The sequence below is a fragment of the Streptomyces sp. NPDC012474 genome, assembly GCF_042955185.1.
Lineage (GTDB): Bacteria > Actinomycetota > Actinomycetes > Streptomycetales > Streptomycetaceae > Streptomyces > Streptomyces cahuitamycinicus.
This window is the reverse complement of the sequence record NZ_JBIBEP010000019.1, coordinates 126,241-183,911: the sequence shown is the minus strand read 5'-3', so window position 1 is coordinate 183,911 and position 57,671 is coordinate 126,241. Positions and strand designations below refer to the sequence as shown.

Here is a 57,671-nt window from a genome sequence, read left to right as displayed (position 1 = left end):
CTGCCACCACCTCACCGCCGGTCAGCTCGGCATACTGGACTGCCCACCGCAGCGCGGCATGCGACGAAGGCGAGCCGTCGACACCCACCACGACGTTCAAGGCCAAGTCCCGTCCACCCATGAAATTCGTCCCTTCTACTCCCATATACATCCACACTGTGCGGAATATGGCCAATACGCCATACGACCACAGCCGACCGGGACACCCCACCGATCCGGCGAGTGGGTGGGTGTCGGTGCCGGTCGGTGCGTCCAGCCATGTGGGACTGTTCGAACGGCGCACCAGCGGATGGATGCCGCCGCACATACCTGGAGGCCGCACACATGCAGAAGATCTCCCTGGACGCGCAGGCTCGCGAGCAACTGGAACGGGCCGCCTCCACCTCCAGCGGGCGCAGCGCCACCACCGTCTACGGCGGCCATGAGCACACGCTGCGCCAGACCGTCCTCGCCCTGACCGCCGGAACGTCGCTGGCCGAGCACGAGAACCCCGGAGAGGCAACCCTGCTCGTGCTGCGCGGACGCGTGCGGCTCACCAGTGGCGAGACCACCTGGGAGGGGCGCAGCGGCGACCTGATCGTCATCCCCCCAGCCCGCCACGCCCTCCAGGCGATCGACGACGCAGCGGTGCTCCTCACCGTCGCCAAACCCGGCTGACGTGTGAACCCCACAGGCCAGAGCCGCGGACAGCTCCGATGATCACGTCCGTGCCAGCCCTTGGCCAATGGTTGAGCGGTTCATAGGAACCGAGCTCACAGTGTTCTGTCGGTCTGCCGCATGGTCCGTGCGCGCGTGCGGCGGCGGGTACGAGGCCGCCTCACCGTCTGGATTCCTGCACTTCCAGCGAGCTCGACGAAAACAGCCGGCCGTCCGCAGGCGCCCGCACCGACGCAGTCCGGACAGCGTTCGGGACCGCACTCCTCAATGCGAGTCGGCGCCGGAGGAGCCCGGCGACACGATCCGCCCCGTCCGCGATCGCACCCCGCCATCCGAACTGTTAAACGGTCTCGCGCTGAACCGCTACTGCCAGGTGATTCCTAAGCAGCCAGCCGCCTCCCCGCCAGGGTGCCGACGTGCCCATGCGATGGCCACTTGATCCGTTGGCACCGGAAAGTCGTCGGAGTGACCCTGGAAGGCAGGAGCGCGGGAGGTGTGATGAGCGGTCTGGTTGTGGTGGGCGTGGACGGTTCGGCCTCGAGTTTGGCCGCGGTAGAGGCGGCGGCACGGGAGGCACGGTGGCACGGCGCGGATGTGCGGGTGGTGCATGCGTTCATCTGGCCCGCCATGCACGTACCGCTGGGCCGGTCTTTCATGGGCCCGCCTGAGAGCGGCTTGCGCAGCATGGTGGAACGCCTGCTGGCCGAGGCTGAGGAGCGCGCCAGGACGGTGGCACCAGACGTCGAGGTCTCCCGCGCGGTGGTGACAGGTGAACCGCTGACGGTCCTGGAAGCGCAGTCGCGTGCTGCGGAACTCGTGGTTGTCGGCTCGCGCGGCTTGGGGAGCTTCGTCGGGCTGATGGTGGGGTCGACGGCAGTGCATCTGGCAGCGCATGGCCAATGCCCGGTCCTCGTCGTCCGCGAGGAAGGCCAGGGCACAGGGCCGATCGTGGTGGGTGTCGACGGCTCCTCGGCCGGTGCTGGAGCGGTTGATTTCGCTTTCGCCGAGGCGGCGCTACGCGGGGTCGGCATCGTCGCTTTGCACGCCTGGACCCCATGGAACGCGCCGATGCCACCGCCGCAGGACGAGGCAATGCCGTACGCGAACGAGCCGGGAGCGCTGGCCGCGCAGGAGGAACGTCTACTGCACGAGGCTCTTGCCGGCCGCCAGGAGGCGTATCCGGGTGTGAGCGTGAAACACGAGGTTGTCCACGGCGGGACGCGGGAGGCGCTGATCGAGGCGAGCCGCACGGCCCAACTGCTGGTAGTGGGTGCACGCGGACGCGGCGGTTTCGCCGGACTCCTGCTCGGATCCGTGAGCCAGGCCATGCTGCATCATGCCCACTGTCCAGTGGCGGTGGTTCGCAACCCAGACACAAGCCGCTGAACTGGCATGGCGAACGCCAGGACAGCCACACTATGGAATCGCCAACCGCACCGGCCTGAGCCAGCCAGCCGTTTGGGCGCCTTCCGGCAAGCAGGTGGACGACAGCGAGAACGGCCCGACCGTCCTCCGGCCTGCGGCCACCCATCTGACGCGTTCCCGCAGGTCAGCGCACCCTCCCCCGCGGTTTCAACGGCACCGGCGGCAGTTCCGGTGCGGGCAGTGGAGCACCGTCGTACCCTTTCACTTCCCCGAACCGCGACCCATCCATCCAGTCCCGCCGCGCCTGCTCGATCTCCTCCTGCGACCGTCCGATCCAGTTCCAGAACATAGCGGATCCTGCGTGCATTAGTGCAGGTCAGCGGCGTTCCGGACCGCCGACGGTTAGCGAACTGTCAGCATCGGTCCCGGAGGAGTAGGCAACCGTGAGTGCCACTGGTCTGGTTCGTGGGATGGGTTCGTTTTTTAAGGAGTGTGAGCATCCGCGGTCGCGGTGGTCGAGGTGTCCTCACCCGTACAAGGTCCGCTACCGGTCTGCGGCCGGTAGGCAGGTGAAGGAGTCCGGGTTCGCGACGCAGGACAAGGCGATCGCGCGTTTGACGGAGGTCTACAACGCGAAGAAGGCGGCGCCGCGGGGTCAGGTGAGGGCGGAACGGATCGCCCGGTACGGGGCGATGCGGTTCGAGGATTACGCCGTCGAGTGGAAGGCGGGGCAGCGGGACCTGGGGCCGGCCTCGGTGGTGCATCTGGAGTCGCTGCTGAACATTCACCTGCTGCCGCTGCTGGGTAGCCGGCGGATGAACACCTTCGACCACAAGGTCGTTGAAGCTTTTCTCCTGGGCATGGAACGTGGCGGCATCGGTCTGGCCGCGCAGGCGAACGCGTTCGACAAGCTGAAGGCGATCCTGCTGGATGCGAACCGGCTGGGGCTGTTCGACGACAACCCGGTGGCCGGGATCAAGCCGCCGCAGTACGACCCCAAGCGGGTGGTGATCCCCTCGCCCGAGCAGCTGAGGCAGATACGTACCGCCGGCGACGACAGTTTCCTGCTGGTCTCCGATCTGATGAGTGGCTGCGGCATGCGCAACGGTGAGGCGTTCGCTGTGAACCTCAACAACATCGTCGCCGATGACGTCTACCGCCTCACCGAGCAGGTCAACCGGACGACTTGCCGGTACGAGCGGCTCAAGCACCGCAAGGTGGGTGAGTACCGGGACGTGCCTCTGCCCGCGCGGGTGCGCCAGACGATCGAGTGGTACGCCGACAAATACGGCACTGTCGACGGCTATCTGCTACGCCACCCCGGCGACCCGACACGCACCTTCCCGCACTACCACATCGCCAACCAATGGCAGCGGATCAAGAAGGCCGGCCAGATCGACATCCCCGACGGGATGGTCGTCTACGGCATGCGCCACTTCTTCGCCTCTAACTGCCTGACCCACGGCATCCCCATCACCGACGTCGCCGAGTGGATGGGCCACAAGACCATCGAGATCACCTTCAAGATCTACCGCCACCTCATGCCCGGCTCCATCAGCAAAGCCGCCAAAACCCTCAACCACGCCCTCGCCGCGTAGGAACCCATCGGGTATTCAGCGCTCGTCTTCGATTACAACGGGGTCTGCGCCCGTGGTGAGTTGTGACCCTCCGTCGCCCTGGAGGGCGACCGCCAGTGCCGGGGCATCAGGCGAAATACATGGAGACGCCGATGTTGCGATCCTCAGTTGCCTTGAAGCGCAACTGCCAGCGCTCGTCGAGGTCGCCGAGCGCACCCCACTTGGAGTTGCGATCCTCGGTCGCCTCGAAGGGCGACCGCCAGCTCGCCTTTATGAGGTTAGCCGCGCCATTGGCGGTGCTGCGATCCTCGACCGTCCTAGATGAGGACGGCCTGGCCTCGCCCAGCACCTCCGCCTATAGCTCCGGGGCGCTGCGATCCTTGGTCGCCCCGGAAGGCGACCGCCAAGCCGAACGCGTGCGCGAGGAGCAGCGTCTCGCCGACGAGTTGCGATCCTCGGTCGCCCCAGAGGGCAACCGCCAGCGCCGAGGCCGGTCTCTCCGCGGTCCAGCCACACGTTACGAGCCTCGGCTTCCCCGGAGGGTGACCGCCAGCGGCATGTACGGGGTGCGCTGATCGTAGCGCCGCATGTTGCGATTCTCGGTCGCCCCGAAGGGCGACCGCCAGCTCGACACCCCCGAGCGAGGCGAGACCGACCGCCAGTTGTGAACCTCGGTCGCTCTGGAAGGCGACCGCCAGGACGAGGTTCCGCTGAGCGTGATCCTTGTGCTGGTTGTTGCGATTCTCGGTTGCCTTGAAGGGCGACCGCCAGCCTCGGCGGCGGCCTGGGTGGTGGTGGCCGCGGTCGAGGCGTTGCGATTCTCGGCCGCCCCGGAGGGCGACCGCCAGGACGATGCTGCGGCATCGCTCCGTACGCTGGGCACGAGGTTGCGATTCTCGGTAGCATCGTTGGGCGACCGCCAGCAGTGTTGGCGTGGCAGTGCAGGCTCGACGCGATCGCGTTGCGGTCCCCGGTCGCCCCGGAGGGCGGCCGCCAGCCGACATCCCGGTCGTCCAGACGCCCGGCATGTACGCGTTGCGATCCTCGATCGCCCCGAAGGGCGACCGCCAGGGCGTCGGGCGGGTGTGCGCCCGGATCCGCGCGTCGTTGCGATCCTCGGCCACCCGCATTAGCAACCGCCAGAGCATCACCCGCTCCCGGCCCCAGTCGTCCGTTTTAGCTGCGATTCTCGGTGGCCCTGAAGGGCGACCACTAGGTGGAAACCATTGCGTCAAAACCCACCCATTTCAGTTGCGATCCTCGGTCGCCCAAGAGGGCGACCGCCAGCGCGAACAGCGCATCTCCCAGTTCCTCAGCTTGAGTGCCGTTGTGATCCTCGGCCGCCCCGAAGGGCGCCCGCCAGCTCGCTTGTGTCGACCAGCCAGTCACGGTGCCAGCGGTTGCGATCCCTGCGATTTTCGGTAATCCCTAAGGACGACCGCCATTCTTGTCGCCGAGCTCGTCGAGTTTCTCGGCAGTGGTGTTGCGATCCTCGGTCGTCCGGAGAGTGACCGCCAGAGGTCGCCATGGGTGCCCGGCGCCGTCGGGTCGACGTAGTTGCGATCCTCGGCCGCCCCGGAGGGCGACCGCCAGTCGAGAATGTTGCCGCGCCCCTTTCAGACGTCATCCCAGTTGCGATGCTCGGCCGCTCCGAGGGGCGGCAGCCACAAAACCTCGGATTCTAGGGTCCGAGTGCCGGTGACGTTGCGATTCTCGGGCGCCCTGGAGGGTGACCGCCAGTTCGGTCTCGATGTCGTCGGCCGTGGAGTCCTCGTAGTTGCGATCCTCAGCCGCCTCGGAGAGCGACTGCCAGTCGGAGCGTTCGGTGGTCTCCCCCTCAGGCACGTAGTTGCGATCCTCAGTTGCCTCGGAAGGCAACCGTCAGCCTTGGCATTCTTCACCGGCGTGGAGTCCATGCCGAAGCTGCGATCCTCGCCCCCCGGCTCTGCCGGTGGGTGCCGTCACCGGCTCTATTCAGTTGCGATTCTCGGTCGCCCCGGAGGGCGACCGCCAACCGGTCGGGATCGGTCCAGGTGTCGTTTCCGTGCCCGCGGTTGTGATCCTCGGTCACGCCTGAGGGACCGACAAATCCATCCCTCCTCAGGGACGACCAGGTGAGGGCTGTTGCGATCCTCGGCCACCCCGAAGGGCGGCCGCCACTCGCGGGCCACGCGCACTCCGTCGCCAATCACAATGCGTCGCGATCCTCGGCCGCCCCCGGAGGGCGGCCGCCACCACCTACCCCTACGTTGAGATCCACGGGCCGTGCAAGTTGCGATCCTCGGCCGCCCCAGAGAGCGGCCGTTCCAGGCCGAAGTAGCCCAGCTTGTACGTGTTGTAGATGTTGCGATCCTCGGTCGTCCCGGAGGGCGACCGCCAGTGGTCAGGAAAGCTTCGTTCTGAATCCGGCCTTGGTAGTTGCGACCCTCGGCCGCCCCGGAGGGCGACCGCCACCCGGCTCTGCCGGTGGGTGCCGTACCGGCTCTATTCAGTTGCGATCCTCGGCCGCTCCGAAGAACGAGCGTCAGACCCGATTTCCGGTCCAGCTCACCACGCTGGCGCAGTTGCGATCCTCGGTCGGCCTGAGGGCGACCGCCAGGCTGGTTCACGCACGGCGTGCCGTCGGCGGTGCGTTCGTTGTGATCCTCGGCCACCCTAGAGGGCGACCGCCAGACGCCGGCTCCCGATACGCTGTCTCCGCCACCACCATGTTGCGATCCCCGGTCGCCCCGGAGGGCGACCGACAGGTCTGAAGAGCTTGGTATCAGCACGCCGACCGCGCAGTTGCGATCTTCAGCCACCCTGGAGCGTCACTGCCAGTTGGAAGGGGGTGGCACCCCGACCGATACCACTCAGTTGCGAGTCTCGGTCGCCCTGGAGGGTGCCCGCCAGCGGGCTCGTGGACGCGATGGATGCGATCAGCCGTCTGTTGCGAACCTCGGTCGCCCCGGAGGGCGACCGCCAATGATGATGACGTTCTTGCCCTTGGTGTCCCGGATCGGTCACCCCGGAGGGCGACCGCCAGTTGTGCGGGGAGTGCACACAGCCCCGGGGTAGCCAGTTGTGATCCTCGGTGGCCCCCTAAGGGCGGCCGCCAGTCTTGTGGGAGCCTGAGTACCAAATTTCAACACCGTAGTTGCGATCCTCGGCCGCTCCGGAGGGCGACCGCCAACCTCCGTCGCCGTCACCGCAACGTTCCCCTCTTCGCCGTTACGATCCTCGGCCGTCCCGGAGGGCGACCGCCGGGGGTGAGGACCCCGCCGCGGCTGAACGTCTTCTCGATGTTGTGATCCTCAGCCGCCCCGGGGAGCGACCGCCGTATGGAAACCATTTCATCAAAAACCCAGCCATTTCAGTTGCGATCCTCGGTCATCGTGGAGGATGACCGCCAGTGTCGATGTACGACTCCTACAGGGTGACGTCCGCGAAGTTGCGATCCTCGGTCGCCCCGGAGGGCGATCAGCAGCCTGGTACCCGGAGTACGTGATCCCCACTGATCCGTTGCGATCCCCGGTCGCCCCAGGAGGGCGACCGTCAGGAACCGTGGTTTCCGCCGGTTCCCTGCATCACCATGTTGCGATCCTCGGTCGTCTCGGAGGGCGACTGCTATGAGGCGGTGCGTAGCCCTGCGCCGGGTTCGTGTCCTTGGGTCGGCTCAGTCGATGAGGCGGGTGAGGGTGACTCCGTCGGGGATGTGGTCTTCGTCGATGTTGATGCGGTCGGTGTAGTCGTCCCAGGAGCGTGCTTCGCTGTGGCCTAGTGGTTTGATGCGGATGAGGTCGAAGAGTTTGTGGGCGGGGGCTCGTCCGTAGGCGTCGTCGTGGGTGAAGACGTACAGGCCGCGGATGGCCATTTCGCCACGGGAGGCGGCGCGGTCGTGGTCGAACATCATGGTCATGGCGTGCCAGTAGGCGGCCAGGTCGTCCGGGGTGACGCCGACTTTTGAGCCGAGGGCTCCGGAGTAGAAGCCGTGGCCGCGGTAGAGCCCGTAGGGCACGTAGTGTTTGTTGCCCATCTCGGTGACCTTGCCGTTGGCGAGGTCTTCGGGCTTGTTCGGGGCGACGCGGGTGATGCCGGCCTCGAGCGGGGTGACGGGGTCGATGGAGCGGGAGAAGGTGAGCTGCATGGGTCCGCGGGCCTTGCCAGCGTGCTTCTTCTGGTCGCCGACGGACATGACGGCGCCGAACATGCGTACGTCGTAGAAGTTGCGGATCATCCACTGCTGGGCGGTGGCGGTGTCGCCTTCTGTGGTCCCGCCTTCCTGGTAGGCGCGCTGGATCTGCGGGTTGAGGGCGACGCCTTCCTCAACGTACATCTCGAAGCCTGGCTGCCCCTGGTGGGTGAGGGTGATGGTGTTGCGGATCTTTCGCTTGAGGGCTACGTCGGTGATGATGCCCTGGCTGGTGATGGGGTCGATGCGGGGCATGCCGCCGGCGTCGGGGTCGCCGTTGGGGTTGCCGTCCTTGACGTCGATGAGGAAGACGTAGTCGTGCTTGCGGGTGGGGTCCAGGTGCGCGGCGCTCATGGCTGTGTTTCGGTGTCCTTTCCGGGTTGACAAGGGTGCGGGCTGTCGGGCGCTTACCAGAGGGTTTCGTCGGTTGTGTCCGTGTCTTCGGCCGCTTCGGGAAGGGCGTCCGCGGTCTGGTCGGCGGCGAGTTCCTTGCCGGCTTCGCGGGCTTTGATGGCTTCGGCTGCGGCCCGGGCGGAGTGAGCCCGCTGGTGTTCGTAGCCGAGGATGAACAGGCCCTGCTGCTCGGCGTTGAGGTGGGCGGGGAGGGTGTCGAGCAGGTCGAAGGCGTCCCGCAGCCGGTTTTCCATGGCCTTGGCCGCGGGTTCGCTTTTGCGAGCGATGGTGCGCAGGTGGGGGCGTGCGCCGATGCGGAGCCGGGTGAGGACAGCTCGGGGTGAGACGACGGCGGTGGTCAGGTACTTGTCGGTGATGGTGGTGTTGACCTTGGGCATGGCCTTGCGCTGAATCGCTTCGAGCATGGCCATGATCCGCCCGCACACGTATCCGGGTTCGGTTGAGGTGGTGTTCAGCTGGGGCACGCACAGCTCCTTGTGGCGGGTGGTCGTACGGGTCAGGGCGAGGCGCAGCAGCGCGATGCGGGGCCGGTCGATGTGGTGGTCGGCGCGGATGCGCTGCATGAGGACCGGCAGGACGTGGGCGGGCGGCGGTGTGCCGTGGAGTGCGGCCTTGGCGAGGTCGGCCTGCAGGTGCTTGGGGATGGTGGTGTCGACGTACTTGTTTTTGCGCTTGTCCCAGCGGGCGGCGGCCAGGGCCAGGCGCCAGATGGGCCAGTAGAGAGAGGCGTTGTTCCAGCCGTCCCAGGTCTGCTGGTCGGTGAACCAGGTCCCGAGCCGCTGCTTGAGCTCAGGGACGGGGATGGTGATCCAGTCGGCGACAATGACCCTGTTGGTGTTCACCCGCAAGGTGACGGCGTAGAAGGCGTCACCGTCGAGGGCGGCCAGCGCGTCGTGTCCCTTGTAGGGGTGGTGGAGGCCGTCGATGAGTTGGGCAACCTCGGTGGGTTCGGGGTTGTCCAGGGTCCACATGCCGGTTTCGGTGGTGGGGTTGTGGGTCCACCACACGATGGCGGAGTCGCCGGCGCGGATGTGGTGCTCGGGATCGGCCAGCAGCGTGTTCAGGGCGGTGGTCGCCTTGGTTCCGCAGTCGACGCAGACAGGGGTGGCACCCAGCTGCTTGATGCCGGCCCGGTAGTGGGCGGGCTGGTTGAGGCAGATCAGCTGAGTGTTCATCCCGGAGTTGGGAAGACCTTTGACGGGAACCGGGAGAGTGGACAACAGCGCTCCCGTCTGCCCGCAGACAAGGCACAAGCCTTCCTGACTCTGGCCTGGCTTGCCGCTCTTCGCGCTCTTGACCTTCTCTGCCCACCAGCGCTGGGCCTGGGGGAGGTCGTGGATCCACTCGCCGTCCGCACTGATGGCCACGAGGTGCCCTTGATCCATCTCCTTGGGCCAGTCGTCCGGCGCGGAGTGGCTGTCCAGCCACTGGGCCAGGGTGCGAGCCTGGGGAAGACCGGGGTGCTCGTTGCACCAGGAGGTCACCATGGCGCGGTAGGCGGTGTGACGCTCCTCGGCCTTGGTGATGTCCTTCGGGTCGGTCGACGGAACCTTCTTATCCTCCGGCCCTTTCACCAGGCCGGGGTGGCCGAGAACGTACAGCGCGCTGTCGGCGAGCAGGAACGGCGGAGGGTTCTTCCCGGAGCGGCCGGTGTAGGGGGCGGTGACCTTCCGTGGTTCTTCCCCCTTGCCGGGGCGCAGGTCGATGATCAGCGGCTCGGCATCGCCGGTGCTGGAAAGGTCGATCTGCCACATGATCGGACGCCGCTGGTAGTAGTCGGGGACGGCATCCTCGCGGCTGTCGGCGTGCTGGACGAGGCTGTGTAGGAGCACCTCAAACCGTCCCTTCGGCAGATACGCGGCCCTCTGCCCCCGGCATCCCGCTGAGTTGCGTGGGGTCGAGCGGGCGGTCCGGCACGTGGAGAACACCGCGCTCGAGGCGGGCGCGGAACCAGTGGTAGCGCTCCTTGCCCTTCGGCAGGTACTCGATGTGGTGGAGCATCAGTCCGATCTCGTCGATCGGTGGGATGCCTGCCTGGTCGGCGGCGGCGACGACGCCGGCTTCTTGCGCTGATCCGCGGGGGCCGAAGAAGGCTGCGAACTCGCGGCAGCCGAAGTGGGGCTGTTCGAAGCACGCACCGCGCTTGAGGCGGCGGTCGAACTGGTCGCGGTACTTCGGCAGCGGTTCGGTGCAGCGGTCGGTGGCGTTGATGGTGGCGTGGATGCGGTAGGCGACGTCGCGCAGTGCGACGGTGACGCGCTGCCCGCGGTCCTCGGCGACGTCATAGCGGTAGCCGTTGTTGGCGCGCAGGTCCTCGAAGGTCTTCTTGGTGATGATCGAGTTGTTGACTTCGTTGCGCCGGAAGCTGGTCCACTGCACCGGCTTGAGCAGTTCGATCTGCTTGATCCGGTAGGTCATCTCGGGCTTCCACAGGATCGCCTCCAGCAGCCCTCTTGCTGCCGAGGGGGTCATGACCGGGTAGGAGACCCGTTCGACTTTGAGTTCCGGGCGGGTGAAGCAGGCCAGCGGCCCCCACGCCTCCACCTGCACGTGAAGCGGCCGGTCGGCCCTCTCCCCACGTTGCCGCCCTTGTTCGGAAATCATGCATCCTCCCCCTTCATGCCCTGGCTGGCTCGGCCCGTTGTCAGTGCCGGCGGCTAGCGTCGTCGCACTGCCCCGATCCACGACCGGCGGTACGCGGGCCAGTAGTGAACTGCAGCGATCTAGCCGGATCTCAATACATAAGTGATGGTAAGTCAAGTATGGTTGCAAAAAAGGCAGTTGGTGCGATATTGAGATGGATGCCCGTTCCGGAAGGTAGGCTCGTAGCACACTCACCGGGTCCTCGGGGCATCTGGCACTGGTACGAAGATCACGCCCGAGGCACCGGCGAGCTGGCCCGGCGTTTCGCCGACCCGTGGGGAGGCGGAGAACTCGCCTACCGGCTGGGACGCGACCACGACACCGGCAAGGGCGCATGCGCCTGGCAGGCCGGCCTGATCGAAGAAGCCACAACTGGCCGGAAGGTCCGCCGCCCCGCACACCATGCCGCCGGGGCGTTTCTGTTCGCTCAAGTGGCCCGGCAGCATCCGGTGCTGACACCGTTCGCCGGCGTCATCGAGGGACACCACACCGGCCTGTCCGCCTGGTCGGAACTCAGCGTCCGGCTCAAGAGCCTGATGCGGGACCCCAAAGAGGTGGACGAGGCGATCAGCCGGGTCGCCGAAATCATGCCGGAGATCCTGGACAGAACCTGCCCGACGGTCCCGGGCTGGCTCGACCCGCGCAACAAAACCAGCGTGGAGATGCTGGTCCGCATGACTTACTCGGCCGTGGTCGACGCTGACCGGCTCGACACCGCCGCGCACTTCCGGCCCGGCCCGCTTTCTCGGCCGGACGTGAGCATGCCCGAATTGTGGGAGCGGTATGAGACCCGTCGCCAGGAGGCCCTTGCCGAGCGCCGGCGCCGGAAAGAGCCCTCGTGGCTGGACGGGCTCCGCGGGGACGTCTACCAAGAGGCGCTGGAAGCCGCAGCCGGTGAGCCGGGGGTGTACCGGCTGCACCTGCCGACTGGCGCGGGAAAGACGTTCACTGGCGGAGGCTTCGCACTCCGACACGCCGCGCTGCACGGGCTGCGGCGCGTCATCGTGGCAGTCCCGTTCATCTCGATCACAGAGCAGAATGCGGCTGTCTACCGGAGCCTGCTGGATCCAGAACACGGGCCGCAGGCGGTGCTGGAACACCACTCCGCCGCAAACTTCGAGGCCTGCGACCGGCGAGCAGCGCGGTCCTCAAGCGCTTCAGGTGATACCCGCCGAGATCAAAAGCGTGCCCGTCCTAACCGGTGGGCGAAGCTGGCCGCGGAGAACTGGGACGCCCCGTTCATCGTCACCACCACGGTCCGCCTGATCGAGAGCCTGTTCGGCAACAGCCCATCGGCCACCCGCCGACTACACCGGCTCGCCAACTCCGTCATCGTCCTGGACGAGGTCCAAGCCCTCCCCGACGCCCTGCTGACACCGATCCTGTCAGGGCTGCGGGAACTCGTTGAGCACTACGGCGTCACCCTGGTCCTGTCCTCGGCCACACAACCGGAACTCGCCGCGCTGAACCCCTGGCAGACCGGCCTGCCCCAGCGCGACATCGTCACCGACCCCGCACCACTTTTCCAGCGGCTCCGCCGAGTCCGGTACGACTGGCGCACCGGCTCAGAGGTGACCCTCAGAAGCATTGCCGCAGAGGCCGCAACGCACGGCCAGGCTCTGATGGTGGTCAACGGAACGAAAGACGCCAGCCACGTACACAAGGTCTGGCTCGGCGACCGCGATGAGAACCCCGGCACTCTGCACCTGTCGACCCGCATGACCGGCGGCCACCGCAGAGAGACCATTCAAGCGACAAAACAGCGCCTTGACGCCGGCCTGGACACGCTGCTGGTGTCGACATCGCTCATCGAGGCCGGTGTCGATCTCGACTTCCCGCGCGGATACCGCGCCCGATCGCTGCCAGAGTCCGAACAGCAGGCCGCCGGGCGCATCAACCGCGAAGGGCACCGCCCGACCGAGGACAGCATCATGACCGTCTTCGAACCGACGGACGGTCTCCAGCCGCAAGTGATCTACAACCGGTGCGGCATCGCCGCAGCATCCCGCCGCTTCGGCAAGGGCCTCGCAGACCCAGACGACCTGGACACACTGCGCTCCTACTACCAGCACCGCTACCGGCTCCAAGCCGGACGCTCCTCCACGGACCCCAACGGAGCCACCGGAGAAGCCATCGAAGCGCTGCGAGAAAAACTCGACTACCCGGAAACCGCCCGCAAAATGCGCATGATCGACAACGAGCACTCCGTGGCCGTCGTTGTCATCCGCCCCCAGCTCAACCAGAACGACCGACAGGCCGCCCAAAACGCCATCGAACAACTCCGTAGCGGCGTACCGACCCCCGAGACCTACCGCAAACTCCAAGACCACATGGCATCCATCCCGCAACCAGAACTAGAGACAGCGATCAACGCTGGACACGCCGTCGAAATCGCCGGTGACCTATGCGAGTGGACAGGCCCTTACCACCCCCAACGAGGAATCGAACCCGCCGTGTAGTGATATGGGAATCGGTTGAAAGTCCCACCGATCGATACGTTGTTCCGGAACAGTGGCGTCGTAGCGGTCACCCTGCGTGGCGACCGAGGATCGCAACACCGAGAGGAGTGATCACAATGTGCGGCTGTAACAAGCTGGCGGTCGCCCTCCGGGACGACCGAGGATCGCAACTCGAACACCAGGTCCCGGTAGGCCTGCTGGGCCTGGTCTGGCGGTCGCCCCCCGGGGTGATTGAGGATCGCAACGTCTACTTCGCGGACGCCGGGACTGCCGGTGAGGACCTGGCGGTCGCCCTCCGGGGCGACCCCGAGGTTCGCAACGTCGTGCAGGCGTCGGGCGTGCCGGAGTTGCTGCCCTGGCGGTCGTCCTCGGGGGTGACCGAGGATCGCAACATGGTGAGCAGGGCGCCGCGACGGCGCAGCTGCCTCCTGGCGGTCGCCCTCCGGGGCGACCGAGGATCGCAACACCGCGATCATGGCCGCCAACCACAACGAGTACAAACTGGCGGTCGCCCTCCGGGACGACCGAGGATCGCAACCTCGTCGGCTGGACCGGCTGGGACAGCACCCCAGTCTGGCGGTCGCCCTCCGGGGTGACCGAGGATTGCAACGGCTACTACGACCGCGCTCAAGCCTGGCGGTATTTGCGGTCGTCCTCCGGGGCGAACGAGGATCGCAACTTCTTCAGGTCGTCCAGCGCCAGCGCCCCACCACCGACCTGGCGGTCGCCCTCTGGGGCGACCGAGGATCGCAACCTCAACGGCCGCACCACGGCGCTGGAAACAGAGTGGCCTGGCGGTCGCTCTCCGGGGTGACCGAGGATCGCAACCAACAGCCGCCGGTATGCTGGAAGAAGCTCGCTGACTGGCGGTCGTCCTCCGGGGCCACTGAGGATCGCAACCAACAGCCGCCGACATGTACCTGAACCGGCGGGGAGCTGGCGGTCGCTCTCCGGGTGACCGAGGATCGCAACGTCCTCGCGTTCACCGCTGCCTACAGCGGGGTGGCTCTGGCGGTCGCCCCTCGAAGGTGATCGAGGATCGCAACCCGCCGATCGCGCCGGTACCGACCGGGGACAGCCATCTAGCGGTTGCCCTTCGGGGCGTCTGAGGATCGCAACATGGTGAGCTCGACGAGCTTGTCGAGGAGACCACATAGGACGGCACGTCGCCCGGCTGGCGCGCCGACGCGAGATCTGGAGCGGCAACACCACGACCGGTCCGGCAAGGACGCCGCCTCGGCCGTCGAGATCACCGGCCTGGGCGACATCTCGACCAGCGGCGAGGTTGAGGCCGTTGATCCGCCTGTGCTCGCCGATGGGTTCCTACGCGGCGAGGGCGTGGTTGAGGGTTTTGGCGGCTTTGCTGATGGAGCCGGGCATGAGGTGGCGGTAGATCTTGAAGGTGATCTCGATGGTCTTGTGGCCCATCCACTCGGCGACGTCGGTGATGGGGATGCCGTGGGTCAGGCAGTTGGAGGCGAAGAAGTGCCGCATGCCGTAGACAACCATCCCTTCAGGGATGTCGACCTGGCCGGCCTTCTTGATCCGCTGCCACTGATTGGCGATGTGGTAGTGCGGGAACGTGCGGGTCGGGTCGCTGGGGTGGCGCAGCAGGTAGCCCTCGACGGTGCCGTGCTTGGAGGCGTACCACTCGATGGTCTGCCGTACCCGGGCGGGTAGGGGCACGTCCCGGTACTCGCCCGCCTTGCGGTGCTTGAGCCGCTCGTACTGGCAGGTGGTCCGGTTGACCTGCTCAGTGATGCGGTAGACGTCGTCGGCGACGATGTTGTTGAGGTTGACCGCAAACGCCTCACCGTTACGCATCCCGCACCCGCTCATCAGATCGGCTACCAGCAGGAAGCTGTCGTCGCCGGCGGTGCGTATCTGCCGCAACTGCTCCGGTGAGGGGATCACCACCCGCTTGGGGTCGTACTGCGGCGGCTTGATCCCGGCCACCGGATTGTCGTCGAACAGCCCCAGCCGGTTCGCATCCAGCAGGATCGCCTTCAGCTTGTCAAAGGCGTTCGCCTGGGCGGCCAAGCCGATGCCGTTGCGCTCCAGGGTCTGAAGGAAACCCTCCACGACCTTGTGGTCGAAGGTGTTCATCCGCCGGCTGCCCAGCAGCGGCAGCAGATGGATATTCAGCAGCGACTCCAGGTGCACCACCGAGGCCGGCCCCAGATCCCGCTGGCCAGCCTTCCACCCGGTGGCGTACTCCTCGAACCGCATCGCGCCGTACCGGGCGATCCGCTCCGCCTTCGCCCGGCCCCGCGGCGCCGCCTTCTTCGCGTTGTAGATTTCCGTCAAACGCTCGAGGGCCGCATCCTGGGTCGCGAACCCGGACTCCTTCACCTGCCGCCCGGCCGCCGACCGATACCGGATCTTGTACGGGTGAGGGCACTTCGACCTCCGCGACCGCGGATGCTCACACTCCTTGAAAAACGACCCCATCCCACGAATCAATGAACGGCTTTGCAAGGTCGCCACCAACACCATCTACATCCGCTACTGCAGGGTTTCTAGAATTAGCCAACCAGAACGAGTTTTAGCAGCCCATCTCTCGCTGCTGCTTCACCCAGGCTTCAACCTCTGACACTTTGAATCGAATTTTGGCATTCGGACCCGTTCCGAATCTGTAGAATGCCAGTCCTGAACGGGTCGAATTCTTATAGAGCCAAGAGATGGACACGTTCAAAAACTCAGCCGTTTCCCTGATATCCATGAAGCGCACCGTCAGCTCCTGAGTTGTTACACATGACTATTCAGCGCACCCGGAGGACTCCTACTAACACGCGTTAAGGGCTGGCCTCCGGCGCCCACATCGATAGTCCGCAGGATCGCCGGTTTGGCTAACCGGCGATCGTCGGCTATGTTGCGCCCCGGCGTTCCGTCCTTGGCGCTGGGGCGATCGGCCCATGTCCAACCCTCGGCCGCAGCGTTCGTCGCCCTTCGCTGTGACCAGTGACCTGTGACCAGCTTGGTGCGGGAGCGAGCGGGCGTAATCGTCGCTGTGTCCGGCGACCTCCGCTGTGAACCCATCCAAGGGCACGGCCCGGGTCCTGGTGGGCGTGAATGGCCAGGTCGCCGTGGTGCTATGCCACGTCGTAGTACGCCACTCATAACTCGTCCTCAGCCGGGTGCGAGTGGGCGAACGCGTCATCTGCCGCATCGAAAGCGGCCAACCTACCCTGTACGTCGTACTGTGCAGCATGGCCTGAATGGTTAACGTCCTCTGGTCGGAGCGCAGCAGGCCCATTCCGCGTATGTCACGCCCTCATCCGGATCGCCGAGCCAGATCGCCTGACAGGACAGGAATGAGTACCTCTTGGCTCGCAGCCACAACCTCCCGGCCACCTCCGGACATTCGGACGCGATCTTGGAAGCAACCCGGGTCTGATCGTGAGTGCCGACTCGTTACCAACTGCGTCGGCAAGTTGGAGTCGCTTCCAGCGAGACCGGATGCAGTGCCGAACCTCGACGGCGATCCGGCCGTTAGCGGTTCGCCCTTGCCTGCAAAGCAGGGATGGCGGCGATCTTGGAGGCGTCGAGATGGTCCCAGAAGATCCCCTTCGGTCGACGCGGCGAAGTGCACTCGATCATTGCTTCGGGCGTAATAACCAGGTCGACGTTCACGTCGTGGTCGGTGACCGGGATCGGAGAGTCGATCACTTGGAGTGAATGGACCGTAGTGACGACAAGCGTGCTCGGACCCACGAGTCCAGCCTCCGTCAGAAGCGCAAACTCGAGATCTGAATAACCAGCCCCCTTACCAATTCGAGCGCCATCGCGGTTGACCGCCACACTCCCCAGGACCACGACATCCACCGGCCTCAAGGCATCGACTTCGACGGTGGGAGCAACCGTTGCCGCGACGCGGCTCGCCGCAGCTTCAAGTGGCGGGACGTCCAGCGCAGCAGGATCAAGCAGATAGAACGGCTTGAGCGTGGCCAGCTTCGGCACCGCCATGTACACGAGCTTGCCCTCCTCAAGAGCGCGTGCCCGCACAGGAAGCTGTGCCTTGTCCGGCACGGCCTTGATGACCCTGGACTTCTTCCACGCGTCCAGTTCCGCCAGACGAGCCGCGGCCAGATCCGAGCCCTTGAAGTTAGGGATGCGGCCGTGCGCGGTGTCGTCGTAGACCGCACCGGCAGCGTCGAGAGCATCCCAGACCTGGGTTCGTACAAGCTGCTTGGCGGCGTCGTGCTTCGTCGGCACCCAGGTTCTCCTCACACTTACGTCGTTGCCATGAGGGCGAAGAGCCGATCATGGACGTCGGCGACGATCTGTTCCTGACGCCAGGATCTCAACTCACGCGCCGCGCGGAAAACCAAGTTCAGCCCTCCCCCTCCTCGCGTGTCCTCCAGTTCCGTGATGGCCTCGGTCAGCGTAGCCACGGCGGCGTCGATCTCTCTCTGGCGGACGTAGGCGAGAGTAAGGTTTCCCAGCACGATCGCGCGTGACTTTCGTCGATCTTGCAGTTCGGCGGCCGTCGTCTCCAGGACCTCTTGCGCGCGTCGGTGCTGCCCAAGGGACAGATAGCACGATCCTGCCAGGCGACCGAACTGAGTTGAGGACACGAGGTCGGCGGCGGCGTCCATCCCATCTGTGCTGTCCAACTGCCCCTGCGCTTCGGCGAGGGTCCTCTCGCAGTCATTGGCCTCACCGAGCATGGCGTGCGCTTCGCCGGCGTGCAGCAGTGCGAGGCCCGTCACGGCTGGGCTGGTGGATCGCGCAGTCTCCGCGGCTTGGAGGGCTAGGGCCAGACCGCTCCGGGGGTCCTGAGCTCCGTAGAGCGCCACATAGCACGTTCTCAGGAGGGCTCGTCCTTCGAGCGTGTGATCGCGTAGTCGCCGGGCGACTTGGACGCTCTCGTCGTAGTAGCCACGCGCCGTCGCGTGGTCCCGTCGCTGTGAGGCATCCCAAACGAGTTGGCCCATGAGCGTGAGGGCGTCAGCCTGGAGCCCCAGGAGCTCTCGCTCCGCTCGCCCCTGCGGGGCTCTTCGCGCCATGTAGGTGATCAGGCTGAGTTGCTCTCCGCCCTTCGCCAGCAGGCTCGCCGAGGGTGCCTGATCATATCGGGCCGCAAGCTCGTCGAAAGCATGCCGCAGGTCGGCTGCCGTCGTGAGGTCCACCCTGGCGGTGTCGGAAAGCACGGCGTTTCGGACCGTCTGAACGCCACTGGATCCATGGTTCTCATCAGCCAGGAGGTCGACGAGCGCTGCGACGGAGACCTGGAGGGCATCAGCGAGACGTGGGCGCATCCACGGCTGAGGCGAGGCGGCACCCATCTCCCATCGGACAACCGTGGAGCGGTCCACACCCAACTTCTCAGCCAGGGCTTCCTGCGTGAGGCCGACGGCTCGCCGTCGATCGGCAAGGCGCTGCCGTCTGCGTGCCATTACTTGGACCCCCAAAATCCCTTCAACGTCTCACATGGTGCAGACACCCAGGTCATGCCCGTCGATGCCACATGGATGCATCACCTGCGCATCAAATCTGCTCTGGTGACGCACGAATTGGGTCGCTTTTGTGTAAGCCCACACCCCACACGAAGAAGGACCCTGACGGTGTTGGTCTCACGAACTGGTGCCCCGTGGCGCGACATGGGGCTAGGCCGCCATCTCGCCGCGCATGCGGTGCAGCGCCTGGGCCGCAGCGTCGTATGCCGCCGACAGCCGGCCTGCAGCCGTTCGCATGACGCGCTGGAGCTGGTGAGGCAGCCGCTGCGCGACCGCTTCACGGACAGCAATGTCGAGGGACTCCGCCGCACCGTTACGGTCGTCGGCCAGCATCTGGACATGTCCGACAGTGACCAGCTCAATCACCCGCCACTGTGGCGCAACAGTGGTGGTGGGGGTCGGGCTGTGCTCAACCAGCCGTATGGCCTGATGAGTCCGTCCAGTTGCGATCAGCCCGCGCAGCCGGATCTCGTGCAAAGAGAACGGATTGAACAGGCTGGTGTGCTCCACCGTGGACAGGAGGTTGTCTGTCTCCTGCAGTACCTGGTCGAACAGAGCCCCGTTGCCCAGCGCACCAGCCGCTCGGGCCAGGAGCGGGAGGCCGGCAGCGCGTGCGTCTTTGTCCGGCGCAAGCGCAACAGCGCGGCGCAGGCGTTCCACGGCCGCACCTCGCAGTCGGGCTTTCCTCAGCTCGTTTCCGTGCATCCGCAGAGCGTACGAAGTCATCGCCGGGTCTTCGAAGTATTCGGCGAGCTCCAGGCTCTTGGCTGTCCAGTGTGCTGCCGTGCTCAGCCGCTCTTCTGGAAGAACGTTCCCCAGGGCTACGCCAAGCCCCACACGGGCGCGGGCGAGCAGGTGCAGGACTTCGCGCTCGGTATGTCCGTCCTCCACGCGAGCCTCCAGGCGGGCAACCAGTGGCCACAGTTCGGAAACTGCTTCCGCTGCATGACCGGACTGCCGAGCGATCTCGGCGAGCCGGACGGTGGATTCGCCGAACTGCAGCATGGCGCGGTGGTCTGTGTCGGCCACGTCCGTGACGCCAAGGATGTGCGGTGGCAGCCGCAGGCACTCACAGACGCGGCGACGGGACCCGACGTCGTCGAGGTTGCGCTTTCCGAGTTCAAGCGCGGAGATGTAGGTCTTGTCGTATCCGAGGAGTTCGCCGAGTTCGGTCTGGTTCAGCCCGTGCACACGGCGGTAGAAGCGCAAGATGCCCGCGAGGTCTCCTGCTCCCAGGATGACTTCGGCTTGCGGCGTCGCCCAGTGCCACTGCGCATGGCGTGCCGACGGCCGAACAGCAGGGCGGTATTCATTTTGGTTCTCCGGAGCCTTCCGCTCGGCCATGGCCAGCTACATCCGCTCGTAGTCGTCCAGGTCTGCAGCCTTCCGGCCGTACCAAGTGGCCACTGCCTGCTTGTAACCGTCCGGCATGTGCAAGGCCGGCACTTGATCCGCGGTGAACATGCCGAGCTGTTTGTGTTCGTGGCTGACGACGGGGGCTCGGTCGGGAGTGAGGACAGTGCAGCCGTAGGTGACGATCAGGACCTTGCGGCGGGGAACCGGCTCGTAGATCCAGACACCACAATCGATCAGGGGCCCGGCCTTCACTTCCCAGCCGGTCTCCTCCAGGATCTCCCGCTCCAGAGCCCCTTCGGGGCTGTCATCGGTCGGTACGGCCCCGTCCGGGCTCCCCACCTCCAGGCGCCCTCCGGGCAGCTCCCACTCGTCGCGTTCGTTCTTCAGCAGGAGCACCCGGTTGTGTGCGTCGAGGGCGACGCCCTTCACGGAAACCGGCCAAAGGGGCGGCGTATAGGTCATCACGGTCCTCGTCCTGCGCTGTGCGGTCCCGGTCTCCGGAACGTAGCACGTGGCAGGCAACCTCCCGCCCGACTGGGCGAATTGACCGAGTCGACAATCTGTCGCTTTACCGGCCCCGCTTCGGCTTCGCACCCTGACCGCACCGACCTCATTCAAAGGAGCACGGCGATGCGCGATGCCCTCACTCGCCCGGCGACGCTCTTCGCGTCCCACTACATCGACATTCGCGCACCGCACGCTGCCAGTTCAGTCGCCGCCCAGTTGCAGGACACCGGCCTGGTGACCATCGACGGGCTCACGTCCCGCGCCGCACTCTTGGGCTTCGCCACCGGGTTGATGCGCATCACGCCACACCCCCACGGCGACCCGGACGGGCTGACCGCCATTCACGACACCGGTGTCCACGCCCACCGCGCGGGCTTCGCCGGGCTCGGGCACGGTGACTTGGAAGCGCACACCGAGCGTTCTGGTGTCCCTAACCCGCCTCGTCTCATGCTCCTCGTCTGCCTGCGCCCCGCTGCCGAAGGCGGGGATGTTCTGTTGGCCGACGGGCACGACGTCCTCGCTAGCCTGTCCGCCGACAGCCGCGAAGCACCCGTCATGCTCTCCAAGCCCAGAACCGCGTACTTCGGTGCCGGCGCAGGGCACCCCGCCCAGGTCTTCACGGTCCACGCCGACGGCCGGGTGTCGGTTCGTCTGCGGCAGGACGGCCTGGCCAGATGGAGTCCGGTCGTCCACTCGTATCTACCCTCCCTCCGCCGGGCGGTCGCGGGCTGCCAACGCCGACTCCGCCTCCAAACGGGCCAGGGATACCTCGTGGACAACCATCGCTGGCTGCACGCCCGTACCCGCTTCTCCGGCAATCGCCTGTGCCTCAGGGCCCTCGGAGAACCGCGCACCCCCATGCCAGAGGGCTTCGCACCGGACTCCGTCGGCATCTGCCTTCCCAAGACCAACGACACCGTCTGATGTCCTCCTCACCGACGCGCTACTGCTCTTTCCCGCAGTCCACGTCTGAGCGCGTCGGTGCCCCGGACATGCCCCAGGGTCGCAGCTCCTTCTAGCCGCCCCTCCCCCACTGACGAGGTTCCCTATGCCTGACAGTGCGTTCCCCCTACGACCGGTCCCAGCCGGCCACCGCAGACGCCGGCCTCCACGGATCGACGCGCTTACCCTGCATCATGTCCGCCGCGCCGTGGCACTGCCCCTGCTGCTGCTTGCCGCGCTGCTGGGAGCCGCCTTCACCGTCTGGTCGATGTCCGGTATGGGTTCCGGCTGGCTCCTTCTCGGCCTCGCCGGGCTGGCCGGAATCGCGCTGGTAGCGGACCGTGGAGCGCGAACGGCCGCAGGAGCCGTGCAGGCAGTCGTGGAGGAAGCCCGGGCAGCCACGCTGACAGCGGTCACCGGGGCAGCGGCGGCCATCGAGAAGTCGGTGCAGTGGTCTGCGGACGAGCTCTGCCGCGGGGGACGCCCGGCACTGCCGGACACGCAGACGCCGCAGCCGGCCAGTCCGAACGCCGAGATCAACAGGGCGTTGAGTGCACTCCAGGTGCAGGCCGTCGCGTCGCTGATACGCGTGCACGACGAGTCTCAGTCCGTCGTCCTTTTGGAAGTGCTGCGCCGTCTGGCCATGCGCGAGCACGCGCTGGTCGGGAAGGCACTTCAGGCACTGAGCCAGCTGGAGATGCTGACCGACGACCCCGAGCTACTGGCCAAGATCTTCGAGATCGATCACCTTGTCACCCGGATGCGTCGCCAAGTCGAGAGCACTGCGGTGCTTGGCGGCCAGTCCCTGCGCAGCGTGCGCCGGCCGGTTCCGGTCACGACCGCGCTGCGTGGCGCGATCTCTGAAGTCGTGCAGTATCCGCGTGTGGCCGTCGTGGCCGGGTCGGTGGGCGCCGAGCTGGGTCTCCCCGGCCATGTGGGTCCGGACCTGACGCACCTGCTGGCCGAGCTGATCGAGAACGCCTGTGAGTGTTCCGACCCGGCGACGAAGGTGATGGTGCGGGCGCAGCGGGTGGCGAACGGGCTGGCGATCGAGGTCGAGGACCGGGCCATCCCCATGCATCCGCAGACGCGGGCACAGATGAACCGGCTCCTCAAAGCCCCCGACGAGGTCGACGTCAGCGGGCAGGTCCGAGCCGGCCAGCTCGGCTTGCTGGTCGCCGCGAAGATCGCCCAGTCGCACGGGCTGTCCGTTCTCCTGGAAGAGAACGTGACTGGAGGCACCACCGCCCTGGTCGTCATTCCGGCACGGCTCCTGGTAGCGATTCCCTCGGTCGACGACGCGGGCGCGCTGCCCAAGGAAGCCCGCCCTTCAGCATCGGCGCCGCGGCAGGTTGCCGCGCCTCCCACTACCCCGACGGCAGGCCAGGTCACGCACTCCGGCACCGCAAGGTCGGCGGGAGCCGCAGAGGCAGGTCACTCTGCTGATGCGCCTGCTCTTCCCACGCGTAGACGTCAGGCCGGCTCGTTCCGTCCACCGCGCGAGCGGGAGCAGGCCCCCGTCACTGGGGCGACGCCAGGGCTTGCAGCCGCCTTCCGTAACGGCATCCAGGCTGGCGGGAGAGCCGGTTCTTCCCCCGCTTCGGCTGAGCAGCCCAGGCCCTGAGCCTCGCCCTTCCTTCCTGTTCCCGGTGGCCCGCGATATCCACTGGCCCTTTCCCCCTTCTGGAGCGATCCCCATGAGCACCCACCCCAAGATGAACAGCGTGACCGGCGACGCGCCCGCATCCGAGACGACTGCGAGCGGACAGCGGGACAACATGGCCTGGCTGCTGCGTCAGTTCGCCTCCGAAACGCCGGGCATCACGCACGCTGTCTTGCTGTCGCGCGACGGACTGCGCCTGGTGGACAGTGACGTCGACAAGGACTGGGCTGACGAACTGTCGGCCGCCCTCAGCGGAGTTGCCTCCCTCGCGGCGAACATCACCGGCCCCACCCACAAGAAGAGGCCGGCCCGGCAGGTCATCATCGAGCGAGACGACTGCCTGGTCTTCGTCCAGAGCGCCGGACGCAGCGCGGCCTTCGACAACCACCCCGGCAACGAACGCGGTGAGGTGGACACGATCCTCGCTGTCATCGCCACCACGGACGCCGACGCGGGCACCGTCGGGTACGAGATGGGCCGCCTCGTCCAGAAATTCGCCCCCTACATGCTGATCCCCGTTCGCGTCGGCATGGGCGGAGAGGTCCGGTGAGCACACACGGCCGTGCGGCCGACGAGTCGACGTTCGTGCGGACCTACACCTTGACGCGCGGGCGCACCAAGCCGCGGCACCTGCTCGCTCTGGACACCGTGCTGGACACCGGGCCGGGTCGCCCCGGTCCGGCGCAGACCGAGGAATGCAAGGAGATCCTCGCCCTGTGTCGAGAGCACCGGCGTTCGGTGACCGAGCTGGCGGGCCGACTCCGTCGCCCCGTCACCGCCGTCAAGATCCTCATCTCGGACCTCCTGGACGCCGACGCCCTGGTCGTCCCCGTCACCTCCCCCTACGCCGCATCCGACCCGGACGCGGATGACGGCCCAACCCCACAACTGCTGGCGGCCCTCTCAGCGGGCCTGAAGAGGAAGTGGCCCGATGCCATCGCCTACCCCCAGGCAGGATGACCTGGCCGTGGTACTGCGGACGCCGCCGCGCCCGCAGGCCGGTGCACCGACCGTGTTGAAGATATTGATCGCCGGGGGCTTCGGTGCGGGCAAGACGACCGCCGTGGGTGCTGTCAGCGAGATCGCGCCGCTGAGCACGGAGGAGTACCTGACCGAGGCGAGCGCGGACGTGGACAGCTTGGCGGGCATCGAGGCGAAGAAGACCACCACGGTCGCCTTCGACTTCGGCCGGCTCAGCCTGCCCGACGCGCCCGTGCCCCTGGAGCTGTTTCTGTTCGGCACGCCCGGCCAGGACCGGTTCGTCGACCTCTGGAACGACCTCTCCCGGGGAGCTGTCGGCGCGGTCGTCCTGGTCGACACCCGCCGTCTGGAAAGCAGCTTCACTCCCGTCAGCTTCTGCGAAGACATCGGCCTGCCCTTCATCGTTGCCATCAACCAGTTCGACGGTGCACACCGTTACCTGCCCGAACAGGTCCGTACCGCCCTCCAACTTGCCACCTCGGTACCGGTGGTCACCTGTGACGCCCGCGACCCGAACCACGTCGCAGGCGTCCTGCTGACCCTCGTCGACCACGCCGTGAAGAACGTATCCGCGAGCCACGTTCGCCACGCGCCCCCTACCACTCTCCAGGACGCCTGATGTCACAGCACCCCAGCGACCCCTACCTCGCACCGTCGACCACCCCACCCGCGCTGCCCTTGCCGCGCCGCAACCTGCCGGACGCCGCCCGTGGGCCGTCCGCCCCGGCCAGCGCCGCCGGCACCGGACTGGAGGCCCAGCAGGCGACCGAGCTGGCGCAGCGGTACGAGCTGCTGGAACGCCTGGGCGTTTCCACCGTGGCGAGCGAAGACTTCGACAAGCTGGCCCGCGACATGGCCACACAGGCCGGCTTCCTGTACGGGTTCGTCAATCTCTTCCTTGAGGAGCAGACCTTCGTCGGGCTGCATCAGCCGCCCGCGGACAGCGGGTACGTCATCGTCGGCCGCACCATGAGCCGCGACCACGGCTGGTGTCCGGAGGTCATGGCCCGCAAGAAGGCCCTCCCGCTGCACGACGTGCACGCCAGCCCGCGCTTCAGCGGCAACGACGTGGTCGACGCGGTCGGGATCCGCTCCTACTTCGGCGCACCGCTCATCCACGACAGCGGCACCGTGTTGGGCACGGTGTGCGTCATCGACCCCGAGAAGCGGCCCCTGAGCGAGGCCCGACGGCTCAGAGACATCGTCATCAACGCCGGCGCCCAGGTGATGGACCACATCGCCCACGCGCCCGTCCACTAGGCCGTTCCACCACCCCCACCCGGGAGCCGCAGGCGATCACCGGCCGCTCCACTGTGCGACCTTCCCCCAGGGAGAGGGAGACGACCATGCCCGCCACACCCACCGCTCCGCCACCGGCGCTGCGTCCCTACCTCACCGCCCGCCACGAACTGCTGTGGGACGAGGCGGACGCCTTCGCGGAAGAGCACATCGCGCCGCGTGCTGCACGTATGGAGGCCGCTCCGGGCAGGGTGGAGCGCAAAGTCGCCGATCTCATGGCCGCACGCGGCTGGTTCGCCGTCACCGTCCCGGCCGCCTTCGGCGGTCTTGGCGCCGGCCATGTGGCCAAGACGGTCCTGGTCCACCGCGTCGCCTGCATGTCGGCGGCTGCCGCGGCCATCCTGCAGGCCACCCTGATCCCCGTCGGCGGGTTGTTGCACTTCGCCACTTATGAACAGAAGGGCCGCTGGCTGCCGCAGGTGGCGGACGGTTCACTTCTTTTGTCGATCTCCGTGACCGAACCGCGGGCTGGCGGACACATCGGCGGCATCGAAACCATCGCCGAACGCGCCGGCAACCAATGGGTGATCACCGGCAGTAAGGTCCACATCGGCAACAGCCATCTCGCGGGAGCCCACCTCGTCGTCGCCCGAACCGCCGAGGCGGGCGTAATTACTTCCCAGGCGCTGACCGCGTTCATGGTCGAATCCGACCGACCCGGGCTCTCGGTTTCCGACCACCGTCCCGGCCTCGGCCTGCACGGCTTCTCCGCCGGCCGCCTCGACCTCGACCACGTCCGCGTCCCCGAGGACAACGTGGTCGGAGAGATCGGCCAGGGGCTGAGCGTGGCCCAGAGCAGCAGCATCCTGTACGGCCGTCCCAACCTGGCAGCGCTCAGCCTTGGGATCCACGAGGCGGTCGTGGCCACCACGACTGCCCGCCTCAAGGCGCGCGCCCGCTACCGGGGCGCCCTGTCCGATCTGCCGGTCCTGCGGGACCGCATCGGTGACATGGAGGCCCGCCTGCGCGCCGGACGAATCCTGGCCTACCAGTCCGTGCACCTCCTCGACCAGGGCCTGCCCTGCGACGCCGACCTGATCAACGCCAAGTATCTCGGCCACCAGTGGGCCATGAAGTCCACCCAGGACGCCATGGAACTACACGGCGCCCACGCCCTCGACCGCGACTACGTCCTCCAGCGCCTGTGGCGCGACATCCAGCACACTTATCCACCGGCCGGAACCGGCGAAGTCCAGCGCATACGCCTCGCCGACGCCGCCTTCGACGAGGACCACATCCAGTGGTCCGAACGCCTCGCCGCCGAAACGGCCTGGGCACGCCCCGACCCCACCGCCGCATGAGCCCCCGTGCGCGGCACCCCGTAAATCCAAACCGCCACGCACGGGCCCATGTCGTCGGCCCCCGTCCCCCGCGGGGGCCGGCGGCACCCCTTCCGGTGACCGTCCACCCAGCCGAGAAAGAGACACACGTGACCCCGCCCGTGACGACCAGCGCACCGATCACACCCCTGACGCCGACCCTGCAGCGCGTCGCCCAGCACCTCGCAGACGACCTCACCCCCCGAGAAATCGCCACTAAGACAGGGCTGTCGGCCGTTACCGTCCGCCAGTACGTCCGCGACATCCGGGAGAGCCTCCACTGCCCGCCCCGCTGCAAGCCCCCGGTGATCGTGCACCGCCTGTTCGCCGCCCAGCAGGTCGCCCCACCCACAACGGACAGGCCAACGCCCAAGCTCAGCCCGGAGCAGCAGCTGCTGCTGCAGGCCGTCGCCGAGCACAGCAACCCCCACGACATCGCCGTCGCCGCCAAGATCGCCCCCGCCGACGTCCGAGCGGCACACGACGAACTGCTCGACAAGACCGGGGCGGCCAACACCACCCAGCTCGTCGTCCTTGCCCACGCGTGGGGCCTGCTGGGCACCAAGCCAGCCACCACGACGGGAAGCGGAGCGAGCCAGTGAACGCGTCACCCGTTTCGGTTGCCACCAAGCCCTCCCACGCCTCCCTGCACCGGCGCTCGACAGCGTTACCGGCCGTGTACGAGATGCGGACACTGTGCACCGACGCCGAACGAGACGAGGCAGCCGCACTCGTCCAGGACCGTCAACGCTGGCTCACCATGCGCAGTCTCCCGGTGCCCGCCCAAGCCGACATCCCGGCCATCTTCCGCAACCCGCAGACGAGGCCGGCCGGCCTGTTCGAGGACGGGAAGCTGCTGGCCTGCGTGATCCCCGAGCGCGACCCCGGCCTTCGATGGGGCCAAGGCCCGTGCCTCTACCTGGGCTACATCCACACCCTGCCCGACCAGCCCGACGACATCACCCGGCTGATCACCCTCTGGGCATCCGACTTCGCCGCCCGACTCGACCTCCGGCTCGTACGGACCGAGACCCTGGCCCGCCACGCCATCGACGCCGAGCCCGTCGCCGCCCTTCTGCATCGGCTCACCGGCATGGGCTGGGATGTACAGGGTTCCGGCCCAGGACGAGAAGGCGACCGAGTCGCCCGTCTGGAACTCGCCGCAGAATCCCGGCCCGGGCTGAGCGCGCTGATCGGCTGCCGCGTCCACGAGCCGCAGGCTGCCCCGAGTGATCGGGGCAGCGCATGACGACCGCCGGACCCCACCGGCCCGACCTCGCCCGCGAGCTGATCGCCCGCGCGCAGGCGTCCGCCGCGTGCCGGGCCCAACGAGTGCGCAACCAGCTCGATGCCGTCCAACTCGGCCAGGGCCGTCACGCTGATCACGCGAACACCAAGGTGCTGCGCCGCATCCTGAGCGAACACGACTGGCCCGGCCACCTCCTCGTGGGCCCCACTGCCGCCCGCGCCGCTTGGAGCATCGCCCTGCACAGCGACTACGAGCCCGACTTCCAGCGCGCCGCCACGACTTTGCTGCAGCGTGCGGTTCAGGCCGGCGACGCGCTCATCCAGCACTGGGCACACCTGCACGACCGCGCCCTCGTCAACAACGGGCACGCCCAGGAGTACGGAACCCAACTCCTCCTCCGAGCCGACGGCATCGAACTATGCCCGCTGCGCGACCCGGAATCGCTGGACGAGCGGCGGGCCAGCGTAGGGCTGCCACCCGTCGCCGTCGCACTGAAAACGGTGCATCGCCGATACACCCCGGATCACCGTGCCGAGAACGCCCTGACCGTCGCGTCTCCGGAGGCCGCGTGAGCGGAGCCGCTACATCTCCACCAGCCAGACACCTGTCCACGACCTCGCCCTACGAAAGGACCATTCACGCTATGAAGCTCACCACTGCCGTCCTAGCCGCCGGTGCTGCCCTCTCCCTCACCACCGCCGTGTTCGGAATGGCCCGGCTCAGGCAGAACGCACGACACCAGGTTGAGCACAACGAGGCGGTCCTCGCCCGGAACCAGCTCGACTGGCTGGCGCAGATGTCCACCAACGCCGACCTCGCCAAACTCTGGGCACCCGAGGACATGGATGTCGAGGAGTACATGCAGCTGCTGCATGCCAACCAGCAGATCTGCACCCTCAGCCTGCGTGACCGCCTCGGCTTCGTCCGTAACGGTCAACTGCCGTTCTATGCCTCGACGCTGATGGAAAGCGACGTCTGCCGACGGTACTGGAACCGTTTCGGCGATCTCCGCGCTCAGGAGGCCGAGGGCGACGAGCGGGCCGAGCACTTCACCCGCGTGCTGGACCAGGCCGCGAAGAACCACCCGCAGGCGCAGCCCGCAGGAGCCTGACGACACCACACACCGACCCCCAGACGCGCGACCGCTGAGGCGACTTCGGCAGCGACCGCCGTCTGGTAGCAGACCCCGGGGCCCGACCGGACCTCGGCATCCCGCACCATCCACCACTCCTAGGAGGCACGCATGACCGCCATTCAGGCCGAGAGGCCGACCGCTCCCGCACAGGCGGACCCCGCGAAGACCGACGACGACCCGTTCGGGCTCGACATCTCCTTCATCGAGGGCACGCCGGCGACCGAGACGGTCCTGATGTGCAGCACGGGCGACACCTGCGGCAGCTCCTGCCCCAGCGCCTGCACCACCTCGTAAGCCGGACCATCCCGGCAGCGCGGGCCGGACGGGGCTCTCCCCGTCCGGCCCGCCCCGCCCGCCGCGCAGAAGATGAGGAGAGCCCTGATGACACGTCAACGGCCCAGCCTGTACGAGGGCGCGGGACAGGCCATGCTGCGCGCCGCGGTACACACGGCCGAGCCCGCCATGCCGCCCTGGCCGGCGACCACGGCGGCCGTGGAAGAGTGGCGCGCGTGGCTGAACACTGTGTGGTCCGACAGCGACTTCCGCCGGACCGTGTCGCAGGCGAGCCCTCACCTGGCGGACCAAGTGCAGGCCATCGTCAACGGCCGCACGCCGAAGGTGCGCCGGATGCGCCGGGCGGCGCTGGCCACCGCCCGCTACGCGATCCGCTACGCCCGCCGCTCCACCCCCTTCGGCCTGTTCGCCGGCGTCGCCCCGCTCGGCTTCGACCAGACCACGTTTGTCCGCATCGGCGACGAGCACCAGGCTGTGACGCGCCCTGAGCCGGTCGGGCTCGAGGAGATGCTCAGCGCCTGGGAGAGCGACACCGCCCGCATGGCCGACGCCGAGGTTTGCGTCAACACCCTGATCCGACAGCGTGACAAGCACATCGACGTGCCCTCCGAGGGCGACTCCCAGTTCCGCCTCGCCCTCAGCCCCGCACTGCGTCTCGTCCTCGACCTGGCCCGATCGCCGATCGGGTACCGCCAGTTGTCCGACAAGCTGGCTGCGGAGTTCCCCGACGTGAGCTGCACGGCGCGCGACCGGCTTCTCGGTGAACTGCTGCGGGTGCGGCTGCTGCGCTCCTCGCTGCGCGCACCCGCCACCGTTGCCGACCCCACCGACGTCTTACCGCCCGCGGCGCGCACTCAGGCAGCCGGCCTGCGGAATGCTTGCGACCTGCGGCTGGACGCCGACGTGCGGCTGCCCGAGCAGGTGCTGACCGAAGTGGAGACCGCGGCGACCATCCTGGCCCGCCTGGTCACCCATCCGACCGGAACACCGACCTGGCGGCGGTGGATCGAGCAGTTCTCCGAGCGCTACGGCGAGAACACCACGGTGCCGGTCGACGTGGCCACGGATCACGACCGGGGCCTGGGCTTCCCTGCAGGGTTCGTCACGGCGAGCGAACCGCCCCGGCCGATGTCCCGGCGTGACCGCCTACTGCTGGAGCTGGCCGGCACCGCCGCCGCCGAAGGCAACCGCACCGTCGCGGTGACCGGAGCGATGATCGAGGAACTGGAAGCAGCGGCCGGCGACAAACCTCACGACCTGGCGCCCCACCTCGAACTGGCCGCACAGGTCCACGCCACCTCTGCTCCGGCCCTGGACCGGGGCGACTTCCGGCTGCGCGTGCTGACCGTCTCCCGCTCGGCCGGATCGATGACCGGCCGGTTCTGGCACCTGTTCCCCGGCACCGAGGCGGCGTACACGAACCTGCCCACCGTCGATCCGAAGGCGGAACTCGCGCAGCTCTCCTTCCACGCCGGAGGGGTGCCGGCCGACCTGCTCACCCGCGCGCCACGGGCGCTGCCCCGGATCGTCAGTGTCGGCGAATTCCGCCGCCCCGCCCCGCACGTCCTCTTCCCCCGCGACCTCGCGGTCACCGTCGCCGACGGCCGCCCCAAGCTGGTGGAGTCCGCGACAGGCAAGCCGCTGGAGCTGCTGGCCCCCACCGCCATCAACTTCCTGTGGAACAACTACACCCCGCCGATGGCCCGCTTCCTCGGCGAGATCAGCCGGGCCGCGTCCCCGCAGGTGACCTGGTTCGACTGGGGCGCCGCCTGGACCCTGCCCTTCACACCGGCCCTCACCTACCGGCGCACCATCCTCACCGCCGCACGTTGGAAGATCCGCAGCCGCACGCTGCCCGCCCGCACCGCCACGCTCCAGCAGTGGGCAGACCAACTCCACGCCTGGCGTGCCCGGTTCGGCGTGCCGGAGCGGGTCCTGCTCGCCGAGGACGACCAGCAGCTGCCCCTCGACCTCACCCGCGACGTCGACCTGGACCTTCTGCGCGCGCACTTGGACGCCAGCCCCTTCGGCATCGCCACCCTGCACGACGCGCCCCCGCTGGACGCCGACGGGTGGATCGGCGGCCGGGCCCACAGCATCGTCGTCCCCCTGGCCAGGCGCTCATGACCACGACGACCGTGCCCCGCATGCAGGACCTGTCCGAGGGCACCCTGGGGATGGCCCTGCTCGACATCGAGCGCCGTGACCTGTCCACCGCCCGCCGCCACCTCGCCCAGGCCACCGTCCGAGGGGTGAGCACCGGCAGCAACGCCAGCCTCTTCCACGGCGCACCCGCCCTGGAGTTCGTCCTGGCCCGCGCCCACGGGGCCAGCGACGACGTCCGTGCGGCCGTCGACCGCGTCGTGGACGCCCGGCTCGCCGCCGCCCACCGCCGTCAGGCGGCCGGCACGCTGCCCCACCTCGCCGAATGGGACCTCATCCGCGGCCTGACCGGACTCGCCGCACTGCTGCTGTCCCGCCGCCCCATCGCGCCCCGGCTGCCCGACGTGCTCGCCTGCCTCGTCGCGCTCGCCCACCCCGCCCGTGGTGAAGGCCGAACCCTGCCTGGGTGGTGGTCGCCGGTCGGCCCCGACGGGAAGACGATGGCCGGCGGCCACGGCAACAACGGCATGGCCCACGGCATCGCCGGGCCTCTGGCTGTGCTCTCCCTCGCCCTCCGCGCCGGAGTCAGCGTCCCCGGGCAAGAGGAGGCCGTCAGCACATTCGCCACCTGGCTCGACCGGCACGGCGCCCACTACTGGGCCACCGCAGCACACCTGGAGGCCGACCAGCCGCCCGCAGCGGAACCGGTCCGCCAGTCCTGGTGCTATGGCCAGCCCGGCATCGCCCGCGCCCAGCAGCTCGCCGCGCTCGCCCTCGGCGACCCAGCCCGGCGCCAAACGGCCGAGGACACCGTCGAGACCATCCTGACCGACCCGCTGCGGCTCGCCCGCATCACCGACTCGACCCTCTGCCACGGCTGGGCCGGCCTGCTGACCCTCACCCGCGCGGTCGCCGCCGACAGCCCCGCACCCGCACGCTTCACCCCGATCATCCAGGACCTGCACCGACGGCTGACCGCCGACTGGGAGCGCCTGCCCAAACCCGGATTCATGGAAGGCCGCGCCGGAGCCCAACTCGCCCTGTACACCACCGACACCACCGGCTGGACCCGCGTCCTCCTGCTCACCTGACCCCACCCCGCCGCCTCGCAAGGAGTTCCCTCCCATGACCTTCGACGACGAGAAGCTACTGATCCCCCCGGACATGTCCTGGTGGCACGCCTCCGTGGCTTTCCCCGACCCGCACACGGACGCCGCCCGGGCCCTGGCGACCGCGCTGTCCGGGCGCCGCTTCCACTTCCTGCGCAAGGACGCCGGCGTGCGTCTGCGCACCGAACAGCCCGCCAGCGACTTGCTGGACCAGCTCGTCGCCGACCGCGTGATCACCGGCTGGACGGGCGGGATCTACGAGCCGGAGACCCATGCCTTCGGCGGCCCCGAGGGCATGGAGGTCGCGCACGACGTGTTCTGCGCCGACAGCCCGGCCGCGCTCGCCGAGACTGGCACCCCCGGCGCCCGCGAGCGCAGCGTGATGCTGCTGTCCGCCATGATCCTTGAGGCCGGGCTGGACCCCTTCGAAGCCGGAGACGTGTACGCCCGGTGGGCCGCCCTGCGGCCCACCGTTACCCCGCCCCAGGGGCACGCGCTGGAGAAAGCCGTCTCCGCGATGCGGCGGCTGATGAACGCGGACGCCGCCCTGCGCCCCGACGCGGAAGCGGGGTGGGGCGAGCGCGTCGCCGCGTTCGAGGACGCCGGCCGACGCCTGCGCCGACTCGCCGCCGACGGTCGACTGATACGCGGAATCCGGGGCGTCATCGCCCATCACGCGATCTTCGCCTTCAATCGCGCAGGCGTACCTGCCGACGCGCAGGCCGCCACCGCGTGGCTCGGCCGTCACGTCGCCTTCTCCACCGGAGAAGGAGCTGACGTGTCTACCCGCAAGTCCGCCTCCGCGGACCCTAGCCTCCCTCGGATGGAGACCACCGTGACACCCGTAACCAACCCCAACCAGCTGCGCGAAGCCCTCGCCCAGCGGCTCGTCGACAGCGGCCACCTGAGCAGCCAGGCGGCCATCGACGCCTTCCGCAGCACCGACCGGCACGCCTTCCTGCCCGGCGTCGACCTGGAGAGCGCGTACAAGGAGGACGCGGTCCCGATCAAGCACGACGAGCACGGGGAGATGATCTCCTGCATCTCCGCGCCGTCCATCGTCGCCACCCAGATCGAACAGCTCGGCGCCCAGCCCGGTCACAAAGTCCTGGAAGCCGGAGCCGCCACCGGCTACAACGCCGCCCTCCTCGGCAAGATCGTCTCCCCCAGCGGGCAGGTGTGGACCCTCGACGTCGACCAGGACCTCGTCGCCGGCGCGAGCAAGCACCTCGCCGAGGCTGGCGTCGACAACGCCACCGCGGTGATGGCTGACGGCGCGGCCGGGCTGCCCGAGCACGCCCCCTACGACCGGATCATCTTCACCGTCGGTGCCGGCGACGTCCCCGTGAAGATCCTTGACCAGCTCGCCCCCGGCGGGCGCCTGGTCCTGCCGATGCGCATCCGCGGCAGCATCTCCCGCTCCTTCGCCTTCGAACGCGACGGCGACACGTGGAAGACCGTCTCCTGTGAGATGGCCACCTTCATCCCGCTGCGCAAGGGCGTGTGCGACGACGTGTACGCCCTCGTTCCGATGGCTGGCGAGGGCAACGTGCGCCTGGAGACGTTCAGCGAGCAGGACGTCGACCGCGAGGCCCTGCGCTCCGTCCTCGACGAGCAGCAGACCAAGATCTACACCGGGGTGAAGTTCCGGCAGGGATCGGCGTGGGAGTGGCTGTACCTGTATCTGGCCTGCGTGCTGCCCAACGGCCTGTCCCGGCTGCCGGGGCAGCGCCCCGGGTTCACCCCGCACTTCGGGTGGGGCTCCATGGCAGCCCTCGACGGCGGATCGCTGGCGTACCTGACCATTCGCGAGGGCGAGGACGAGCAGGGCCGGTACTGGGAGGTCGGCGTGATCGGCCACGGCGGGGGTGGCGCCGGCCTCGCCGAGCGCGTCGTGAGCGAGATCCGTGCCTGGGACGCGACCGGCGGCAACGACGCCCCCGAGCCGGGCTTCCGGATGGCCGTCGCGGACTCGCGTGACCGGCTGACGGCAGACGACGACCGCTTCGTCGTCGACAAGCCCTACAGCCGACTGGTCGTCGACTGGGCGCGCAAGGGCTGAGCCGGTGATCCCCGCGATAGCCAGCCACATCCCCCTGGTCCGCCGCACCAAGGCGCCCGCGCTCCCCTTGGAAGAGCGCATCAACCACCTCACCGGGCTGACCGTCGCGCCCGCAGGTGCGGGCCACCACGACCTGGTGGCCCGCGCCTGCGGGGTCCTCAACTACGCCGCGCTGATCGCCTCCGACGTCGGCCTGCCCGACCTGGCCGAGGATCTGTGCTGGCGCCAGCACCAGGTCTTCGCCAACGCCGGACGCCTCAGCGGACGGGTCGCGGTCATGTCGCTGATGCCGCTCGTCAACCTCGCCCGGCTCCTGACCCGAGCCGGCCAAGGCGTAACTGCCTACAGCTTGTTGGTCTGCCTCAACGACGCTGCCCGGCACCGGAACAAGACCGACATCGACGGCCGCACCGTCGACCTGTCTGCTCTGACCGGCACGGACGAGGACCAGCGCACGGTGTGCCAGGAGCTGTACGTCACCCTGCTCGTGGACGGCGCCCGCGCCCTCGCCCTGATCGGGCGGTGGACCGACGCGGCCGACGCCATGGCCCAGCATCGCGGCATTGGCAACCGGCTCCTCGACGGCCGTCAGATCAAGATCATGGCCCTGATGGAGCAGGGCCTGGACCAGCAGGCCCGCGACCTGATCGACACCACCCAGCCCACGGAGCATTGGGAGAGAGCCATCGCCCTCCTCCTGCACGCCCACTGCCGTCCCGCAGACGCCCCCGTCCCTGAACCCGACCTCGACCGCACCCTTGATGCAGCCGTCCAGCTTCTTGCCCACCCCGATCCGCCGGCCGCCGCCTTCCAGACCCGGACGGGCCTGTCAGCCCTGGAACTGGACCGCACCGGACGACATGCCGCCCGCGTACTCGACTCCCTCGTCAGCGTTGCCCGACTCGACGCCTACGCCGCACGAGACGCACTGCACCACCCCGTCGCCGCGGCCGCCCTGGACGACCGGGCGACAGACGCGCTGAACGCGGTGATCGCCGCGGCCGGACTGGGATCCGGCGTCCTGTCCGCCCACCACCATGAAGCTCTGACGGGCGCGGTCGGCCACGCCGAGACAGAGCTGGAAAGGCTGCTACAGGCCGAACCAGATCCCGGCTAGGAGAGGGCGACCGGGATGGGCCCGCCGTGCTGCCCACGCTGTTTGGCGGTGTCGGCGTTTCGGCCATTTCCTGCCCGCGGCCGCTCCAAGCCAGACCAGGGATCCCGCGCCCGCGGGGTTCCCTGACGCAGGAAATAGCAGGCTCCCCAGCACGACCGAATGACGTGTGTTCGATATCGCAGCCGTGTCGTTAGACCTCACGACTCTGCCGCAGCGACCGTCCCAGGGGGAACGATGACCTCGGCCATTACGCAGGACCAGCCGCCGCAACCGCCAAAGGGGACCGCGCCGGACGAACGAAGCGCAGGAGGCCGGTGTTCAAGAGGAGGAAGTGGACTGGCCGATCGTTCCCAGCAGCGCTGGGAGCCGCAGCGCCGGATGAACGGCGGTGCCTCCTGATCACCCCTCGCCGGTCCGCTGCACCAGATCATGCTCGCCGCCTACCGTGCCCGGCTCGGGAACACCGCCACCGCTCATCTCGCCGACGGCCGACACATCCTCGACGTCCCGGCGCTGGACCGCCACGACGTCCACGTCCGCTACTGGCCTCTGTGGGACAGCCCTCTCAACCGCGGCCCCGTCCCCGGGCCGCTCCCCGTGCAGCAAGCCTGGGCTTGGTGCTTCATCCCCGACGGCCGGGTCGTCCTCGTGGCCGGCCCCGGCCCGCGGGGCGCGCTGCCGATGCTGCCCGGCGGCACCGTGGAGAAGACCGACGCGACGCCCGAGGACACCCTGCACCGCGAAGCCGCCGAGGAAGCCCAGCTCACTCTGACCAATCCGGTGCGACTGGGCTGGGTGCTGGACGAGACCGGCGAGGTCTACGGCGGCGTGGGGCCCAACGCCCGGCTCCGCTTGGCCGCCCGGGTCACCGCCATCGGGCCGGCGGCCGTCAACCCCGCCACCGGCTACCCCTTCGCCCGCCTGCTCGCCACCCCGCCCAGGCAGCCGCCCTGCTGGGCTGGGGCCCGCCCGGCGCGCGGCAAGCCCAGCTCGCGGTGGACACGGCACGAGAGCAGTGGGACCTGCCCACCGCTCGCACCGCCGCCATCGAGGAGATCCCGGCGGAGGGGATGCGGCTGAGCTGACACGAACGCCCATCCCGCCTCGACTCCTCCCGCTCCACGCCCCTCTGAGGTAGCCCCATGCCGTTGTCGCACGATCACATCCGCACCACCGTCGAGACCTACCTCGCTCTCCACCCTCACGAACGCACACAGCTCGGCGGGCTCCTGGACGCCCTCGACCGTCCCACCGACATCGCCAGCCGCTCCACCTTCACCGGACACGTCACCTGCGGCGCGATCGTCGTCGACCCGCTCGGCCGCGTCCTGCACGTGCTGCACCTGGCGAGCGGGAAGGTCCTCGCCTCCGACGGACACACCGAGCCCGCCGACGAGTCCCTGGCAACAGCGGCACTGCGGGAGCTGCACGAGGAGACCGGGATCCCGCCCCGGGCCGTCACGCCGTGGCCCGGCTACGAGGCCGTGCCGTTCGACATCGACATCCACGACATCGACGCCCACCCGGGCAAAGGCGAACCCGGCCACCAGCACTTCGACCTCCGCTTCCTCTTCCGCCTGCACACCACGACCGAGGCGCCGGTGGTGCTGCAGGAAGAAGAGGTCGGCGGCATCGAGTGGCGGCCCGTGGACAGGGTGACCTCCCCCTCCCTGCGCGCGAAGCTGCTCAAGCTCACGCCGGAGACCGAACGGGATACGGCCAACGCCTCCGCCCTGATCTACAACGACCGCGGCGAGTACCTGCTTCACCTGCGTGACTACTTCCCCGGCCGGATCTGGGAGCCGGGCATGTGGTCCCTGCTGGGCGGCGGCCGAGAGCCCCAGGACGCCACCCTGGAACAGACCGTGCGGCGCGAACTGGCCGAGGAAGCCGGCCTCGACATCGCCGACCTGGCCCCGTTCGGCACCGAGTACGCATCCGATGACACCGGCGCGAGCGTGCCCATCGCCATCTACGCCGGCCGCTGGAACGGCGATCCCCGCGAACTCCGCCTGACGGAAGGGGTGATGCTGGCCTGGTTCGTCCCCGACGACCTTCACCGCCTGCGTATCGCAGACACCACGTGCGACCTCGTACGGCGCCACGCTGCCAGCCGCCCGGCCAACGCGTCCACTGCTTCGCAGAGCAGGCTCTCATCGAACGAGGAGTGCCGCCCAGCTTCGCCGCACGGCACGGTCCTCAACGTCGTCGGCGTCCACCTCTACCTGGAGCGGCCCGACGGGACGGTGCTGCTCGGGCTGCGCCACCCCGACTCCGAGTTCGCGCCGTCCACCTGGCACGTCCTGGCCGGTCACTGCGAGCAAGAGAGCGCCATCACCTGCCTGGTCAGGGAGGCGCGAGAGGAAGCCGGCCTGCACATCGAGCGCCAGGACGTCGAACTCGTCCACGTCGTCCACCACATCGACAAGGCCGGGGACCGGCCCCGCATGGGCCTGTTCTTCCGCTCCCGGGCCTGGAGCGGCGAGCCGGAACTGCGCGAGCCGGACAAGTGCACCCAGTGGAAGTTCTGGGATCCGGCCGCGCTCCCCGACGATCTCGTCCCCTACACCCGGGTGGCCATCGAGGGCATCCGCGCCGGCCGCCTCTACTCCGAAACGGGCTGGGCATGAGCACGGTCGCGCCCCCGCACCGGACCTCCCGCCCGAGGAAGTGCGACAGCTCGCCGAGCAGGCGGTCGGGCGCATCGTCACCTGGACGGACGCCTCATCCGTGATCTTCCCGATCTGGGAGGGATTGCCAGCCACCGGGAAAGGCATCGGAACCCCGGCCCGCGTACCCCGGGGTCGGTCAGTGAAGGATCTTGATCGAGCTGTGCCAGTTCAGCTGGAGGGGCTGCTGGATGGCGATGTGTAGGAATCCCATCGCCTCGAGCTCGCGAGCTCGTCGCAGGGGTCCAACGTCCAACGGTCGCATTGCGCCCGAGAGGACCAGGTCTGCGACCTTGTCCTTGGCGGCGGAGTCGTCGCCGGCGATCAGGACGTCGAGCGGGAAGTTATGCCCCTCTCCTGCCGTCAGCAAGCTGGCGAAGGTGGTGTTGAACGCTTTGACGACCTTCACCTCGGTGCCGACGATCCGCTGGATCTCCTCAGCCGCCGAGCTGTCCGGGGGTGTCACCCGCCCATCCATGGTCGAGACGTCAATGGGGTTGCAGATGTCCACCAGGACTTGCCCGGCCAGAGCGGCCCCAGCGGATCTCGCGATCTGCAGCGCCGCGTCGTACCACAGTGCGAGCACGGTGATATCGGCTGGCTCTACCGAAGCGGCCCAGTCGCTCTGGCTGTCCGGGAACCGCTGCTTGAGCTCTTCGGCCAGTGTCCGAGCAGGGTCTGGGTCGGGGTGGACTACGCACACCCCGTGGCCTCCGGCAAGGGCACGGGTGGCGATGGCGCGGCCCATGTTGCCGGGGCCCACGATGTTGATCTTCACTGCTGCTGCCTTCCGGTCTGACGGAACGTACGACGCCGTCGGGTCGTCGTCGGCCTGCCACTGGGGCAGGCCGCCTCGGAGCGAAGGGCGGCGTCAGGGTTCAGGACGCCGAGGGCGCGAATGCATCCCTATCCCGAGGTCCGGCGGCTGTGCGTGAGGGCCGGTCACTGTCACCTGGATGCCGGAACGAGCGGGCTGCTGACACTGCGGGGGGCTGTGGAACCCTTGGCTCCTCGGTCGGCACATCGACTCGCTCCTACGCCGCCGATTGCGCCTGCCCGCTTCGTCGGCGGATCGGCCCGAACACGCCCTCATCTTCATAGTGGCGGCAGTCGCCGGACGTCGCCGGGGGCGTTCGTCGGTAGCGGCTACTTGGCCACGCTGGGACGTGTACTGATACTGCGGGTCAGCGAGACCCTGGGGCAGGGTTCGGTCAGGCCGGCCGGCGTCGGATGCTGACCGCGCGCGCCGCCCTCTGGGTTCTGTTCGAGGCACAGCGATGCCGCGCCGCATTTCCGTCCGCGTCCGAGAGGTATTGGCGCCGTCAGCGGCTGGTGTCGGCGCTGCGGACCACCGCGACTGGGCAGTGTGCATGATGCAGCATGGCCTGGCTCACCGATCCGAGCAGTAGTCCGGCAAAGCCGCCGCGTCCGCGCGCACCGACCACCAGCAGCTGGGCCGTGCGGCTCGCCTCGATCAGTGTCTCCCGCGTCCCGCCGTGGACGAGCTCCCGCTTCACGCTCACGCCCGGGTACGACTCCTGGTAGCCGGCGAGCGCCTCGGACAGGAGACGTCCCTCTTGCGAGGCGAGCGCTTCCGGGGGATTCGCGTACGGCGACGCCTCGTCCTGCGGCGGCGGCATCGGTGCGTTCCAGGTGGTCCAGGCATGCAGTGCAATGAGGTCGACCCCGCGTAGTGCCGCCTCGTTAAAGGCGAAGTTCACCGCTCCGGCGCCGGCCGAGGAGCCGTCGACCCCCACCACGATCGGCCCTGTGCCCTCCCCTTGCTCATGGACGACCAGGACCGGGCACCGGCCATGAGCTGCCAGATGCACCGCCGTCGATCCCACCATGAGCCCGACGAAGCCCCCCATACCGCGCGACCCGACCACCACGAGTTCCGCGGCACGCGATTGCGCCTCCAGGACGGTCAGCGGTTCACCTGTCACCACAGCGCGGGAGATATCCACCTCCGGTGCCACCGTCCTGGCGCGCTCCTCTGCCTCGGTCAGCAGGCGTTCCACCATGTTGCGCAAGCCGCCCTCAGACGGGCCCAGTGGTGAGGGGCCCAGCGGCGCGTGAATGGCGGGCCAGATGAACGCATGCACCAGCCGCAATCGTGCACCGCGCCACCGCGCCTCCCGCGCCGCTGCCTCCACTGCGGCCAAGCCAGAGGCTGAGCCGTCCGTACCCGCCACAACCAGTCCGCTCATCACACCTCCCGTGTCCGCACCTTCCAGGCTCACTCCGACGACTTCCTGCTGTCAAAGGATCAAGAGGCCATCGCATGGGCTGTCCCGGCGGCTGCCTACCGATCATCGGTAGCAGTGGCTCAGCACGCGGCCGTCGAACAGTTCGGGTAGCACGTTGTGATCGAGGGGGGCCAGCTTCAGTTGGATCGAGTCGTCGGGTTTCGTCGGCTGGCGGCTCGGCCTAGGGGTGTGCTCCCGCAACGCTGCGCCCGTACTGCGTCAGCGCTTGGTCGCGGAAACAATGAGGGCATGGCTCCTTCGACGAGCGCGGGACTGCCGCCCTCCTGGCACGCTCTGTCTGCCCGTGAGGTGGCCGCCGGGCTCGATGTGGATCCTTCCTCGGGGCTGTCGTCGGCTGAGGCGGCCCGGCGGCTTGCGGAGTATGGACCGAACCGGCTCGAGCAGGCTCCGGCAGAGCCCAGATGGCGGGCTTTCCTAAGGCAGTTTCAGGACTTGCTGATCGTCATCCTGCTGGTTGCGGCGGCGGTCAGCCTGGTGGTGTCCCGGGAGTGGGAGACGCCGGTGGCGATTGTCGTCGTGGTGTTGCTCAACGCGACGATCGGGTTTGTTCAGGAGTCTCGCGCCGAGGCGGCGCTGGATGCCCTGCGGCAGATGACCGTGACGACCGCCACCGTCCGTCGTGACGGCCGACTGGCGCGGTTGAATGCCGAGGAACTGGTGCCCGGGGACATGGTGGTCCTGGCGGCCGGTGACCGGGTGCCCGCGGACGGCAGGTTGTTTTCGTCGAGCTCGCTGGAAGTGCAGGAATCCGTCCTGACGGGTGAGGCCCTGGCGGTGGCGAAGTCGGCGGATGCCACGGTCGGGGCCGAGGTGCCCTTGGCAGAGCGGGTGACCGCGGTGTACATGAACACGGCGGTCACCCGCGGTCGCGGTGAGGTTTTGGTCACCGACACCGGTATGGCCGGCGAGACCGGCCGCATCGCGGACATGCTCCACAAGGCCCAGCCGGGGCCGACGCCGCTGCAGCGGCAGATCGATGCCCTCAGTCGGACCCTGGCCTGGGTCTCCGGGGTGGTCATCGTCGCTGTCTTCGTCCTGGGGCTGGTGCGCGGGCAGGACTTCGGTGACCTGTTCGTCAGTGCCGTGTCCTTGGCGGTCGCCGCCATCCCTGAGGGACTGCCGGCCGTCGTGGCCTTCACGCTTGCCATGGGGACCGGACGGATGGCCAAGCGAGGCGCGATCGTCAAACGGCTGGCATCGGTGGAGACTCTGGGCAGTACCTCGCAGATCTGCACCGACAAGACCGGCACGCTGACCTTGAATCAGATGACGGCGCGGGAGCTGCTGCTGGCCGGCCGCCGGTTCACGGTCTCAGGGCAGGGCTACTCCTTCGACGGCCGCATCCGCACCACCGACGGCTCGCCGGTGCCGGCCACCATGGACGATGTGGTGACCGCGATGGCCCTGTGCTCCGATGCCGTGCTCCGGGACGGGCAGGTGGTGGGGGATCCGACGGAGGGCGCGCTGGTGGTGCTGGCCGAGAAGGCCGGCATCGATGTGGCCCGGCTGCGCCAGGAGCGGCCCCGGCGACTGGAGATCCCTTTTGACTCCGCTTACAAGTTCATGGCGACCTTCCACGACTGGGCCGATGACACCGGCCGTGAGGTGATCCGGTGCTTCGTCAAGGGCGCCCCCGATGTGCTGGCTGACCGTGCGGACCGCTACCTAGGCGGCGAGACGATCCTGCCGTTCGACGAGGAAGCCCGGCAGCGCTACGGCCAGGCCAATAGCGCCCTGGCCGGACAGGGCATGCGAGTGCTGGCCCTGGCGGCCGAAGACTTCCCGACCGAGGACTTCCAGGTTCCCGAGGACCCGAAGGAGCTGCTCGACCGGGTGGTGCTGCTGGCCTTGGTCGGCATCGTCGACCCACCGCGCACGGAGGCGCGCACGGCGATCGCCGAGTGCCGCAACGCCGGGATCCGGGTCCGGATGATCACCGGTGACCACGCGATGACCGCCGGGGCCATCGCCGGTGAACTCGGCATCCCGGGGCAGGCCATCACCGGCGCCGAACTGGACCAGATCGACAACGACGCCCTGCCAGGCCGACTCGACGAGGTGGGGGTGGTCGCCCGCGTATCGCCGGAGCACAAGATCCGGATCGTCAAGGCGCTACAGGCCCGCGGGGACGTGGTCGCCATGACCGGCGACGGAGTCAACGACGCACCCGCGCTGCGCCGGGCCGACATCGGGGTGGCGATGGGCGTCACCGGGACGGAGGTGACCAAGGAAGCCTCGACGATGGTCCTGACCGACGACAACTTCGCGACCATCGTGGCCGCCGTCCGCGAGGGACGGGGCATCTACGACAACATCGTGAAGTTCGTCCGCTTCCAGGTCTCGACGGCCTTGGGCTTCGTGGCCACGTTCCTGGTCAGCTCACTGACCGGCCTGGCAGGGGGCGCACCGTTCACGGCACTGCAGATCCTGTTCGTCAACCTGGTGATGGACGGGCCGCCGGCGATGTCCCTCGGAGTCGACCCCGTCAGCCGGGATGCGATGACTAGGCCCCCACGCCCGACCGGCGAACCCATCCTCAGCAGACCGCGGCTTGCCCGGATCCTGCTGACCAGCGCGGTGATGGCGGCAGGCACCCTCGCGGTGCTGGCGTGGGCCCCGGGCCCGGAGGCGGAACCGGGGCAGGCCACCGTCGCGGGCACCATGGCCTTCGTCACCTTCGTCTTCTTCCAGGTCTACAACCTGCTCAACGTCCGTCACGACACACGCAGCGTGTTCAGCAGGAGGACGTGGGAGAACCCCTCCATGTTCGTCGCCGCCGCCGCCGTGATCGTGCTGCTCGTCGTCATCGTCGAGACGGACGCCCTGCATGGCTTCTTCACCACGACCAACCTGACCTCCAGCCAGTGGCTCGTTTGCGCAGCCGTCGGCTCGACCATCCTGTGGGTCGGCGAGCTGGTCAAGACGGTGCTCCGATCCCGTACCCGCCGCACCCGCCCACAGACCGTTCAGCCGCTGCCTACCGGAACACAGTGATCTTTCGTTTCTTGGACTGCCCAGCCATTAGCGGCGGGTGGGTACACAGGGGTGCAGATGCGATCAGGGGGTAGCGGCATGCTCAGTGCTGGTCGTACACCAGAAGGCCGTCCTCGCGCAGCCGGGCACCAACCGTCGGCCGGTGTTCGGTGAGCCGCCCGTCGTGGGACAGGTGCAGCACCGGGGTCCGGCGCGCGAGTACCGCGAAATCGGCGATGATCCGCCGGTGACAGCGCCACCACACCGCCTCCGCGCACATGACCGTGGTGCGAACGGCGGCGGCCTGCATGAGCAGTTCGTCCATCGCTGCCACGAACTGCGGGTCCCGCGTGTACCCGGCGTATCCGCGGAAGGAGGCGTTCTGCCAGAACGTGTCGGGTGAGTCCGGCGGGGTCCTGCGGAAGCCCCCGAGTCGGGGTTCCCACCGGTAGGCGATCCCCCGACGCGGCATCCACTGCTCCAAGGCGTCTCGGTTCGTGTCCGGGTTGTGGCGGCTTCCCGGAGCGGTGCGGACGTCGACCACGGCCAGCACCTCGGCGCCGTCGAGGAGGGCGGCCATCTGTTCTCTGGTGGCGGTGCTGTGCCCGAAGGTGAGCAGCTGTCCACGGTTCTGGTCTGTGCGGTTCACACGTCAGCCGTGCTTGGCGACAGTGAGGAGCACCGCCGCGTCGTCGATCGCCTGGAGGGCGTGGCGTGCCGGGGGGATGACGATCAGGTCGCCACTGCGCCCCTCCCGGGTGGTGTCGCCGCTGGTGAGCCGCACGCGTCCGCGCAGCACGAGCAGGGTCGCCTCTCCGGGGTTCTCGTGCTCGGCCAGCGACGTTCCGGCGGTCAGGGCGAGGACGGTCTGGCGCAGTGTGTGCTCATGGCCGCCGTAGACGGTGGTGGCGCTGCGCCCGCTGGAGGTGGAGGCGGCGCGTTCCAGTTGCTCGCGAACCTGTGCGTCTAGGGAGATCTTCTGCATGTGTGCGGTCTCCAGGTATATGGGGCGGCATCCACCGCTGGTGCGCCGTTCGAACAGTCCCGCATGGCTGGACGCACCGACCGGCACCAGCTCCTACCCATTCGCCGGATCGGTGGGTGTCCCTGTCGGCCGCGATCGTATGGCGTATTGCCCATATTTCACACAGTGTGGGTGTACATGAGAGCAGAAGGGGTGAATTTCTATGGGTGGACAGGACTCGGCCTTGAACGTCGTGGTGGGTGTCGACGGCTCGCCTTCGTCGCATGCCGCGCTGCGGTGGGCGGTCCAGTATGCCGAGCTGATCGGCGGTGATGTGGTGGCAGTGGCTGCCTGGGACCTGCCCTGGGCGTACGGGTGGTCCGCGCCCGCGGTGGATCCCACGTTCGACCGAACGATCGCGGAGCAGGGCCTCGTCAACCAGGTGCACCAGGTTCTCGGCGAGTCGGGCGCCGCCCAGGTGCGAAAGCGTCTGGTCAAGGGCAATCCCGTCGAGGTGCTGCTCAGTGAGGCGGAAGGGGCCAAGGCCCTCGTGGTGGGCCGCCGGGGCATGGGCGGATTCCGTCGAACGCTGCTGGGCTCCGTGAGTCAGCAGTGTGCGATGCACGCCACGTGTCCGGTCGTCATCGTTCGTGGGACCGTCGAGGTGACGGACGCCGGTACACAGGCCGAGTGAGGCGGGGCCCGCTGCGGGTGAGCCCCCTTGGCGGCCCCATCCCTGGCGCACAGACGGGCGGCGTGCGACGCCCTCGGTCGCGTACCGCCGGTGGCCGACGACTTCGCGAGTGGGGGTCGGGACGGGCTTGGCCATCGCTTCGCTGCACCGCTTGTACCGGCGGCGGGGCGAGCGGGCGGCATCCTTGCCGACCCACCCCGGTCGGTCGGCAGCATCGGGGAAGCGGACCGGGCCTCCGCCACCGGGGACTGCGGATTCGGCCGGAGGATGCCGTTCATGGGCGTCGGTGTGTCGTCGATGCTTCGGGAAGCCGGCGGTGCGGTTCTCGGCGCGGTGTCATAGGGGGAGCAGGGCGCGCAGGGCGTAGGGCAAGATGCCGCCGTGCCGGTAGTAGTCGGCTTCCGTTGGGGTGTCCAGGCGCACGCGTGCGGTGAACCGTGTGGTGCCGCCGGCCCCTTCCGCCTCGACGGTGACCTCGTCGTGCAGCTCGGCCAGGCCGTGGATGGTGTACTGCTCCTCACCGGTCAGGCCCAGAGAGCGGGCGCTGTCGCCGGGGGCGAACTGCAGCGGCAGGACTCCCATCCCGATCAGGTTGGAGCGGTGTATCCGCTCGAAAGACTCGGCCAGGACGGCCCTGACACCCAGCAGCGCGGTTCCCTTGGCGGCCCAGTCCCGCGACGATCCGGAGCCGTACTCATTGCCGGCGATGACGAGCAGGGGGACGTCCTCGGCGGCGTATCGCATCGCCGCCTGGTAGATCGTGGTCTGCTCGCCGTCGGGCAGGTGCCGGGTGTAGCCACCCTCGGTTCCGGGCGCCAGCAGGTTGCGCAGCCGGATGTTGGCGAAGGTGCCGCGGATCATCACCTCGTGGTTGCCGCGCCGGGAACCGTAGGAGTTGAAGTCTCCGGGTGCGATGCCGTGGGCCTGCAGGTACTCGCCCGCCGGTGAGTCCCGTTTGATGGCGCCGGCCGGGGAGATGTGGTCGGTGGTGACCGAGTCGCCGAGCAGGGCCAGCACCCGGGCGCCGGTGATGTCGTCAGGTGGCCGTGGCCTGCGGGGCATGTCTTCGAAGTAGGGCGGTTTGCGCACGTAGGTCGAGGCGGGATCCCAGGTGAACAGGTCGCCCTCGGGAGTGGGCAGGGCCCGCCACTGCTCGTCGCCGGTGAACAGGTCCGCGTAGCCGTCGGTGAACATGCTTGGCCGCAGGCTGGTGGAGATCACCTGCTGGATTTCGTCCTGGGTGGGCCAGATGTCGCGCAGGTGGACGGGCTGGCCGTCAGTGCCGGTGCCCAGCGGGTCGCGGGTGAGGTCGACAGCCATGGAGCCGGCCAGGGCGTAGGCGACGACCAGCGGTGGTGAGGCCAGATAGTTCAGTTGCGTCTCGGGGTGGATGCGGCCTTCGAAGTTGCGGTTGCCGGAGAGCACCGAGGCCACGGTGAGGTCTGCCTTGGCGACCGCCTGCGAGACTGCGGGGATCAGGGGGCCGGAGTTGCCGATGCAGGTGGTGCAGCCGTAGCCGACCAGGTCGAAGCCGAGCGTGTCCAAGTACGGGATCAGTCCCGCGCGTTGGAAGTAGTCCATGACGATCCTCGATCCCGGCGCGAGGCTGGTCTTCACCCAGGGCTTGGACCGCAGGCCGCGCTCGACGGCGTTCTTGGCGAGCAGCGCGGCGGCGACCATCACCTGGGGGTTGGAGGTGTTGGTGCAGGAGGTGATTGCGGCGATCACGACGGTGCCGTGTCCGATCTCGAAGCTGCTGCCGTCTTCCAGCGTCACCGAGACGTGCTCAGGCGGCCGTGTCTTGCCCGGTCCGGTCGCATCGAGGCACCCCGGCTGGTCGCCGGGGTGGCTGCCGGTGACGGCCACCGGGTCGGACGCCGGGAAGGACTCCGCGCCGCTCTGGTCCAGGCCGACCGGGGCCGCGTCGCAGGTCACGTCGCCGTCCAGGACAGCGCGCAGGACCCGCGACGCGTCCGCCAGGGCGATGCGGTCCTGCGGCCGTTTGGGTCCGGCGATGGACGGGACGATGGCCGACAGGTCCACTTCGAGGGTCTGCGAGTAGTCAGGGGTGTGGCGGGGGTCGTGCCACAGTCCCTGCTCTTTGGCGTACGCCTCCACCAGTTCCACCTGCCCGGGGGGCCGACCGGTGAGCCGCAGGTAGGAGAGGGTCTCGGCGTCGATGGGGAAGATCGCGCAGGTGGCGCCGTACTCCGGGCTCATGTTGCCGATGGTGGCCCGGTTGGCCAGTGGCACCTCGGCCACGCCGGGTCCGTAGAACTCCACGAAGGAGCCCACGACGCCGTGCTGGCGCAGCCGCTCGGCGATGGTCAGCACCAGGTCGGTGGCGGTGCTCCCTTCGGGCAGCGCGCCGGTGAGCCTCACGCCGATGACCTTGGGGATGAGCATGCTCACCGGCCGGCCGAGCATCGCTGCTTCCGCCTCGATGCCTCCTACCCCCCAGCCGAGCACGCCGAGCCCGTTGACCATGGGGGTGTGAGAATCGGTCCCGACCAGGGTGTCGGGGAAGGCCGTGCCGTCCTCCGCGAACACCACCCGGGCCAGGTGTTCCAGGTTGACCTGGTGACAGATGCCGGTGCCGGGGGGCACGACGCGCAGGTTCCGCAGTGCGGTCTGCCCCCAGCGCAGGAATTGATACCGCTCCCGATTGCGCCGGTACTCCAGCTCCACGTTGCGGCCGAACGCCTCGGGAACGCCGAAATGGTCGGCGATCACCGAGTGGTCGATGACCAGTTCCACGGGCCGCCGTGCATCGATCAGCGCCGGATCGCCGCCGAGCGCGGCCATGGCCTCGCGCATCGCCACCAGGTCCACGATGCACGGCACCCCGGTGAAGTCCTGCATCAGCACCCGCGCAGGCGTGAACTGCACCTCGGTCGCCGGCTCCGCCGCCGGGTCCCAGCCGGCCAGCGCCTCGATCTGGTCGGCGGTGACGGTGCGGCCGTCCTCATGGCGCAGCAGGTTCTCCAGCAGCACCTTGAGGCTGTACGGCAGCCGTTGTGAGTCGGGCAGGGCGTCGAGCCGGTGGAGCGAGTAGGAGGTGCCATCGGCGTCGAGCGAGCCGTGGGCGGCGAAGCTGTCCAGGGACATGGGCGTGCCTCCTCAGTACGGAACATGCGGAGGTCGGCACGGGCCGGGGTCCCACCAACGCGTCCCGGCGAGGGTCCGCGCCCGGATCGGCCGTCCGCCCTGGGACTCGCGTGCCGGTCGGCTCACCGACCTCCCGCCGTCACCTCAGGTCACCACCCTGCACCCGGGCCCCGGTCCGCCGTGTCGACAGGTCCGGTGCTGCCCTGCAGGGCAGCACCGCCTAGACGGGCGGAACCAATCAGTCCAGTGTCGACCACGCATATCCGGCCCGCAAACGGGGCGAATCCGGGAGCCCAAGGGAGGGGACGCGGGGCTCCGGGCTTGGCGCATCCAGCCTGCGTACCGAGCGGAGGGGTGATAGGACGGATCGAGGGTCTCGTCCGCATTTGCCCGGAATCGACGGGAAGGGAACTCCGGATGGCGAAGATCGCGATCAACGGTCTCGGACGCATCGGGCGGGCCGCGTTCAAGATTCTCCACGACCTCGACGGGGTTGAGGTGGCGGCGGTCAACGACCTGGTGCCCGCCGAGAATCTGGCTTACTTGCTCACCCACGACACTGTCTACGGACGCTATGGGAAGTCCGTCACCGCTGCCGGTGACGCGCTGGTCGTCGACGGACACACCGTCCCTCTGTACAGCCGCCGAGACCCGGCCGAGCTGCCGTGGCACGAACTGGGCATCGACCTGGTCCTGGAGTGCACAGGCGCGTTCCGGCGCGAAGAGGAACTGTCCCGGCATCTGTCCGCGGGCGCACGATTCGTGATCCTCTCGGCGCCCGCCCGGACCGAGACGATGGCCACCGTCGTCCACGGCGTGAACATCGCCCCGGCTGGGCAGCAGGTCATCTCCTGCGCAAGCTGCACGACCAACTGCATCACCCCGGTGGTCGAAGTGATGAACCGCAGAATCGGCGTGGAGCGGGCCGTGATGACCACCATCCATGCCTACACCTCCAGCCAGCAGCTCATCGACGGGCCCAGCAAGGACTTCCGGCGCGGCCGGGCCGGAGCGGCCAACATGCTTCCCGCCTCCACCGGCGCCGCGCTCGCGACCACCAAGGCACTCCCGGAGCTGGCCGGCCGCTTCGACGGCGTGGCCGTCCGGATCCCGATCCCGGTCGGATCGATCGCCGACATCGTGCTCGTCACTTCCCGCCCGACAACGATCGAGGAAGTGAACGACCACTTCCGAGCGGAGGCCACCACCGACCGCTACAGCGGCGTCCTCGGCGTCTCGGACGAGCCGATCGTCTCCAGCGACATCATCGGCGACTCCCGCGCCTCGATCGTCGACGCGGCGATGACCCGGGTCGTGGACGGCACCCTGGTCAAAATCATGAGCTGGTACGACAACGAGTGGGGCTTCACGCACCAGATGGTCCGCGAGGCGCTCTCCGTGCTCGGCGTCACTCAACCGCGGTGAGAAGCGCCCCACCGCAGTCGTGCGGACCGGCCGTTGCACCCACCGGGAAGGAACACGGTGAAGGTCAAAGAGATCATGACCACCCGGGTGGTCACCGTGGCCGAGGAAACCCTGGTGGCCGACATCGCCGCGGCGCTACGCGGGCACCGGATCAGCGCCGTGCCGGTCCTGGACACCGCCGGCGCGGTGGTCGGCCTGGTCAGCGAGTACGACCTGCTCGCCCGCGAGGGAGCCACCGCCCGCGAGGTGATGACCCGCGAGGTCATCACCGCCACCGAGGACACCGACGTCGAGCAGGTACGCCACCTGCTGGTCGAACGCCGTATCCGACGCGTCCCGGTAATGGCCGGACAGCGCCTGGCCGGCATCGTCAGCCGGTCCGACGTGATCGCGCTGCTCACCACCGAATGGGCCTGCCAGGTCTGCGGACAGACCGAGCGCGGCCCGCACCCGCCACCGCGCTGTCCCACCTGCGACGCCGACAAGAACCGGTTCACTCAGCAGGCACCGCCCCCCGGCAGCTGACGCAACCACGGCAGACAGCAGACCCAGACAGCAGGAGACACCGGCCATGGACCCGACGCAGGACCGTACCGACCCCCACCCACAGGCACCCACGGCGAGTGAGGACCCGGCGGCGCTGCGCGGCTACTACCGGCAGATGGCCCTGATCCGGCACTTCGAACTGCGGGCCGCGGAGATGTACACCCGGGCGAAGATCGGCGGCTACTGCCACCTCAACCTGGGCGAGGAAGCCACCGTCGTCGGCCTGATGACCGCACTGCGGCCGACCGACTACCTGTTCACCACCTACCGCGACCACGGCTACGCGCTCGCCCGCGGCGCCGACCCCGGCAAGGTGATGGCCGAACTGTTCGGCCGCGCCACGGGCCTGTCCGGCGGCCGAGGCGGCTCCATGCACCTGTTCGACGCCGGGCTGCGGATGCTCGGCGGCTACGGGATCGTCGGCGGCCAGATGCCCCCGGCGACCGGGGCGGCCCTCGCGATCGCCCACCGCGGCGAGCCCGGACCGGACAGCGAGGCCGTGATGTGCCTGCTGGGCGACGGCACCACCAACATCGGCGCCTTCCACGAATCTCTCAACCTCGCCGCCGTATGGCACCTGCCCATCGTCTACGTCATCGTCAACAACCACCTCGGCATGGGCACCCCGGTCGAGGCCGCCTCAGGAGAACCCGCGCTGTACCGGCGCGGCTGCGCCTACCGGATCCCCGGCGCTCGGGTGGACGGCAACGACGTGATCGCCGTCCGCGACGCAGCGCAGACCGCTCTGGAGCAGGCGCGCACCGAGCACCGGCCCCGGCTTTTGGAGGCCGTCAGTCACCGGCTGCGCGGCCACTCCGTGGTCGACCCGGCCCGCTACCGCTCGGCACAGGAGACCGAGCGGCTGCGTGAGCAGGACCCACTGCCCGCCTTCCGGGCCCGCCTGATCGAGGACCGCATCTTCAATCAAGAGGCGGCGGACCGCATCGACGAGGAATGCGAGCAGGCGGTCACCGCCGCCGTCGACTTTGCCGACGCCAGCCCGCCCCCGGACGTCGCGACCCTGTTCGACCACGTGTACGCCACCAAGGTCGCCAACACCCACTTCGGCCTGCCCGGAGACAGCCCGGCCGGTCCCGGGCTCTTCGCCGACCGCCCCGGGAAGGAGTAGCCGTGGCCGCTGTTACCTACCGCCAGGCACTACACGACACGCTCCGGGCGGAGATGCTGCGGGACGAGAACATCCTGCTGATCGGTGAAGAGATCGGCGTCTTCGAAGGCTCCTACAAGATCACCGCCGGGCTGCTGGACGAGTTCGGCCCCCGCCGGGTGCGGGACACGCCGATCTGCGAGGAGGGCTTCGTCGGCGCAGCGGTCGGAGCGGCCATGCTCGGCCTGCGGCCGGTCGTCGAGATCATGACCATCAACTTCAGCCTGCTGGCCATCGACCAGATCGTGAACCACGCCGCCAAGATGCACGCCATGTTCGGCGGCCAGGTCTCGGTGCCGATGGTGATCCGCACCCCCGGAGGCGGCGGGCAACAACTGGCCGCCACCCACTCGCAGAACCTGGAGGTCTTCTACGCCCACGTGCCCGGGCTCAAGGTCGTCGCCCCCGCCAGCCCGGCGGACGCCAAAGGGCTGCTGACCGCCGCCATCCGCGACGACGACCCGGTGCTCGTGCTGGAGAACCTCGCGCTGTACAACACCAAGGGCGAGGTCCCCGACGGCGAGCACACCGTACCCATCGGCACCGCGCAGATCACCAAACCCGGCCGGGACCTCACCGTCGTCGCCTACTCGCGCGCCGCAGCGATCGCCCTGGACGTCGCCCACCGCCTCGAGACGGAGGGCATCTCGGTCGAGGTCGTCGACCTGCGCAGCCTGCGACCGCTGGACCGGCAGACCGTGTGCACTTCGGTACGCAAGACCACCCGCGCCGTCATCCTCGAAGACGACTGGCTCAGCTACGGCATCGGCGCCGAGATCGCCGCGACCATCGCCGAGGGGGCCTTCGACCGCCTCGACGCGCCCGTCCGCCGCGTCGCCGCCGCCGAGGTCCCACTGCCGTACGCCAAACAGCTGGAGACCGCCGCCCTGCCCGACGCGGCAGCACTGACCCGGGTGATCCACGAAACCCTCGACGCCACCGGGTTCACCGCCCACCCGACCACACCCGCAGGCGGTTAGGAGGCTGCGATGCCCGAAGTCCTCATGCCCCGCCTGTCCGACACCATGGAGGTGGGCACCCTGAGCCGATGGCTCACCCACGAGGGCGCCCCGGTCCGAAAGGGCGATGCCATCGCCGAGATCGAAACCGACAAGGCCGTGATGGAACTGGAGGCATACGACGAGGGGCCCCTCACCCGCATCCTCGTCGCCGAAGGCACCACCGTGCCCATCGGAACCCCTCTCGCCGTCATCGGAACCGAACCCCAGGCCGCGCCGGATCAGCCTGCACCTGAGCAAGCCCGGCAGACGGCCGCACCTGCCCCGGCACCGCCCGCAAGGCCGACCGAAGGCCCCGCGCAGACCATCCCCGCCACCGCCGAGCCTTCCGCGCCCGCCCGGGGGGACGAGCAGGAGGTGCGCACCTCCCCGCTGGCCCGGGCATTGGCCCGCCAGCACGGCATCGACATCACCACGCTCACCGGCAGCGGCCCCGGCGGGCGCATCATCCGCGCGGACGTGGACGAAGCCATCACCCGGCACGGCGGCCAACCAGGCGCCATCCGGCCCCCCACTGCACCCGAGCCGCCCGCCGGACCCGCAGCGGCGCACCCGACGCCCGCCGAACAGGCCGAAGACGACGAGGAAGTGCCACTGAGCACCATCCGCCGCCTCACCGCACAGCGCCTGACCCAGAGCACGCAGCAGGCCCCGCACTTCTACCTGACCACCGTCATCGACGCCGAACCGCTGCTCGCCTTCCGCGCCGACATCAACGCGCAACTCGGCGAACCCGGCCCCCGCATCAGCGTCACCGACCTGCTCGTCAAAGCGTGCGCGACAACGCTGCGCACCCACCCGCAGGCCAACTCCTCCTGGGACAGCACCCGCATCCTGCGCCACCGCCGCATCCACATCGGCATCGCCGTCGCCCTCGACGACGGACTGACCGTCCCCGTGGTACACGACGCCGACCGCAAAACCCTGACTCAGATCGCCCGCGAGGCCCACGCCCTGGCCGACAACGCCCGCGCCGGCCGCCTTACCTTGGAGGACCTCAGCGGCGGCACCTTCACCATCAGCAACCTGGGCCCCTACGGCGTCGACCATTTCACCGCCGTCATCAACCCGCCCCAGGCCGCGATCCTCGCCGTCGGCGCCGCGCAAAGCCAGCCCGTCATCCGCGACAGCGAACTCGCCGTCGGCACCACCATGGCGCTGACCTTGTCCATCGACCACCGCGTCCTGGACGGCGCCACCGCCGCTGCTTTCCTCGCCGACCTCAAGGAAGTCCTCGAACACCCCTTGGGCATCGTGCTGTAGCCGATGATGACGCTGCCCGCTCACACCCTCGGACGTCGCCTGTGCCGCCGGCCTGCGCCGCCCGCCAACCGTGCGCCTGCGGCATCGCCGCACCACCGGTTCAAGTACCGCCAGTACAGCGAGGAGCACGACGGGACCGGACCACCACGACCCTCAGACCGCTGCACCGCCCGCCCTGACCAGCCAGCCTCTCCCTGTCGCGCCGCAACAGTCCAGCGGCAGTCAGGCCCACGGCCCGATCGTCCGCGAACGTCACCGAGTGCCGGAGGCCCGCCATGATCACCCATCCTGCGTACACCGTCGAACCGTGGTGCCTGCGCGAGAGCGAGCTCGACCTGGACGTGCTGGAGCAGAGCGAGTCGGTGTTCGCACTGGCCAACGGCCATATCGGCTGGCGCGGCAACCTGGACGAGGGCGAGCCGCACGGTCTGCCGGGGACCTACCTCAACGGCGTGTTCGAGTTCCGTCCACTGCCGTACGCGGAGGCCGGCTACGGATACCCGGAGTCCGGCCAGACGATCATCAACGTGACCAACGGCAAGGTGATACGGCTGCTGGTCGACGACGAGCCGTTCGACCTGCGTTACGGCCGGCTGCACCGTCATGAGCGGGTGCTGGACTTCCGCGCTGGGGTACTGCACCGCAGGGTCGAGTGGACGACTCCGTCGGGGCGCACGGTGCGCATCCGCTCGACCCGGCTGGTCTCGCTCACCCAGCGGGCGACCGCCGCGATCGCCTACGAGGTCGAGGCGGTGGACGAGGAGGTACGGATCGTGCTGCAGTCCGAGCTGGTCGCCAATGAACAGCTTCCGAAGCGAAAGGGCGATCCTCGGGTCTCTGCGTCCTTGGGGGCGGTCCTGCAACCTGAGGAGGACTTTGCGCAGGGCAGCAGGCTGCGGCTGGTGCACCGCACGGCCCGCAGCGCGCTGCGCGTGGCGACGGCGGCCGACCATCTGATCGCGGGCCCCCAGGGCACCTCCTCCTCCGCGGAGAGCGGCCAGGATCTCAGCCGGCTGACGGTGACCTCACTGTTGCGGCCGGGCCAGCAACTGCGGGTCGAGAAGATGGTCGCCTACGGCTGGTCGGGCGCCAGGTCGCTGCCCGCCGTCCGCGACCAGGTCGACGCGGCGCTGGCCGGGGCGGCCAGCACCGGCTGGGAGGGCCTGCTTGCCGAACAGCGCGAATACCTGGACGCCTTTTGGGCACGGGCGGATGTCGAGCTGGAGGGCGATACCGAGATACAGCAAGCCGTCCGGTTCGCCCTGTTCCACGTGCTTCAGGCAGCGGCTCGCGCGGAGGAGCGAGCCATCCCCGCCAAGGGCCTGACCGGCCCCGGCTACAACGGTCACTGCTTCTGGGACGCAGAGACGTATGTGCTGCCGATGCTCACCTACACTGCGCCCCACGCGGTGGGGCCGGCGCTGCGCTGGCGGCACACCACGCTGCCCGCCGCGCTGGGACGGGCCCGTCAGCTCGGTCTGGCGGGGGCTGCGTTTCCCTGGCGGACCATCGACGGCGACGAGTGCTCCGCCTACTGGCCGGCGGGCACCGCGGCGTTCCACATCAACGCGGACATCGCCGATGCGGTGGTGCGCTACAGCGCTGCCACCGGTGATCTGGTCTTCGAGCGGGAGGCGGGGCTGGAACTGCTGGTGCACACCGCCCGGCTGTGGTTCTCGCTCGGCCACCACGACCCGCACGGAGTGTTCCACCTGGACGGCGTCACCGGGCCGGACGAGTACAGCGCGATCGCCGACGACAACGCCTACACCAATGTGATGGCCCAGCAGAATCTGTGCGCCGCCGCCGACATGGCCGAACGCCACCCCGCCCTGGCCGCCTCGCTCGGCGTGGACGACGAGGAGACCGCGGCCTGGCGCGATGCCGCCCGGCGGATCGTGCTGCCGTTCAACAACGAACTCGGCGTGCACGAGCAGTCCGCCGGCTTCACCTCCCACCAGGTGTGGGACTTCGCCGGCACCCCGGCGGACCGCTACCCGCTGCTGCTGCACTTCCCGTATTTCGACCTGTACCGCAAACAGGTGATCAAGCAGGCCGACCTGGTCCTGGCCATGCACTTGCGCGGCGACGCGTTCACCAAGGAGGAGAAGGCCCGCAACTTCGCCTACTACGAACCGCTCACTGTCCGGGACTCCTCACTGTCCGCCGGCAGTCAGGCCGTGATGGCCGCCGAGGTCGGCCAGCTGCGCCTGGCATACGACTACGTCGGCGAGGCCGCGATGATGGACCTGGCCGACCTGGAGCGCAACACTCGCGACGGCCTGCATATCGCTTCGCTGGCCGGGGCTTGGACCGCGCTCGTAGCGGGCTTCGGTGGGATGCGACACCACGGGGACGCCCTGTTCTTCGCCCCGCGGCTGCCCGAGCAGATCAGTCGGCTGGCTTTCGCCGTGCAGTTCCGGCAGTGCTGCGTGCGTGTGGACATCTCGCACCAACAGGCCACGTACATCTTGTTGGCGGGCACAGAACTCGAGATCCACCACCATGGCAAACCGTTGAAGGTGACCAGGGACGTCTCTCGCAGCAGGCCGATACCCGCTGTCCCCGATCTGCGGGAACCGCAGCAGCCTCCCAGTCGTGGTCCGGCCCGCCGCAGATGGGCGGGGCACAACGAGTGAGTCCACACCCAAATAGCATTCGTCGCCCCACGGACGCCACAGACAGGCGACATGCCGCGGTCGTTCCTGGGATGCGTCAGGAGGAGGCGCCGCGGGAGTCGGCCGGAACGACGACGACGGGCAGGTGAGCGTGATGCACGACCTCGGTGCTGGTCGATCCGAGGGTGAGGCGCCCCCAGGCGCTCGAACCGCGGGTGCCGACCACCAGTAGGGAGGCGTCCTTGCTCGCGTCCAGCAGAACCTGTGCCGGGCGGCCCGCCTCGGCGATGATCTCTACCTCCACTTCGGGTCCGCCGAGCTGCTGCCGTAGTTCGTGGACCGTGTCGGTCACCGCCTGTCGGGCGACGTCGTGGAGCTGTTCATAAAGGGTGGTGGCGCCCTCCGGTACGGCCATCCACCCGTAACCCGTGAAACGAATTGGGGTGTAGTCGTAGGCGCAGACCGCCCGCAGTCCGGTGCCGCGCAGCTGCGCCTCGCGCAGAGCGAAGAGCACGGCGTGCCGGGCCTGCGGGGAGCCGTCCGTGCCGACCACGATCGGACCAGCTGGGAGGGGGGCAGGAGTGTCGGTCATCTTGAATCCTTCCAGGGTGGCTCGCGTCGGCCGGCCGGGCAGCATTCTGGTCCGCGTCAGGAAGCGGTCGTCGGATCCGTTACACCGCTACCGGTGCAGCCACCTCCGCGCGGCTCGGCGGGGAACCTCACGGCCGCACCCGACGCAGTTATGGCCGGTCGCTGAACCGCTCACTGGTGCCGGGCGCTGGGAAGGAGAGCCTCGAGGGGCACCTGTGGGTCGGTGAGCATGTTTGTGTCGACTGGCTGGGCGGTGCGGACGAGGGTTTGGAGCTGGTCGTTGACGTCCCAGGTGTTGACGTTCATGCCTGCGAGCACCCGGTTGCCGGCGAGCCAGAAGGCGATGAACTCGCGTCCGGCCACGTCACCCCGGAAGATGACCTGGTCGTAGCCGCCCGGCTCGACGTACCCTGCGTACTCCATGCCCAGGTCGTACTGGTCGGTGAAGAAGTACGGCACCCGGTCATACACCGCGTCCTTCC

The 57,671-nt window shown here is 68.7% G+C and carries 49 protein-coding genes and 1 pseudogene (2 of these 50 only partly in view); 30 read left to right on the top strand and 20 right to left on the bottom strand.

Translation table 11 applies throughout. The features are described from left to right. On the bottom strand, positions 1–121 hold the 5' end (the start) of the coding sequence (locus ACFY9S_RS32915) for a universal stress protein (protein ID WP_391135752.1). 350 nt of this gene lie to the left of the window's left edge; only the first 121 of its 471 coding nucleotides appear in the window; its start codon is at positions 119–121; its stop codon lies off the left edge, out of view. Positions 122–324: 203 nt separating this feature from the next. Between ACFY9S_RS32915 and ACFY9S_RS32910 the strand changes: the two genes are divergently transcribed. Then, positions 325–657: a cupin domain-containing protein gene (locus ACFY9S_RS32910; protein WP_266686215.1), complete on the top strand. Its 333-nt coding sequence runs from the start codon at positions 325–327 to the stop codon at positions 655–657. Positions 658–1,155: 498 nt separating this feature from the next. Continuing rightward, on the top strand, positions 1,156–2,043 hold the full coding sequence (locus tag ACFY9S_RS32905; RefSeq protein ID WP_391135748.1) for a universal stress protein: 888 nt from the start codon (positions 1,156–1,158) through the stop codon (positions 2,041–2,043). Between the two features lie 163 nt (positions 2,044–2,206). On the opposite strand, the pseudogene ACFY9S_RS32900 reads toward ACFY9S_RS32905, so the two are convergent. Continuing rightward, a pseudogene (locus ACFY9S_RS32900) lies at positions 2,207–2,371 on the bottom strand (pirin family protein); the annotation flags it as partial. Positions 2,372–2,591: 220 nt separating this feature from the next. Between ACFY9S_RS32900 and ACFY9S_RS32895 the strand changes: the two are divergent. Next, on the top strand, positions 2,592–3,620 hold the full coding sequence (locus ACFY9S_RS32895; RefSeq protein WP_391135745.1) for a tyrosine-type recombinase/integrase: 1,029 nt from the start codon (positions 2,592–2,594) through the stop codon (positions 3,618–3,620). Positions 3,621–3,726: 106 nt separating this feature from the next. On the opposite strand, the gene ACFY9S_RS32890 is transcribed toward ACFY9S_RS32895, so the two are convergent. The 4 genes from ACFY9S_RS32890 to cas5c form a co-directional block, all read right to left on the bottom strand. Next, positions 3,727–3,948: a hypothetical protein gene (locus ACFY9S_RS32890; RefSeq protein ID WP_391135742.1), complete on the bottom strand. Its 222-nt coding sequence runs from the start codon at positions 3,946–3,948 to the stop codon at positions 3,727–3,729. A 3,306-nt stretch (positions 3,949–7,254) separates the two neighbouring features. Beyond that, positions 7,255–8,124: a type I-C CRISPR-associated protein Cas7/Csd2 gene (cas7c, locus tag ACFY9S_RS32885; protein WP_391135739.1), complete on the bottom strand. Its 870-nt coding sequence runs from the start codon at positions 8,122–8,124 to the stop codon at positions 7,255–7,257. 53 nt (positions 8,125–8,177) lie between these two features. Beyond that, positions 8,178–10,016 (bottom strand): type I-C CRISPR-associated protein Cas8c/Csd1, encoded by a 1,839-nt coding sequence (gene cas8c / locus ACFY9S_RS32880; protein ID WP_391135737.1) that lies wholly within the window; start codon positions 10,014–10,016, stop codon positions 8,178–8,180. Between the two features lies 1 nt (position 10,017). Beyond that, on the bottom strand, positions 10,018–10,788 hold the full coding sequence (gene cas5c, locus ACFY9S_RS32875) for a type I-C CRISPR-associated protein Cas5c (protein WP_391135734.1): 771 nt from the start codon (positions 10,786–10,788) through the stop codon (positions 10,018–10,020). Positions 10,789–10,985: 197 nt separating this feature from the next. On the opposite strand from cas5c, the gene ACFY9S_RS32870 reads away from it, so the two are divergent. Then, entirely contained in the window at positions 10,986–13,286 is a 2,301-nt protein-coding gene (locus tag ACFY9S_RS32870; RefSeq protein ID WP_391135731.1) for a CRISPR-associated endonuclease Cas3'', read from the top strand. A gap of 627 nt (positions 13,287–13,913) precedes the next feature. Here the strand turns inward: ACFY9S_RS32870 and ACFY9S_RS32865 are convergent. The 7 genes from ACFY9S_RS32865 to ACFY9S_RS32835 all read right to left on the bottom strand — a co-directional run bounded on the left by ACFY9S_RS32865 (position 13,914) and on the right by ACFY9S_RS32835 (position 20,563). Then, complete coding sequence (locus tag ACFY9S_RS32865; RefSeq protein ID WP_391135728.1) at positions 13,914–14,045, bottom strand: hypothetical protein; 132 nt, start codon at positions 14,043–14,045, stop codon at positions 13,914–13,916. Between the two features lie 564 nt (positions 14,046–14,609). Continuing rightward, on the bottom strand, positions 14,610–15,593 hold the full coding sequence (locus tag ACFY9S_RS32860) for a tyrosine-type recombinase/integrase (RefSeq protein WP_391135725.1): 984 nt from the start codon (positions 15,591–15,593) through the stop codon (positions 14,610–14,612). A gap of 238 nt (positions 15,594–15,831) precedes the next feature. Further along, positions 15,832–16,008: a helix-turn-helix domain-containing protein gene (locus ACFY9S_RS32855; RefSeq protein ID WP_391135773.1), complete on the bottom strand. Its 177-nt coding sequence runs from the start codon at positions 16,006–16,008 to the stop codon at positions 15,832–15,834. A gap of 770 nt (positions 16,009–16,778) precedes the next feature. Further along, complete coding sequence (locus ACFY9S_RS32850) at positions 16,779–17,501, bottom strand: 5-formyltetrahydrofolate cyclo-ligase (RefSeq protein ID WP_391135722.1); 723 nt, start codon at positions 17,499–17,501, stop codon at positions 16,779–16,781. 17 nt (positions 17,502–17,518) lie between these two features. Further along, positions 17,519–18,685, bottom strand: a complete 1,167-nt coding sequence (locus ACFY9S_RS32845) for a helix-turn-helix domain-containing protein (protein WP_391135719.1) — start codon at positions 18,683–18,685, stop codon at positions 17,519–17,521. Positions 18,686–18,895: 210 nt separating this feature from the next. After that, complete coding sequence (locus ACFY9S_RS32840; protein WP_391135716.1) at positions 18,896–20,089, bottom strand: helix-turn-helix domain-containing protein; 1,194 nt, start codon at positions 20,087–20,089, stop codon at positions 18,896–18,898. 6 nt (positions 20,090–20,095) lie between these two features. After that, the gene (locus ACFY9S_RS32835; protein WP_391135713.1) at positions 20,096–20,563 is read right to left on the bottom strand and encodes an NUDIX domain-containing protein; all 468 of its coding nucleotides are present in this window, start codon (positions 20,561–20,563) and stop codon (positions 20,096–20,098) included. 168 nt (positions 20,564–20,731) lie between these two features. On the opposite strand from ACFY9S_RS32835, the gene ACFY9S_RS32830 reads away from it, so the two are divergent. The 18 genes from ACFY9S_RS32830 to ACFY9S_RS32745 all read left to right on the top strand — a co-directional run bounded on the left by ACFY9S_RS32830 (position 20,732) and on the right by ACFY9S_RS32745 (position 38,511). Further along, positions 20,732–21,532 (top strand): TauD/TfdA family dioxygenase, encoded by an 801-nt coding sequence (locus ACFY9S_RS32830; protein ID WP_391135710.1) that lies wholly within the window; start codon positions 20,732–20,734, stop codon positions 21,530–21,532. Positions 21,533–21,656: 124 nt separating this feature from the next. Further along, complete coding sequence (locus tag ACFY9S_RS32825) at positions 21,657–23,174, top strand: ATP-binding protein (protein ID WP_391135707.1); 1,518 nt, start codon at positions 21,657–21,659, stop codon at positions 23,172–23,174. Positions 23,175–23,247: 73 nt separating this feature from the next. Further along, positions 23,248–23,763 (top strand): roadblock/LC7 domain-containing protein, encoded by a 516-nt coding sequence (locus tag ACFY9S_RS32820; RefSeq protein ID WP_391135704.1) that lies wholly within the window; start codon positions 23,248–23,250, stop codon positions 23,761–23,763. Then, a complete protein-coding gene (locus ACFY9S_RS32815) occupies positions 23,760–24,173 on the top strand; it encodes a DUF742 domain-containing protein (RefSeq protein WP_391135701.1) in 414 nt (137 codons plus the stop codon). The genes ACFY9S_RS32820 and ACFY9S_RS32815 overlap by 4 nt, the downstream gene beginning before the upstream one ends. A gap of 52 nt (positions 24,174–24,225) precedes the next feature. Then, positions 24,226–24,813 (top strand): ATP/GTP-binding protein, encoded by a 588-nt coding sequence (locus tag ACFY9S_RS32810; RefSeq protein WP_391135698.1) that lies wholly within the window; start codon positions 24,226–24,228, stop codon positions 24,811–24,813. Next, positions 24,813–25,454 carry a GAF domain-containing protein gene (locus tag ACFY9S_RS32805; protein ID WP_391135695.1) on the top strand — a complete coding sequence of 214 codons (642 nt, stop codon included), beginning with the start codon at positions 24,813–24,815 and terminating at the stop codon, positions 25,452–25,454. The genes ACFY9S_RS32810 and ACFY9S_RS32805 overlap by 1 nt, the downstream gene beginning before the upstream one ends. 86 nt (positions 25,455–25,540) lie before the next feature. Next, complete coding sequence (locus ACFY9S_RS32800) at positions 25,541–26,794, top strand: acyl-CoA dehydrogenase family protein (RefSeq protein ID WP_391135692.1); 1,254 nt, start codon at positions 25,541–25,543, stop codon at positions 26,792–26,794. Positions 26,795–26,922: 128 nt separating this feature from the next. Further along, complete coding sequence (locus ACFY9S_RS32795; protein WP_391135689.1) at positions 26,923–27,414, top strand: DNA-binding protein; 492 nt, start codon at positions 26,923–26,925, stop codon at positions 27,412–27,414. A 158-nt stretch (positions 27,415–27,572) separates the two neighbouring features. Beyond that, positions 27,573–28,061 (top strand): hypothetical protein, encoded by a 489-nt coding sequence (locus ACFY9S_RS32790; RefSeq protein WP_391135686.1) that lies wholly within the window; start codon positions 27,573–27,575, stop codon positions 28,059–28,061. Further along, positions 28,058–28,633 carry a DUF6624 domain-containing protein gene (locus tag ACFY9S_RS32785; RefSeq protein WP_391135683.1) on the top strand — a complete coding sequence of 192 codons (576 nt, stop codon included), beginning with the start codon at positions 28,058–28,060 and terminating at the stop codon, positions 28,631–28,633. Before ACFY9S_RS32790 ends, ACFY9S_RS32785 begins: the two co-directional genes overlap by 4 nt. A gap of 71 nt (positions 28,634–28,704) precedes the next feature. After that, entirely contained in the window at positions 28,705–29,172 is a 468-nt protein-coding gene (locus ACFY9S_RS32780) for a DUF6082 family protein (protein WP_391135680.1), read from the top strand. Between the two features lie 132 nt (positions 29,173–29,304). Beyond that, on the top strand, positions 29,305–29,490 hold the full coding sequence (locus ACFY9S_RS32775; protein WP_306688745.1) for an FxLD family lanthipeptide: 186 nt from the start codon (positions 29,305–29,307) through the stop codon (positions 29,488–29,490). An 87-nt stretch (positions 29,491–29,577) separates the two neighbouring features. Then, entirely contained in the window at positions 29,578–31,617 is a 2,040-nt protein-coding gene (locus tag ACFY9S_RS32770) for a lantibiotic dehydratase (protein WP_391135677.1), read from the top strand. After that, positions 31,614–32,684 (top strand): lanthionine synthetase LanC family protein, encoded by a 1,071-nt coding sequence (locus ACFY9S_RS32765; protein ID WP_391135674.1) that lies wholly within the window; start codon positions 31,614–31,616, stop codon positions 32,682–32,684. Before ACFY9S_RS32770 ends, ACFY9S_RS32765 begins: the two co-directional genes overlap by 4 nt. 34 nt (positions 32,685–32,718) lie before the next feature. Continuing rightward, positions 32,719–34,764 (top strand): methyltransferase, FxLD system, encoded by a 2,046-nt coding sequence (gene fxlM / locus ACFY9S_RS32760; RefSeq protein ID WP_391135671.1) that lies wholly within the window; start codon positions 32,719–32,721, stop codon positions 34,762–34,764. Between the two features lie 4 nt (positions 34,765–34,768). Continuing rightward, positions 34,769–35,881 carry a hypothetical protein gene (locus tag ACFY9S_RS32755; protein ID WP_391135669.1) on the top strand — a complete coding sequence of 371 codons (1,113 nt, stop codon included), beginning with the start codon at positions 34,769–34,771 and terminating at the stop codon, positions 35,879–35,881. 429 nt (positions 35,882–36,310) lie between these two features. Further along, a complete protein-coding gene (locus tag ACFY9S_RS32750; RefSeq protein ID WP_391135666.1) occupies positions 36,311–36,961 on the top strand; it encodes an NUDIX domain-containing protein in 651 nt (216 codons plus the stop codon). A gap of 62 nt (positions 36,962–37,023) precedes the next feature. Next, positions 37,024–38,511 (top strand): NUDIX domain-containing protein, encoded by a 1,488-nt coding sequence (locus tag ACFY9S_RS32745; RefSeq protein ID WP_391135663.1) that lies wholly within the window; start codon positions 37,024–37,026, stop codon positions 38,509–38,511. Between the two features lie 178 nt (positions 38,512–38,689). Here ACFY9S_RS32745 and ACFY9S_RS32740 read toward each other — a convergent pair whose 3' ends face one another. Together ACFY9S_RS32740 and ACFY9S_RS32735 are read right to left on the bottom strand one after the other, a co-directional pair. Then, positions 38,690–39,328, bottom strand: a complete 639-nt coding sequence (locus ACFY9S_RS32740; protein ID WP_391135661.1) for an NAD(P)-binding domain-containing protein — start codon at positions 39,326–39,328, stop codon at positions 38,690–38,692. A gap of 544 nt (positions 39,329–39,872) precedes the next feature. Beyond that, entirely contained in the window at positions 39,873–40,760 is an 888-nt protein-coding gene (locus ACFY9S_RS32735; protein WP_391135658.1) for a universal stress protein, read from the bottom strand. A 156-nt stretch (positions 40,761–40,916) separates the two neighbouring features. Here ACFY9S_RS32735 and ACFY9S_RS32730 point away from each other — a divergent pair, with 156 nt between their 5' ends. Further along, positions 40,917–43,814 carry an HAD-IC family P-type ATPase gene (locus tag ACFY9S_RS32730; RefSeq protein ID WP_391135655.1) on the top strand — a complete coding sequence of 966 codons (2,898 nt, stop codon included), beginning with the start codon at positions 40,917–40,919 and terminating at the stop codon, positions 43,812–43,814. Between the two features lie 82 nt (positions 43,815–43,896). Here the strand turns inward: ACFY9S_RS32730 and ACFY9S_RS32725 are convergent, their stop codons facing one another. Both ACFY9S_RS32725 and ACFY9S_RS32720 read right to left on the bottom strand, forming a co-directional pair. After that, positions 43,897–44,373: a DUF488 family protein gene (locus tag ACFY9S_RS32725; protein WP_391135770.1), complete on the bottom strand. Its 477-nt coding sequence runs from the start codon at positions 44,371–44,373 to the stop codon at positions 43,897–43,899. A gap of 72 nt (positions 44,374–44,445) precedes the next feature. Continuing rightward, a complete protein-coding gene (locus ACFY9S_RS32720) occupies positions 44,446–44,778 on the bottom strand; it encodes a cupin domain-containing protein (RefSeq protein ID WP_391135653.1) in 333 nt (110 codons plus the stop codon). Between the two features lie 202 nt (positions 44,779–44,980). Here ACFY9S_RS32720 and ACFY9S_RS32715 point away from each other — a divergent pair, with 202 nt between their 5' ends. Further along, entirely contained in the window at positions 44,981–45,451 is a 471-nt protein-coding gene (locus ACFY9S_RS32715; protein ID WP_391135650.1) for a universal stress protein, read from the top strand. A 336-nt stretch (positions 45,452–45,787) separates the two neighbouring features. On the opposite strand, the gene ACFY9S_RS32710 is transcribed toward ACFY9S_RS32715, so the two are convergent. Further along, positions 45,788–48,559, bottom strand: coding sequence for an aconitate hydratase AcnA (locus tag ACFY9S_RS32710; protein WP_391135648.1), 2,772 nt, complete (start codon positions 48,557–48,559; stop codon positions 45,788–45,790). A gap of 417 nt (positions 48,560–48,976) precedes the next feature. Between ACFY9S_RS32710 and gap the strand changes: the two genes are divergently transcribed. The 6 genes from gap to ACFY9S_RS32680 all read left to right on the top strand — a co-directional run bounded on the left by gap (position 48,977) and on the right by ACFY9S_RS32680 (position 56,619). Beyond that, positions 48,977–49,984, top strand: coding sequence for a type I glyceraldehyde-3-phosphate dehydrogenase (gene gap, locus ACFY9S_RS32705; protein ID WP_391135645.1), 1,008 nt, complete (start codon positions 48,977–48,979; stop codon positions 49,982–49,984). 57 nt (positions 49,985–50,041) lie between these two features. Then, entirely contained in the window at positions 50,042–50,509 is a 468-nt protein-coding gene (locus ACFY9S_RS32700; RefSeq protein WP_391135642.1) for a CBS domain-containing protein, read from the top strand. A gap of 46 nt (positions 50,510–50,555) precedes the next feature. Continuing rightward, positions 50,556–51,659, top strand: coding sequence for a pyruvate dehydrogenase (acetyl-transferring) E1 component subunit alpha (pdhA, locus tag ACFY9S_RS32695; RefSeq protein WP_391135640.1), 1,104 nt, complete (start codon positions 50,556–50,558; stop codon positions 51,657–51,659). Positions 51,660–51,661: 2 nt separating this feature from the next. Then, positions 51,662–52,678 carry an alpha-ketoacid dehydrogenase subunit beta gene (locus ACFY9S_RS32690; protein WP_307047325.1) on the top strand — a complete coding sequence of 339 codons (1,017 nt, stop codon included), beginning with the start codon at positions 51,662–51,664 and terminating at the stop codon, positions 52,676–52,678. 9 nt (positions 52,679–52,687) lie between these two features. Then, positions 52,688–53,980: a 2-oxo acid dehydrogenase subunit E2 gene (locus ACFY9S_RS32685; RefSeq protein ID WP_391135636.1), complete on the top strand. Its 1,293-nt coding sequence runs from the start codon at positions 52,688–52,690 to the stop codon at positions 53,978–53,980. Between the two features lie 275 nt (positions 53,981–54,255). Next, a complete protein-coding gene (locus tag ACFY9S_RS32680; RefSeq protein WP_391135633.1) occupies positions 54,256–56,619 on the top strand; it encodes a glycosyl hydrolase family 65 protein in 2,364 nt (787 codons plus the stop codon). A gap of 76 nt (positions 56,620–56,695) precedes the next feature. Here the strand turns inward: ACFY9S_RS32680 and ACFY9S_RS32675 are convergent, their stop codons facing one another. Continuing rightward, positions 56,696–57,190 (bottom strand): universal stress protein, encoded by a 495-nt coding sequence (locus ACFY9S_RS32675; RefSeq protein WP_391135630.1) that lies wholly within the window; start codon positions 57,188–57,190, stop codon positions 56,696–56,698. A 170-nt stretch (positions 57,191–57,360) separates the two neighbouring features. Beyond that, on the bottom strand, positions 57,361–57,671 hold the 3' portion of the coding sequence (locus ACFY9S_RS32670; RefSeq protein ID WP_391135628.1) for an FAD-dependent oxidoreductase. Its footprint extends 940 nt past the window's final position; the window shows 311 of its 1,251 coding nt (coding positions 941–1,251); its start codon lies beyond the right edge, outside the window — the gene reads right to left on this strand; the stop codon is at positions 57,361–57,363.

What these genes read in the sequence shown, in the direction of transcription:
- ACFY9S_RS32910 (WP_266686215.1), top strand. Translation starts at nt 325, where the DNA reads ATGCAGAAGATCTCCCTGGACGCGCAGGCTCGCGAGCAACTGGAACGG.
- ACFY9S_RS32905 (WP_391135748.1), top strand. Translation starts at nt 1,156, where the DNA reads ATGAGCGGTCTGGTTGTGGTGGGCGTGGACGGTTCGGCCTCGAGTTTG.
- cas7c (WP_391135739.1), bottom strand. Translation starts at nt 8,124, where the DNA reads ATGAGCGCCGCGCACCTGGACCCCACCCGCAAGCACGACTACGTCTTC.
- cas5c (WP_391135734.1), bottom strand. Translation starts at nt 10,788, where the DNA reads ATGATTTCCGAACAAGGGCGGCAACGTGGGGAGAGGGCCGACCGGCCG.
- ACFY9S_RS32870 (WP_391135731.1), top strand. Translation starts at nt 10,986, where the DNA reads ATGCCCGTTCCGGAAGGTAGGCTCGTAGCACACTCACCGGGTCCTCGG.
- ACFY9S_RS32855 (WP_391135773.1), bottom strand. Translation starts at nt 16,008, where the DNA reads ATGGATATCAGGGAAACGGCTGAGTTTTTGAACGTGTCCATCTCTTGG.
- ACFY9S_RS32845 (WP_391135719.1), bottom strand. Translation starts at nt 18,685, where the DNA reads ATGGCACGCAGACGGCAGCGCCTTGCCGATCGACGGCGAGCCGTCGGC.
- ACFY9S_RS32840 (WP_391135716.1), bottom strand. Translation starts at nt 20,089, where the DNA reads ATGGCCGAGCGGAAGGCTCCGGAGAACCAAAATGAATACCGCCCTGCT.
- ACFY9S_RS32835 (WP_391135713.1), bottom strand. Translation starts at nt 20,563, where the DNA reads ATGACCTATACGCCGCCCCTTTGGCCGGTTTCCGTGAAGGGCGTCGCC.
- ACFY9S_RS32830 (WP_391135710.1), top strand. Translation starts at nt 20,732, where the DNA reads ATGCGCGATGCCCTCACTCGCCCGGCGACGCTCTTCGCGTCCCACTAC.
- ACFY9S_RS32825 (WP_391135707.1), top strand. Translation starts at nt 21,657, where the DNA reads ATGCCTGACAGTGCGTTCCCCCTACGACCGGTCCCAGCCGGCCACCGC.
- ACFY9S_RS32820 (WP_391135704.1), top strand. Translation starts at nt 23,248, where the DNA reads ATGAGCACCCACCCCAAGATGAACAGCGTGACCGGCGACGCGCCCGCA.
- ACFY9S_RS32805 (WP_391135695.1), top strand. Translation starts at nt 24,813, where the DNA reads ATGTCACAGCACCCCAGCGACCCCTACCTCGCACCGTCGACCACCCCA.
- ACFY9S_RS32800 (WP_391135692.1), top strand. Translation starts at nt 25,541, where the DNA reads ATGCCCGCCACACCCACCGCTCCGCCACCGGCGCTGCGTCCCTACCTC.
- ACFY9S_RS32790 (WP_391135686.1), top strand. Translation starts at nt 27,573, where the DNA reads ATGCGCAGTCTCCCGGTGCCCGCCCAAGCCGACATCCCGGCCATCTTC.
- ACFY9S_RS32785 (WP_391135683.1), top strand. Translation starts at nt 28,058, where the DNA reads ATGACGACCGCCGGACCCCACCGGCCCGACCTCGCCCGCGAGCTGATC.
- ACFY9S_RS32780 (WP_391135680.1), top strand. Translation starts at nt 28,705, where the DNA reads ATGAAGCTCACCACTGCCGTCCTAGCCGCCGGTGCTGCCCTCTCCCTC.
- ACFY9S_RS32775 (WP_306688745.1), top strand. Translation starts at nt 29,305, where the DNA reads ATGACCGCCATTCAGGCCGAGAGGCCGACCGCTCCCGCACAGGCGGAC.
- ACFY9S_RS32770 (WP_391135677.1), top strand. Translation starts at nt 29,578, where the DNA reads ATGACACGTCAACGGCCCAGCCTGTACGAGGGCGCGGGACAGGCCATG.
- ACFY9S_RS32765 (WP_391135674.1), top strand. Translation starts at nt 31,614, where the DNA reads ATGACCACGACGACCGTGCCCCGCATGCAGGACCTGTCCGAGGGCACC.
- fxlM (WP_391135671.1), top strand. Translation starts at nt 32,719, where the DNA reads ATGACCTTCGACGACGAGAAGCTACTGATCCCCCCGGACATGTCCTGG.
- ACFY9S_RS32750 (WP_391135666.1), top strand. Translation starts at nt 36,311, where the DNA reads ATGCTCGCCGCCTACCGTGCCCGGCTCGGGAACACCGCCACCGCTCAT.
- ACFY9S_RS32745 (WP_391135663.1), top strand. Translation starts at nt 37,024, where the DNA reads ATGCCGTTGTCGCACGATCACATCCGCACCACCGTCGAGACCTACCTC.
- ACFY9S_RS32735 (WP_391135658.1), bottom strand. Translation starts at nt 40,760, where the DNA reads ATGAGCGGACTGGTTGTGGCGGGTACGGACGGCTCAGCCTCTGGCTTG.
- ACFY9S_RS32725 (WP_391135770.1), bottom strand. Translation starts at nt 44,373, where the DNA reads ATGGCCGCCCTCCTCGACGGCGCCGAGGTGCTGGCCGTGGTCGACGTC.
- ACFY9S_RS32720 (WP_391135653.1), bottom strand. Translation starts at nt 44,778, where the DNA reads ATGCAGAAGATCTCCCTAGACGCACAGGTTCGCGAGCAACTGGAACGC.
- ACFY9S_RS32715 (WP_391135650.1), top strand. Translation starts at nt 44,981, where the DNA reads ATGGGTGGACAGGACTCGGCCTTGAACGTCGTGGTGGGTGTCGACGGC.
- ACFY9S_RS32710 (WP_391135648.1), bottom strand. Translation starts at nt 48,559, where the DNA reads ATGTCCCTGGACAGCTTCGCCGCCCACGGCTCGCTCGACGCCGATGGC.
- gap (WP_391135645.1), top strand. Translation starts at nt 48,977, where the DNA reads ATGGCGAAGATCGCGATCAACGGTCTCGGACGCATCGGGCGGGCCGCG.
- pdhA (WP_391135640.1), top strand. Translation starts at nt 50,556, where the DNA reads ATGGACCCGACGCAGGACCGTACCGACCCCCACCCACAGGCACCCACG.
- ACFY9S_RS32685 (WP_391135636.1), top strand. Translation starts at nt 52,688, where the DNA reads ATGCCCGAAGTCCTCATGCCCCGCCTGTCCGACACCATGGAGGTGGGC.
- ACFY9S_RS32680 (WP_391135633.1), top strand. Translation starts at nt 54,256, where the DNA reads ATGATCACCCATCCTGCGTACACCGTCGAACCGTGGTGCCTGCGCGAG.
- ACFY9S_RS32675 (WP_391135630.1), bottom strand. Translation starts at nt 57,190, where the DNA reads ATGACCGACACTCCTGCCCCCCTCCCAGCTGGTCCGATCGTGGTCGGC.